This window comes from Bacillus sp. ILBB4, assembly GCF_035064545.1.
Taxonomy (GTDB): domain Bacteria; phylum Bacillota; class Bacilli; order Bacillales; family Bacillaceae_H; genus Priestia.
This window is the reverse complement of sequence record NZ_JAIQVD010000003.1, coordinates 282,707-338,143: the sequence shown is the minus strand read 5'-3', so window position 1 is coordinate 338,143 and position 55,437 is coordinate 282,707. Positions and strand designations below refer to the sequence as shown.

The 55,437-nt window shown below is 38.7% G+C and carries 70 protein-coding genes and 1 pseudogene (2 of these 71 only partly in view); 27 read left to right on the top strand and 44 right to left on the bottom strand.

What is annotated here, in order from left to right; translation table 11 throughout:
- From LAV82_RS13805 to LAV82_RS13760, 10 genes are all read right to left on the bottom strand, one after another.
- Positions 1-62, bottom strand: the beginning of a protein-coding gene (locus LAV82_RS13805; RefSeq protein WP_098238977.1) for a galactitol-1-phosphate 5-dehydrogenase. It extends 985 nt beyond the left edge of the window; only the first 62 of its 1,047 coding nucleotides appear in the window; its start codon is at positions 60-62; its stop codon lies beyond the left edge, outside the window.
- Positions 63-88: 26 nt separating this feature from the next.
- The gene (locus tag LAV82_RS13800) at positions 89-1,360 is read right to left on the bottom strand and encodes a PTS galactitol transporter subunit IIC (RefSeq protein ID WP_499716283.1); all 1,272 of its coding nucleotides are present in this window, start codon (positions 1,358-1,360) and stop codon (positions 89-91) included.
- A gap of 55 nt (positions 1,361-1,415) precedes the next feature.
- The gene (locus LAV82_RS13795) at positions 1,416-1,700 is read right to left on the bottom strand and encodes a PTS sugar transporter subunit IIB (protein WP_013057899.1); all 285 of its coding nucleotides are present in this window, start codon (positions 1,698-1,700) and stop codon (positions 1,416-1,418) included.
- Positions 1,701-1,742: 42 nt separating this feature from the next.
- Positions 1,743-2,039: a PTS sugar transporter subunit IIB gene (locus LAV82_RS13790; protein ID WP_013057900.1), complete on the bottom strand. Its 297-nt coding sequence runs from the start codon at positions 2,037-2,039 to the stop codon at positions 1,743-1,745.
- Between the two features lies 1 nt (position 2,040).
- Positions 2,041-2,526 carry a PTS sugar transporter subunit IIA gene (locus LAV82_RS13785; protein ID WP_013057901.1) on the bottom strand — a complete coding sequence of 162 codons (486 nt, stop codon included), beginning with the start codon at positions 2,524-2,526 and terminating at the stop codon, positions 2,041-2,043.
- Positions 2,527-2,562: 36 nt separating this feature from the next.
- Positions 2,563-4,605, bottom strand: a complete 2,043-nt coding sequence (locus LAV82_RS13780) for a BglG family transcription antiterminator (RefSeq protein WP_499716282.1) — start codon at positions 4,603-4,605, stop codon at positions 2,563-2,565.
- Positions 4,606-4,917: 312 nt separating this feature from the next.
- Positions 4,918-5,481: an NAD(P)H-dependent oxidoreductase gene (locus LAV82_RS13775; RefSeq protein WP_499716281.1), complete on the bottom strand. Its 564-nt coding sequence runs from the start codon at positions 5,479-5,481 to the stop codon at positions 4,918-4,920.
- A gap of 292 nt (positions 5,482-5,773) precedes the next feature.
- On the bottom strand, positions 5,774-6,334 hold the full coding sequence (gene lepB, locus LAV82_RS13770) for a signal peptidase I (protein ID WP_499716280.1): 561 nt from the start codon (positions 6,332-6,334) through the stop codon (positions 5,774-5,776).
- Positions 6,335-6,417: 83 nt separating this feature from the next.
- The gene (locus LAV82_RS13765) at positions 6,418-6,774 is read right to left on the bottom strand and encodes a nuclear transport factor 2 family protein (RefSeq protein WP_499716279.1); all 357 of its coding nucleotides are present in this window, start codon (positions 6,772-6,774) and stop codon (positions 6,418-6,420) included.
- 101 nt (positions 6,775-6,875) lie between these two features.
- The gene (locus LAV82_RS13760; RefSeq protein ID WP_029322868.1) at positions 6,876-7,166 is read right to left on the bottom strand and encodes a hypothetical protein; all 291 of its coding nucleotides are present in this window, start codon (positions 7,164-7,166) and stop codon (positions 6,876-6,878) included.
- A 542-nt stretch (positions 7,167-7,708) separates the two neighbouring features.
- Here LAV82_RS13760 and LAV82_RS13755 point away from each other — a divergent pair.
- Together LAV82_RS13755 and LAV82_RS13750 are read left to right on the top strand one after the other, a co-directional pair.
- Entirely contained in the window at positions 7,709-8,365 is a 657-nt protein-coding gene (locus LAV82_RS13755) for a DUF975 family protein (RefSeq protein ID WP_013057906.1), read from the top strand.
- A 115-nt stretch (positions 8,366-8,480) separates the two neighbouring features.
- Entirely contained in the window at positions 8,481-8,894 is a 414-nt protein-coding gene (locus LAV82_RS13750; protein ID WP_499716278.1) for a DUF1259 domain-containing protein, read from the top strand.
- Between the two features lie 148 nt (positions 8,895-9,042).
- Here LAV82_RS13750 and LAV82_RS13745 read toward each other — a convergent pair whose 3' ends face one another.
- The 6 genes from LAV82_RS13745 to LAV82_RS13720 form a co-directional block, all read right to left on the bottom strand.
- Positions 9,043-9,813, bottom strand: a complete 771-nt coding sequence (locus LAV82_RS13745; RefSeq protein WP_499716277.1) for a DeoR/GlpR family DNA-binding transcription regulator — start codon at positions 9,811-9,813, stop codon at positions 9,043-9,045.
- A 156-nt stretch (positions 9,814-9,969) separates the two neighbouring features.
- Positions 9,970-11,082, bottom strand: a complete 1,113-nt coding sequence (gene phnW, locus LAV82_RS13740; RefSeq protein WP_499716536.1) for a 2-aminoethylphosphonate--pyruvate transaminase — start codon at positions 11,080-11,082, stop codon at positions 9,970-9,972.
- Positions 11,083-11,093: 11 nt separating this feature from the next.
- The gene (gene phnX, locus LAV82_RS13735) at positions 11,094-11,876 is read right to left on the bottom strand and encodes a phosphonoacetaldehyde hydrolase (protein WP_499716275.1); all 783 of its coding nucleotides are present in this window, start codon (positions 11,874-11,876) and stop codon (positions 11,094-11,096) included.
- Between the two features lie 364 nt (positions 11,877-12,240).
- Entirely contained in the window at positions 12,241-14,139 is a 1,899-nt protein-coding gene (locus tag LAV82_RS13730; protein ID WP_098449159.1) for an endonuclease MutS2, read from the bottom strand.
- Between the two features lie 452 nt (positions 14,140-14,591).
- On the bottom strand, positions 14,592-14,921 hold the full coding sequence (locus tag LAV82_RS13725) for an AzlD domain-containing protein (protein WP_013057912.1): 330 nt from the start codon (positions 14,919-14,921) through the stop codon (positions 14,592-14,594).
- Entirely contained in the window at positions 14,918-15,643 is a 726-nt protein-coding gene (locus LAV82_RS13720; protein ID WP_211077820.1) for an AzlC family ABC transporter permease, read from the bottom strand. The genes LAV82_RS13725 and LAV82_RS13720 overlap by 4 nt, the downstream gene beginning before the upstream one ends.
- Before the next feature lie 95 nt (positions 15,644-15,738).
- On the opposite strand from LAV82_RS13720, the gene LAV82_RS13715 reads away from it, so the two are divergent.
- Entirely contained in the window at positions 15,739-16,290 is a 552-nt protein-coding gene (locus LAV82_RS13715; protein ID WP_013057914.1) for a helix-turn-helix domain-containing protein, read from the top strand.
- Between the two features lie 35 nt (positions 16,291-16,325).
- Here LAV82_RS13715 and LAV82_RS13710 read toward each other — a convergent pair whose 3' ends face one another.
- A complete protein-coding gene (locus tag LAV82_RS13710; protein ID WP_013057915.1) occupies positions 16,326-17,009 on the bottom strand; it encodes a TerC family protein in 684 nt (227 codons plus the stop codon).
- A 272-nt stretch (positions 17,010-17,281) separates the two neighbouring features.
- Positions 17,282-18,265 (bottom strand): LacI family DNA-binding transcriptional regulator, encoded by a 984-nt coding sequence (locus LAV82_RS13705; RefSeq protein ID WP_499716274.1) that lies wholly within the window; start codon positions 18,263-18,265, stop codon positions 17,282-17,284.
- Positions 18,266-18,425: 160 nt separating this feature from the next.
- Between LAV82_RS13705 and LAV82_RS13700 the strand changes: the two genes are divergently transcribed.
- Both LAV82_RS13700 and LAV82_RS13695 read left to right on the top strand, forming a co-directional pair.
- Positions 18,426-18,905 (top strand): RrF2 family transcriptional regulator, encoded by a 480-nt coding sequence (locus tag LAV82_RS13700; protein WP_013057917.1) that lies wholly within the window; start codon positions 18,426-18,428, stop codon positions 18,903-18,905.
- A gap of 18 nt (positions 18,906-18,923) precedes the next feature.
- Positions 18,924-19,307, top strand: a complete 384-nt coding sequence (locus LAV82_RS13695) for a nuclear transport factor 2 family protein (RefSeq protein ID WP_013057918.1) — start codon at positions 18,924-18,926, stop codon at positions 19,305-19,307.
- Positions 19,308-19,345: 38 nt separating this feature from the next.
- Here LAV82_RS13695 and LAV82_RS13690 read toward each other — a convergent pair whose 3' ends face one another.
- On the bottom strand, positions 19,346-20,170 hold the full coding sequence (locus LAV82_RS13690) for an SPL family radical SAM protein (RefSeq protein ID WP_499716273.1): 825 nt from the start codon (positions 20,168-20,170) through the stop codon (positions 19,346-19,348).
- Between the two features lie 436 nt (positions 20,171-20,606).
- On the opposite strand from LAV82_RS13690, the gene gvpA reads away from it, so the two are divergent.
- The 10 genes from gvpA (at position 20,607) to LAV82_RS13640 (ending at position 24,738) form a co-directional block, all read left to right on the top strand.
- Complete coding sequence (gvpA, locus tag LAV82_RS13685; protein WP_499716272.1) at positions 20,607-20,885, top strand: gas vesicle structural protein GvpA; 279 nt, start codon at positions 20,607-20,609, stop codon at positions 20,883-20,885.
- Between the two features lie 23 nt (positions 20,886-20,908).
- Positions 20,909-21,172 carry a gas vesicle protein GvpO gene (locus LAV82_RS13680; RefSeq protein ID WP_013057922.1) on the top strand — a complete coding sequence of 88 codons (264 nt, stop codon included), beginning with the start codon at positions 20,909-20,911 and terminating at the stop codon, positions 21,170-21,172.
- 23 nt (positions 21,173-21,195) lie between these two features.
- Entirely contained in the window at positions 21,196-21,966 is a 771-nt protein-coding gene (locus tag LAV82_RS13675; RefSeq protein ID WP_013057923.1) for a GvpL/GvpF family gas vesicle protein, read from the top strand.
- A complete protein-coding gene (locus LAV82_RS13670) occupies positions 21,963-22,220 on the top strand; it encodes a gas vesicle protein GvpG (RefSeq protein ID WP_014459264.1) in 258 nt (85 codons plus the stop codon). Before LAV82_RS13675 ends, LAV82_RS13670 begins: the two co-directional genes overlap by 4 nt.
- A 9-nt stretch (positions 22,221-22,229) precedes the next feature.
- Positions 22,230-23,054, top strand: a complete 825-nt coding sequence (locus LAV82_RS13665; protein WP_029322887.1) for a GvpL/GvpF family gas vesicle protein — start codon at positions 22,230-22,232, stop codon at positions 23,052-23,054.
- Positions 23,051-23,302: a gas vesicle protein gene (locus LAV82_RS13660; RefSeq protein ID WP_013057926.1), complete on the top strand. Its 252-nt coding sequence runs from the start codon at positions 23,051-23,053 to the stop codon at positions 23,300-23,302. Before LAV82_RS13665 ends, LAV82_RS13660 begins: the two co-directional genes overlap by 4 nt.
- Positions 23,292-23,576 (top strand): gas vesicle protein K, encoded by a 285-nt coding sequence (locus tag LAV82_RS13655; protein WP_013057927.1) that lies wholly within the window; start codon positions 23,292-23,294, stop codon positions 23,574-23,576. Before LAV82_RS13660 ends, LAV82_RS13655 begins: the two co-directional genes overlap by 11 nt.
- 14 nt (positions 23,577-23,590) lie before the next feature.
- Complete coding sequence (locus tag LAV82_RS13650; RefSeq protein WP_013057928.1) at positions 23,591-23,908, top strand: gas vesicle protein; 318 nt, start codon at positions 23,591-23,593, stop codon at positions 23,906-23,908.
- Between the two features lie 32 nt (positions 23,909-23,940).
- Positions 23,941-24,069, top strand: a complete 129-nt coding sequence (locus LAV82_RS13645; RefSeq protein ID WP_013057929.1) for a hypothetical protein — start codon at positions 23,941-23,943, stop codon at positions 24,067-24,069.
- 144 nt (positions 24,070-24,213) lie between these two features.
- Positions 24,214-24,738, top strand: a complete 525-nt coding sequence (locus LAV82_RS13640; protein WP_499716271.1) for a hypothetical protein — start codon at positions 24,214-24,216, stop codon at positions 24,736-24,738.
- A 141-nt stretch (positions 24,739-24,879) separates the two neighbouring features.
- On the opposite strand, the gene LAV82_RS13635 is transcribed toward LAV82_RS13640, so the two are convergent.
- Entirely contained in the window at positions 24,880-25,320 is a 441-nt protein-coding gene (locus LAV82_RS13635; RefSeq protein WP_116514158.1) for a cell wall hydrolase, read from the bottom strand.
- 131 nt (positions 25,321-25,451) lie between these two features.
- A complete protein-coding gene (locus LAV82_RS13630; protein WP_499716270.1) occupies positions 25,452-25,970 on the bottom strand; it encodes a dihydrofolate reductase family protein in 519 nt (172 codons plus the stop codon).
- Positions 25,971-26,060: 90 nt separating this feature from the next.
- Here LAV82_RS13630 and LAV82_RS13625 point away from each other — a divergent pair, with 90 nt between their 5' ends.
- Complete coding sequence (locus LAV82_RS13625) at positions 26,061-27,020, top strand: helix-turn-helix transcriptional regulator (RefSeq protein WP_274589160.1); 960 nt, start codon at positions 26,061-26,063, stop codon at positions 27,018-27,020.
- On the opposite strand, the pseudogene LAV82_RS13620 reads toward LAV82_RS13625, so the two are convergent.
- The 3 genes and pseudogenes from LAV82_RS13620 to LAV82_RS13610 all read right to left on the bottom strand — a co-directional run.
- Positions 26,923-27,171 (bottom strand): annotated as a pseudogene (locus tag LAV82_RS13620) (hypothetical protein); the annotation flags it as partial. The gene LAV82_RS13625 and the pseudogene LAV82_RS13620 overlap by 98 nt on opposite strands.
- Before the next feature lie 138 nt (positions 27,172-27,309).
- Entirely contained in the window at positions 27,310-30,459 is a 3,150-nt protein-coding gene (locus tag LAV82_RS13615; protein WP_499716269.1) for a bifunctional cytochrome P450/NADPH--P450 reductase, read from the bottom strand.
- Between the two features lie 26 nt (positions 30,460-30,485).
- Positions 30,486-31,064 (bottom strand): TetR/AcrR family transcriptional regulator, encoded by a 579-nt coding sequence (locus LAV82_RS13610; protein ID WP_029322896.1) that lies wholly within the window; start codon positions 31,062-31,064, stop codon positions 30,486-30,488.
- 303 nt (positions 31,065-31,367) lie between these two features.
- Here LAV82_RS13610 and LAV82_RS13605 point away from each other — a divergent pair, with 303 nt between their 5' ends.
- Positions 31,368-31,736 (top strand): nuclear transport factor 2 family protein, encoded by a 369-nt coding sequence (locus LAV82_RS13605; RefSeq protein ID WP_013057936.1) that lies wholly within the window; start codon positions 31,368-31,370, stop codon positions 31,734-31,736.
- A gap of 70 nt (positions 31,737-31,806) precedes the next feature.
- Here LAV82_RS13605 and cotJC read toward each other — a convergent pair whose 3' ends face one another.
- The 3 genes from cotJC to LAV82_RS13590 are packed head-to-tail and all read right to left on the bottom strand — an operon-like array spanning position 31,807 to position 32,903.
- A complete protein-coding gene (cotJC, locus tag LAV82_RS13600; protein WP_013057937.1) occupies positions 31,807-32,376 on the bottom strand; it encodes a spore coat protein CotJC in 570 nt (189 codons plus the stop codon).
- Positions 32,377-32,397: 21 nt separating this feature from the next.
- Positions 32,398-32,658, bottom strand: coding sequence for a spore coat protein CotJB (locus LAV82_RS13595; protein ID WP_211077812.1), 261 nt, complete (start codon positions 32,656-32,658; stop codon positions 32,398-32,400).
- On the bottom strand, positions 32,655-32,903 hold the full coding sequence (locus LAV82_RS13590; protein ID WP_013057939.1) for a spore coat associated protein CotJA: 249 nt from the start codon (positions 32,901-32,903) through the stop codon (positions 32,655-32,657). Before LAV82_RS13590 ends, LAV82_RS13595 begins: the two co-directional genes overlap by 4 nt.
- A 202-nt stretch (positions 32,904-33,105) precedes the next feature.
- Between LAV82_RS13590 and LAV82_RS13585 the strand changes: the two genes are divergently transcribed.
- Positions 33,106-33,468: a hypothetical protein gene (locus LAV82_RS13585; protein ID WP_013057940.1), complete on the top strand. Its 363-nt coding sequence runs from the start codon at positions 33,106-33,108 to the stop codon at positions 33,466-33,468.
- Positions 33,469-33,520: 52 nt separating this feature from the next.
- Here LAV82_RS13585 and LAV82_RS13580 read toward each other — a convergent pair whose 3' ends face one another.
- Entirely contained in the window at positions 33,521-34,150 is a 630-nt protein-coding gene (locus LAV82_RS13580; protein ID WP_029322899.1) for a LysE family translocator, read from the bottom strand.
- 27 nt (positions 34,151-34,177) lie between these two features.
- Positions 34,178-35,011, bottom strand: a complete 834-nt coding sequence (locus LAV82_RS13575) for an AraC family ligand binding domain-containing protein (RefSeq protein WP_211077810.1) — start codon at positions 35,009-35,011, stop codon at positions 34,178-34,180.
- A gap of 223 nt (positions 35,012-35,234) precedes the next feature.
- Here LAV82_RS13575 and LAV82_RS13570 point away from each other — a divergent pair, with 223 nt between their 5' ends.
- The 7 genes from LAV82_RS13570 (at position 35,235) to LAV82_RS13540 (ending at position 40,926) form a co-directional block, all read left to right on the top strand.
- Positions 35,235-36,056, top strand: coding sequence for a sensor histidine kinase (locus LAV82_RS13570; protein WP_303526693.1), 822 nt, complete (start codon positions 35,235-35,237; stop codon positions 36,054-36,056).
- Positions 36,057-36,698 (top strand): response regulator, encoded by a 642-nt coding sequence (locus LAV82_RS13565; RefSeq protein WP_211077808.1) that lies wholly within the window; start codon positions 36,057-36,059, stop codon positions 36,696-36,698.
- 177 nt (positions 36,699-36,875) lie between these two features.
- Positions 36,876-37,868, top strand: a complete 993-nt coding sequence (locus LAV82_RS13560; RefSeq protein WP_303526688.1) for a glycerophosphodiester phosphodiesterase family protein — start codon at positions 36,876-36,878, stop codon at positions 37,866-37,868.
- A 111-nt stretch (positions 37,869-37,979) separates the two neighbouring features.
- Positions 37,980-39,362: a PepSY-associated TM helix domain-containing protein gene (locus LAV82_RS13555; protein ID WP_303526686.1), complete on the top strand. Its 1,383-nt coding sequence runs from the start codon at positions 37,980-37,982 to the stop codon at positions 39,360-39,362.
- Positions 39,363-39,391: 29 nt separating this feature from the next.
- Positions 39,392-39,856 (top strand): FixH family protein, encoded by a 465-nt coding sequence (locus LAV82_RS13550; RefSeq protein WP_211077805.1) that lies wholly within the window; start codon positions 39,392-39,394, stop codon positions 39,854-39,856.
- A gap of 140 nt (positions 39,857-39,996) precedes the next feature.
- Positions 39,997-40,419 (top strand): NucA/NucB deoxyribonuclease domain-containing protein, encoded by a 423-nt coding sequence (locus LAV82_RS13545; protein WP_013057949.1) that lies wholly within the window; start codon positions 39,997-39,999, stop codon positions 40,417-40,419.
- Positions 40,420-40,581: 162 nt separating this feature from the next.
- Positions 40,582-40,926, top strand: coding sequence for a DUF1516 family protein (locus LAV82_RS13540; RefSeq protein ID WP_028414497.1), 345 nt, complete (start codon positions 40,582-40,584; stop codon positions 40,924-40,926).
- A 40-nt stretch (positions 40,927-40,966) separates the two neighbouring features.
- On the opposite strand, the gene LAV82_RS13535 is transcribed toward LAV82_RS13540, so the two are convergent.
- From LAV82_RS13535 to LAV82_RS13525, 3 genes are all read right to left on the bottom strand, one after another.
- Positions 40,967-41,560: a hypothetical protein gene (locus LAV82_RS13535; protein WP_211077804.1), complete on the bottom strand. Its 594-nt coding sequence runs from the start codon at positions 41,558-41,560 to the stop codon at positions 40,967-40,969.
- Between the two features lie 155 nt (positions 41,561-41,715).
- Entirely contained in the window at positions 41,716-42,372 is a 657-nt protein-coding gene (locus tag LAV82_RS13530) for a TetR/AcrR family transcriptional regulator (protein ID WP_098547681.1), read from the bottom strand.
- Between the two features lie 23 nt (positions 42,373-42,395).
- Entirely contained in the window at positions 42,396-43,673 is a 1,278-nt protein-coding gene (locus LAV82_RS13525; protein WP_499716267.1) for a glycosyltransferase, read from the bottom strand.
- Between the two features lie 301 nt (positions 43,674-43,974).
- Between LAV82_RS13525 and LAV82_RS13520 the strand changes: the two genes are divergently transcribed.
- Entirely contained in the window at positions 43,975-44,520 is a 546-nt protein-coding gene (locus LAV82_RS13520) for a GNAT family N-acetyltransferase (protein WP_499716266.1), read from the top strand.
- Between the two features lie 299 nt (positions 44,521-44,819).
- Here LAV82_RS13520 and LAV82_RS13515 read toward each other — a convergent pair whose 3' ends face one another.
- The 12 genes from LAV82_RS13515 to LAV82_RS13460 form a co-directional block, all read right to left on the bottom strand.
- Entirely contained in the window at positions 44,820-45,305 is a 486-nt protein-coding gene (locus LAV82_RS13515) for a hypothetical protein (RefSeq protein WP_053487488.1), read from the bottom strand.
- Between the two features lie 78 nt (positions 45,306-45,383).
- Positions 45,384-46,052, bottom strand: coding sequence for a fructose-6-phosphate aldolase (gene fsa / locus LAV82_RS13510; RefSeq protein WP_211077802.1), 669 nt, complete (start codon positions 46,050-46,052; stop codon positions 45,384-45,386).
- A gap of 49 nt (positions 46,053-46,101) precedes the next feature.
- Positions 46,102-46,995, bottom strand: a complete 894-nt coding sequence (gnd, locus tag LAV82_RS13505) for a phosphogluconate dehydrogenase (NAD(+)-dependent, decarboxylating) (protein WP_013057957.1) — start codon at positions 46,993-46,995, stop codon at positions 46,102-46,104.
- Positions 46,996-47,033: 38 nt separating this feature from the next.
- A complete protein-coding gene (gene tkt, locus LAV82_RS13500) occupies positions 47,034-49,028 on the bottom strand; it encodes a transketolase (RefSeq protein ID WP_064471864.1) in 1,995 nt (664 codons plus the stop codon).
- A 28-nt stretch (positions 49,029-49,056) separates the two neighbouring features.
- Positions 49,057-50,559: a glucose-6-phosphate dehydrogenase gene (gene zwf, locus LAV82_RS13495; RefSeq protein ID WP_013057959.1), complete on the bottom strand. Its 1,503-nt coding sequence runs from the start codon at positions 50,557-50,559 to the stop codon at positions 49,057-49,059.
- 441 nt (positions 50,560-51,000) lie between these two features.
- On the bottom strand, positions 51,001-51,180 hold the full coding sequence (locus LAV82_RS13490; RefSeq protein WP_240524275.1) for a hypothetical protein: 180 nt from the start codon (positions 51,178-51,180) through the stop codon (positions 51,001-51,003).
- A 19-nt stretch (positions 51,181-51,199) separates the two neighbouring features.
- On the bottom strand, positions 51,200-51,508 hold the full coding sequence (locus LAV82_RS13485) for a hypothetical protein (protein ID WP_240524276.1): 309 nt from the start codon (positions 51,506-51,508) through the stop codon (positions 51,200-51,202).
- Positions 51,509-51,613: 105 nt separating this feature from the next.
- Positions 51,614-52,468 (bottom strand): GAF domain-containing protein, encoded by an 855-nt coding sequence (locus LAV82_RS13480; protein ID WP_499716265.1) that lies wholly within the window; start codon positions 52,466-52,468, stop codon positions 51,614-51,616.
- Between the two features lie 363 nt (positions 52,469-52,831).
- Positions 52,832-53,398: a GNAT family N-acetyltransferase gene (locus LAV82_RS13475; RefSeq protein WP_499716264.1), complete on the bottom strand. Its 567-nt coding sequence runs from the start codon at positions 53,396-53,398 to the stop codon at positions 52,832-52,834.
- 232 nt (positions 53,399-53,630) lie between these two features.
- Positions 53,631-54,020, bottom strand: a complete 390-nt coding sequence (locus LAV82_RS13470) for a VOC family protein (RefSeq protein WP_098288102.1) — start codon at positions 54,018-54,020, stop codon at positions 53,631-53,633.
- A 14-nt stretch (positions 54,021-54,034) separates the two neighbouring features.
- Positions 54,035-54,586 (bottom strand): shikimate kinase, encoded by a 552-nt coding sequence (locus LAV82_RS13465; protein ID WP_057273562.1) that lies wholly within the window; start codon positions 54,584-54,586, stop codon positions 54,035-54,037.
- An 11-nt stretch (positions 54,587-54,597) separates the two neighbouring features.
- On the bottom strand, positions 54,598-55,050 hold the full coding sequence (locus tag LAV82_RS13460) for a hypothetical protein (RefSeq protein ID WP_499716263.1): 453 nt from the start codon (positions 55,048-55,050) through the stop codon (positions 54,598-54,600).
- A 155-nt stretch (positions 55,051-55,205) separates the two neighbouring features.
- Here LAV82_RS13460 and LAV82_RS13455 point away from each other — a divergent pair, with 155 nt between their 5' ends.
- Positions 55,206-55,437, top strand: the 5' portion of a protein-coding gene (locus LAV82_RS13455; protein ID WP_211077797.1) for a hypothetical protein. Its footprint extends 89 nt past the window's final position; only the first 232 of its 321 coding nucleotides appear in the window; the start codon lies at positions 55,206-55,208; the stop codon falls past the right edge of the window.

Sequence of the window (55,437 nt, the reverse complement as noted above, 5' to 3'; positions counted from 1 at the left end):
GAATCAATCCCAATATCTTGATAAATAATTTTATTTTTTTCATGTAGCACAGCCGCTTTCATTGCCTTACCTCCTGTTTATGCCTATTTTAAAAAATAGAAGCCCACAGCTGAGAGAATTTAAGAATAAGCCAGTTAAATAAGTTTCCTCCCATGTCTAAACTTGAAATTTGTGTTGCACCTTCCGGCATAGAAAACTGAGCTCCTGATAACATTTGCGTATGCACATCTGCAAAATTCGTTGCCATATAAAGTGATAGCGCTACCATAACAGTGCCCGAAATAAGAGAGTGTATAATATTTCCTCTTAATGAGCCCACAACAAAAGCTACATAGAAAGGAATGGTAGCCAAATCCCCAAACGGCAATACTTTATTCCCAGGCAGAATGACAGCTAAAAGTAATGTAATGGGGACAAGTAACAGTGCTGTAGCCATAACGGATGGATGTCCTACTGCAAGAGCGGCATCTAATCCAATATATATTTCACGATCACCATATCGTTTTTGAAGAAAAGAACGAGCTGCTTCAGAAATTGGAATAAGTCCTTCTATTAAGATTTTAACCATTCTAGGCATCAAAAGCATAACCGCTCCCATTGAAATACCTACTTGAAAAACTTTACCAAGGTCATAGCCTGCTAATATACCGATTACACACCCTAAGATTAAACCCATCATCATTGGTTCACCGAAAATACCAAACCGTTTTTGAATAGATTCGGGATCTGCGTTCAACCTTTTAATCCCTGGAATCCTTGATACACCCATACCTATCAAAATACCAATTGGTCCAAACGCAGCTGTAGAGCCCGTAGGAAGAGAAATTCCTTCTAACCCGTAAAATTTTTGAACCATTGGCGCTGTCTTATCTGCTACAAATAAAACAGCAATTTCATACAGAACGGTACACAGTATTGCAAACCACCAGCTTCCTGTGACAACGTATCCTGTTGCACCAGCAGCGATAAAGTGCCAATAGTTCCAAATATCAATATCAAGCGTTTTAGTCAGTTTTAACAAAAGTAAAATAATATTTACAAACAAGCAAACAGGAATTAGTATAGCTGCAACGGGAGATGCCCATGATATTGCAGCGGCAGAAGGCCATCCTGTATCGATAACAGTTAGATTTAATCCAAATCGTTCAACCATTGCTTGTGCTGCTGGTCCTAAGTTTTTTACAAGTAAATCAATAACTAAGTTGATGCCGACAAAACCAATTCCTATTGTAATTCCGGATTTAAACGCTTTTTTTGCTCCTGTTTTAAATAACAGGCCTAAGATAAAAATGGCAATTGGTAAAATAACTGTAGGTCCTAGATTTAATACTGCTTGCACACCTGATAGAAGTTTATCCATATCCATCCCTCATTTTTCTTTTGTCATTTCCTAAAATGGAGGCAACGCGTGGTACCTATGCTTGTAAATGCGTCAGAATTTTTTGATCTAGTGCTTCCATGCCAATCCCTGTGATATAGGAGGTTGCGCTTAATGCTGGAATGCTGTACGTTGTGGGTAAAATCGTTGTCGATACAATTAAATCCGCTCCTTCTTGGCGAGAAGCTACTTCGGCAATTTTACACTGCACAACTTCTGCGTTAATGCCGTTGTCTTTTAATAAATTTTCTACTCGTTCACACACCACTGTTGATGTTGCAATTCCCGCTCCGCATGCTACTAATACCGTATATTTTTTCATTTTGTTCAGCTCCTAATTTATTATTTTTAATTTTCTGACTTATTAATTAACAAAAGTTTTATTTAAGGCATCTATTATTTTTTGGTCCAGTGCTTCCATGCCAATCCCTGTGATATAGGAGGTTGCGCTTAATGCTGGAATGCTGTACGTTGTGGGTAAAATCGTTGTCGATACAATTAAATCTGCTCCTTCTTGGCGAGAAGCTACTTCGGCAATTTTACACTGCACAACTTCCGCGTTAATGCTGTTGTCTTTTAATAAATTTTCTACTCGTTCACACACCACTGTTGATGTTGCAATTCCCGCTCCGCACGCTACTAATACCGTATACTTTTTCATTTTACTTCTCCCCTTTTGTACTAATTTTTTCAACTCCGTTAAAAATAGCTTGAACATCCCTTTGATTTTCAGCCTGTAATAATTGCTCTATTTTTTGCTGATCTTGAATTGCTTGCATCAGCTCCTGAAGTACTGTTAACTGGGTATGAGGCTGGTTTAACCCTAATAGAAGCACAATGCGCACATCCACTTTTTTTGTATTATCATCCATTAAATAAAACGATACAGGTTTTTGTAAGGTAACCACACTAATAAATTGTTCAAAAACGTGCTCTGGATCTGTATGAGGAATTGCTACACTGTAATCGCCTATTTGGAGGCCTGTCGGAAAAGATGCTTCTCTTTCTTTAATTTTTGTCAGAAAGTTTTCACTGACATACCCTTTGCCAAATGCCTCTTTGTACACCATTTCAAAAATATCGGCTTGATCTTTACATACACTATTTAACTTCAATAACTCTTCTTTTAAAAAAGGCTGTAATGTCACGATTGTATCCTCCTTGCTATACATTCTGTACCATGATTAGATAGAGTGCGTTTTAATTATTTCATAGATTTTGTATTTTTCATTTAGCCGTTTCATCTCATTTATTACCCCGTTCATTTCCGCTAACTTCATCAGCTGCAGCATAGCGTTTAAATGTTTCTTTTTATCAATAGCTGCGATAACAACAATAAAATGAACTTTTTGCTCTCCGCACAATAAGCCTTCTTTTAACTTAAGTAAGCTCATGCCTACTGCTTGAACACCATCCTCAGGGCTTGCGTGAGGTATTGCAACATTAAGTCTTAGTACAATATGTGGAGACATAGACGGATATTGTTCCTGCATTTTATCAATATAAGCTTCAGTAATAATACCTTTATGTAAAAGCGGGGCAGCCGCTATTGAAATAGCTTCCTTCCAGCTTTCCACTTGATCGCGCAGCACAATTGTTTCGGGTGTAATTAAATCTGCTAAACTGTATTCTTGATTTTTACTTGTTTCGTTTAATACTTGGAGAGAAAAATAATCTTGCAGTGCTTTTTGAAGTTGAGACTTCTGATCAACTTTTGCGTATTTTCCAATGACATTTATTAACTGTTCAATGTTTACCACGGATGTATTTAAACCGAATATGGTTTGAATGACTCTCTGCCGAAGCTGCAACTTTTGAAAATCAGTAATAAATTGTTCCACAATAAATAAATGCTTAGAAGTCTGAACAGGAACAGGAGAAAATACCATATCAAATTCTGCTTTTGATTGCTCAAATTCTCGAATCGAAAGAGCTTCGTAGAAATAAAACTCTGGAAATAAATCACGCAGCGTGTGCTCCATCAAATGTGAAATGGATACCCCGTTAGGACAAACAACAACCGCTCGCTTTTTAAGCTGTATTGTTTCGCCACTGTTAATTAAATGTCCGCCAATAAAAACGGTAATAAACATCACTTCGCTTTCAGGAATAGAGCAGCCAATATAAGTTTCAAAAGGCTTTAATGAATCTTTTACAATGTAGTGAATGGCTTCGAACTCTTCACTAACTTTTTCAATTATTGAATAGTTAGTAGTTAGCTGATATTTAATGCGGTAGTAAGCTGGTTTCATATGCAGCACTAATTTTTGAAGCAGCTTCTCTTTTTCTTTAAAAGTGATACATGCTTTTTTCTCAAATAACGCAAGGCTGTTTTTTAATGAAGATTTTAATTCAAGAGTTTCTTCCTCTCTTAAAAATTGGGAGGATAGAACGTTAGAAGTAAGCAGTTGTAATGTAATAAATAAACGTTCTTCCTTTGGGATGCAAGCAGCATCTTCAATTAAAATTTCGGCAGCTTCAAACTCTTTTGTATCCGACAGTTCTTCATAGTCGATATGATAAGAATCTTTAATTAAGTTTCCTTTTTTAATTCGTTTTAGCAAAATAGCTATTGTATATGGAAGAAGTTTTATTTTTTGATCGATAAATTGAAGTGCTAAACGCTTTTCTACTTTTTCCATTTGCTCTTTTAATCTCTGAATTTCTTCTCTTGAAGTTCCTGTATACGCCTGAATATACGTCTCGCCTTGATACATGTCATAGACGGTCCGCAGTACTTCAATAAGCAACTTCCTTTTATTCCACTCACTTCCTACTATGTCGTATCCATACATTCGCGAATAAACAATTTCAAGATGATAACCATTTACAATTTTCTGTGTATATTTCATATCTCTTAATACCGTATTCTTACTCACTGATAGCGAGCTAGAGAAATGAAGTAAAGATAATTCTTCTTCGCTACTTAATAGCATAAGCAAAACCAATTGAGCTCTTTCTTTTTCAGACGGAATATAACTTCCAGCAGAGTGTTCGACTTTTTCAGCAAACAGTTCCATTAGAAGAGGATCAATAATAAATTTCCCCCCGTTCGTTCGCTGAATTTTCGGATAGTTATTACTCTTTAACCAGTCATTAATTTTTGTAAAGCTGTAGCTAATCTGCCTCCGTGAAAGATGATACTTTCTCTCTAGTTCCGTATTGGAAATACCTGGATTACTAACCACTCGTTTTAAAATTAAATTGCTCCTTTCATCTAGATGCATCAATTGCTCCCCCCTTGCTTAAATTTATTCTATCACTGATCTCTACCAAAATGTTTACGCTTTCATTACCACTTCTGGTCCAATTATTGTGCAACTTGATGGTTAACTCTTCCTTACCATTGTAGACATTTCGCTAGTGCTCAGAAAGAAAAAGAAAAACTGTTTTTGACTACGATTTTTGCGTCAAAGTGAATAAAAAAACCCGACTGTTTAGTCAGGTTTTTTGTAGATATCGATTTTTATCGGGAAGGGTTCCTAAGTCTTTAAAGATTTTAGGAATCCCCCACTTCAGGCTTGCTAAGTGGGGGTAGTTCAATGATGCTCTCCTATTCCAAATACTTCTGCTACATGATTTTCTAATTTATGCTTGTAGTGATCAATGTTTGGATGTTTGACTACATCATGAATAGTGTAAGTTGGAAGTGGGCTCATACCGACGTACTGATTCATTTTATGCAAATGCATAATGGCTTCATCTAAACTTTTTCCTTCATAGAAAGCTTCGTCATTGTCGAAAATAGCTTCCGGCGCATTCCATGTAAGAGAAAACATGTATTTTTTCCCCGTTAATAAACCGCCTCGCCCGTATTGACTGGAGCCTTTAAAGAAAATGTTATCCATATACACGCGATCAATATATTGCTTAAACTTTCCGGGAATGCTGAACCAGTAAATAGGCGTCTGCATAATCACAACATCAGCCCATAGCCACTTTTCAATTTCTTCTTCTACTTCGTAGCCTTTATCAACCACCGTTGTTTTAATGTCAAATTGATCAGTGAGTAAATGCTGCATTTCTTTGAAAATCGTCTGATTTAACTCTCCTTTTGACTTTTTATAATACTCGTGTCCATTAATGATTAATACGTTTTTCATGCTGACCTGCTCCTTTCCAAAATCCTTGCTTCTTTATCTTCATATATCTGTATACCCATAAAAACTACTTACCTATCAGTACCACCTCTTACTTTGAAGTAACACAGGTACCTAGAAGTCCCTTTTTAAACACCCTTATGATTTCCTAAATAAAGAAAAAAACAAGGTCTAATTTACTGATTCTTTAGAAGATGTTTAACTTGCATAAAGCAAATCGTTTTTTTAAAATCAGTTCTTTTAACCCAATAAAAAAGACTGGCGAATTAAATTCCGCCAGCCTTTTTCCCTTTTTTTATTTCGGTTCGCCTACTTCATTTAACGGATAGTAGCGAAACTGCACCTTTCCGATAACTGATTTTTGTGGAATGAAGCCAAATGCTCGTCCATCATGACTTACAGGACGGTTGTCCCCCATTACAAACAGTGAATTTTTCGGTACCTTCACTTTGCCATCAGTTGCAGGCAGCGTTTGAAGCGTAAAATCTTCCGTGAATTTTTCATTAGGTGCAAGAGATTTTTTAGATTCTTTTAAATACGGCTCTTTATAAGCTTTACCGTTAATATATAGAACGTCGTTTTTCATTTCTACCGTATCTCCTGGCAAGCCGATTACACGTTTAATATAATTTTCATCTGCATCCGGTGCATGAAATACAATCATATCAAAGCGATCAACATCACTGATTTTATTTAAAATGACGCGGTTTGAATCTTCAAACGTTGGAGACATTGATTCTCCGTGAACCGTAGTTGGCGCAAATAAAAAATGGCGAACTCCCACTACAATAACCAGTGCAATAACAATGGACTTAATCCATGAAAACACTTCTTTTTTCACATTATTTTTGCTCATCTTAAAACATCCCTTACGTCAAAATATACTTTCATCATAGCATCAAATAGAGGGAAAGTATAATAATAACCGAATAATCTTATTTATTGATCACCGTTTGTCATTGTGCCTTGATGGAAAAACAACCGCCACTTTTCTTCTCTTTTTCGCCAAATAGAACTGCGAAGCGTCTTTTTTTCTGCCGTATGGTTCATAAGATGATATGTAGTTAACACGCAGTCAGGAGACAATACGTCTACATGAAAATGAGAGATCTCAAATACATCTGGCGAAAGTACATGATTGTCATGGTAATCTTTTCGCTTCCATATCCTGCCCGAACTGCCAAACTCCACGTAATCATCTGCAAGAATGTTCGAAAGCTCTTCAGCAGAGGTGCGTACTTCTGATTTTAAGTGTATGCATTCTAAGTCATAAAATGTTTGGGTAGCGTTCTCCATTTTTTATTCATCTCCTCTTACGCCTATTATAAAGAAATAACGCGTTATTTTCACACAAACAACCCATACTCATATCCCGTATAGATATGAGTATAGGTTGATCAGCTGACGCTATAGCGTCTATTCTTACCTGCAATCCAATTGCTAATGATTTTCACCACAAGTCCTATGATAAATACTGTAAGAAATGAATAAAACATCGTCCAGTTCAGCAATTGGTACAAATACAGCGCTTTGAATATCGGAATACCTATAAAAGCAATAACAGCAGACGTAACGATATGTGCGATAAAGAAAAATTTCCATTTGCTGAAAAATTGGTAGACGAGTGCGATACTTACGGGAATAATAGCAAAGTCAACCGTATTGAACCGATCTGTAAACGGAAGCATCTGGTGAGGGTAGCACCATAGGTTAAAAAATTTCTCGAATTCATCTACCAAACCGACTATGTCAAAGCTGATAAAAAAACGAGCAGCATAAAAAAGAGGCGCTGTCTATCCATAAAAAAGTAAAAAAGCAGTAGAAAAAGAGCATTTATCACCACTATGAGCCACCATTGAAAACTAAAAAGTTCTTGATGAACGCAATAAGAAAATTCCTTTTCATTTAAGACTTGTTGCATCATTTTGATCATTTCAAACATAGAAATCCCTCTTATCTTAGAAAGTCTTTCCATGAGGGTTTCACTTCATATAAAAATGCCAAATCACGCATGGTGCTTTTCTTCCTTACATCCATCTTCTTCAAAAGCAGATTGTACCTATTTAGCGATTTCTATCTGTCTAGTAAAAATTTTTCGCAGGAGCTTTGCTTTTCATCTTAGAACCTATTGACTATTATTTTCATTTCATACAAAATTAACAATTGTGCATGGTTTACATGTTAATACGAGCAAAAAGATACTGTTTTGCAACATTAAAGGAGGAACAACATGAATATTGGGACGATTAAAAGAGAAGCTAAAGCTTCTTTGAAAAATCGCTGGGGACTAGCGATTTTACTTACGGTGGTGACGTACGGAGTATATACGCTTCTGCCTATTCCATTTGAAATTGTGGCAAGCGGCGGCTATGACAATTGGATGAAAGATGAATCTGATTCGGCGTCATGGATTTCAACTGCCTTTGCTATTGTCTTTTCGCCTCTTCTCATGGCGAACTACTGGGCATTTTTAGGTTTAGCGCGAGGTGAATCTGTCCAATTGGGACATTTGTTCAAAACATTCCAAGACTTCGGTCTTTATGTAAAGTCATTAGGGATTTATGTACTTATGACTCTTTATGTGATGCTGTGGTCACTGCTTTTACTGATTCCTGGAATTATCAAAGCACTGGCATATTCACAAACGTACTATATTTGTAAAGACAATCCTACTTACTCGATGAATCAAGCGATTACAGAAAGCCGCAGGTTGATGAATGGTTACAAAGGACAGTACTTCCTGCTGCTGCTAAGCTTTCTTGGCTGGTTTTTATTAAGTATTATTACACTAGGAATCGGCTTTTTATGGTCTATTCCATACCTTTCTGCTTCACTTGCCCGTTTTTATGAAAATTTGTTAAACGAACGCTCATCGCATGCTGAATAATAAAAAAATCCTCTTCATCGTGAAGGGGATTTTTTTATAAGAACACTGTTTGCATAAGTGAAGCTCTTATGTCATAAAGCTTACTAAGAGTATAGAAGAAAGGCAGGAGCTTATAATGTATACTATAAGTGAAATTTGTCAGCAGTTTGGCCAGATTTTAAACGCTAAAAGCAAAGTTAGTCCAACAGGATGCTCAGTGTCGCTTAAAAGAAGCTTTCAAGCTCATGTTCAAGGGCGAAAAAGCAGCTCTGTCGTTCCTGTTGGTGTATCATTTGAGGCGATAGACGCACAGGGAAACGCGTTAAACTTGGCTGAGATTGCTATTTTACAAGAAGAAATCCCTCGTTTTACAGAAGCTGCTGCGCGGCAAGGTCTTATCGTAAGCGCTTTGCATAACCATTGGCTTTTTACAGAACCGGTCCTTATGTATCTGCATATTCAATCTGTAGAGCCTCCTTTACATTTTGCAAAAAAAATGGCTTATTGTTTTTCAATGCTCAAAAGTCTTCCTGTTCCAACGAACGAATAATTTATTAAGCGCATCTCTCGAGTACATTAGAGCGGTGAAAGATGTTTTTTTGTACCTATAGATTATTAATATAGCTAAAAAAACCTCCTTACCTTTTAAGTACTTAACAAAAGGGGAATGTTTATAAAACATTCCCCTTTTGTTATTTTTAACATTTAATCCAGCTTGCGTCCAAATCTCCCCAAGTTTCCGGAAGAGAAGCAGTGCATAAAATATAATCAATGTGCTTTAAAGAATCTATTTTGTAGTTCGCCTTCACTTCTAGCTTGGAATGATCAGCCAATACAATGGTCTGGTTTGCATTAGCGATGAAGATTTTAGACAGCAGGCACTTTTCTAAGTCAAAGCTCGTAATCCCAGCTTCGGGATGAAGGCCGTCAATTGAAATAAAGGCTTTATCTACATAAAATTCTTTTGCAACCCTTTCTGCTAGGGATCCAGAAGCCCGAAAATGTTTGCTTCTTACATGACCTCCTAGAAAAATAACTTCTCCGCTGAAAACCTGCTTGTTTTGGTAGTCGATTAGCATAGTCACAAGAGGAAAGGAATTTGTAATAACCGTTATATTAGAAATATTGACAAGTGACGAAACCATTTGCATGGTCGTGCTGCCTTCATCTATAAAAATAACGTTGCCTTCTTCTATCAGCTCAGCTGCTTTACTCCCTATTTTTTTCTTTTCTTTGTTTCTTATGACTTCTCGCTCAAACATAGGCGGCTCAGCAATTTCTGTTTCTATTTTCACGGCCCCGCCATACACTTTTTTTAACTTTTTTTCTCCTTCTAATTCTTCTAGATAACGGCGAATAGTCTCAGTCGATACATCAAAAGCGTGCGCTAAGTCGTTTACTTTGACTTGCCCTTGATGTTCAATCATATCTAAAATTGTTTTTTTACGTTGTTCTGCCAATAAAGACACATTATTGCACTCCTAACTCTACGAAAAAATTTGCTCATGTAAAGATGATATTTTCTTTCTTCATGCAGACCTTGCTTCTTTAACTCTTGAAAGATAGTATTACGCTAAATTTTATACTGATTCGCGAGAAATTTTGCCGGCACCGCCTAAACACGTTCATTGCTGAATCTCCTTCCTCTTCACTGTCGAATGAATCGCTTCTAGCAATCTTTCGATATCTTGTTTATGTACGTCTCCAATGTTTCCAATTCTAAAGGTGTCCACTTGAGAAACTTTTCCTGGATAAATGACAAAACCTTGTTTTTTTAAAGATTGATAAAATCCTTGAAATGTAAAAAAAGAATAGGTAGGGTAAAGAAAGGATGTAATAATAGGTGACTGCTGTTTTGATTGCAGCAGCGTATTAAACCCTAGCCTCCTCATCCCTGTCACTAGCAAGTGCTGATTTTCTCGATACCGCTTAAAGCGACCTTGGACTCCCCCTTCTTCTTCAAGTTCGAGTAGCGCCTGATAAAATGCCCGGACCACATGAGTTGGGGAGGTAAAGCGCCATTTCCCTTTATCCTTTTCCATCGTTTTATATTGATCATAAAGGTCGAGTGAAAGGGAACGGGCATTTCCATTACATTTTTCAAGCTCATCTGTTTTAGCAATGACAAATCCGAATCCAGGAACGCCTTGAATGCATTTATTCGAACTGCTGATAAGTAAATCAATCTGCAGCTGCTCTATATCCATGGGTATACCGCCAAAACTGCTCATGGCGTCTACAATGGTCATTTTATTATAGCGCTTAGCAATATAACATACTTCTTCAATAGGATTTAAAATTCCTGTTGTCGTTTCACAGTGAACGACAGCTACATGAGTGATGTCTTCGTCTTCTTGAAGCATTCGTTCAATAACATCTGTATCAAAAGACTCAGTTTCATTTACTTTATATACAGTGTTATTAATTCCGATTGCTTCACACATATGAACCATTCTTAAGCCGTAAGCTCCATTTGCTGCTATCAGGATTTTCCCTTCGACTCTCGGTACGAACGTTCCGATGGCTGCTTCTACACAAAACGTGCCGCTTCCCTGCATTAACACAGCAGTGTATAAAGAAGACGCCGTTGCCAGCTTGACTAAACGCTTTCTTATATCTTGGACGAGATTATTATATTCATCATCCCATGTACACCAATCTTTCAGCATCGTTTCGCGAACCGAAGCTGTCGTAGATAATGGACCTGGAGTTAAAAGCAAATATGGATTTTTCATGATAATCCTCCTCTTTATTGTTGTTCCAATTGATTAATCACTTGATCAAGGTCAGATATACGATCCACTACGAAATTTGCCCCGGCTTCTTCTAAACGGCTTCTCACTTCTTCCATTTTTATTTTTAATTCTTTTTGATCCATATTCTTTTCTGCTTCTTCAGAAAGTCCCATCTCACTGCTTCCTAAAATCACGCCTACTGTCCACATGCCGGCATTTTTTCCTTCTTGCATATCCGTTACGGTGTCTCCTACTTTTATGATACGATTCATAGGAAAGACATCTAACTCCATGGCATTACGGTAACACATCCATGGAGACGGCCGGCCTGCTTTTACATCATCTGCTGTGAAGTAACAGTCCGGTGAATATCCTTTTTCTTTTGCTTTTGGCGCAACAATCTCCATCATTTTTCTCGTATATCCCGTCGTAGAACCTATTTTAATATTTCTGTTTCGCAAACGCTCTGAAAGCTCAACAGCTCCAGGAATAGGCGTGGTGAAGTCTTCTAATATACAAAATAAGCTTGATTCAAATTCATCATTCAGTTTTGCAACATCTTGTTCTGTTGACTTTGATCCGTGTGCCTTTTTCCATTCCCGTTGAATACGCGGCATCTTAAGAAGCGCTCGGATATGTTCAATTTTCAGCATGCCCATTGGCTCTCTAGCTTCTTCAATTGTAATTTCTACCTTATGTCTTTTAAATACCTCTAAAAACGCCTCAAGCGGAGCAAAACACCCGTAATCAATCATTGTTCCAGCCCAGTCAAATACTACAGCTTCGATTTTTTTCATTTTCCTCTTTCCTTTCGTTATTTAATTTGCCATTTACAATGTTTTTGATAAATAGTTTTCTCATTCGTAGAGAATTCCTACGATGGGCGAAAGCGGTAAAAATAATGAGTGCACTTATATCTGAGGCTGTTTTTTACACTTAACAAAATGAAAGTGCTTTAGATGTTGATCTTTGTTGTTTATGTTGTTTTTTATACGTATTTCATATTATAACACGTCAAAACAACAAAAAACCACAACAATAAACAACTATAAAAGTGATGTAAATTCTTTTAAGATTTATTTGGAGATCTGTTCTATGTAGTTTTGAGAAGCTACATAAAAACAAAACCCACCACTTTCTTATAAGTGCTGGGTTTCTGCTTTATCTATTTTCGCGTATATCTTTTTCAATTTTCCGCAATGCTTTTTTTGATCCTCGCTGCAGATCATGCTGCTCTTTTCGATCTTTATAGCTAATAAATAACGAATCGAGGTCATAGCCTTCGGGATATAATTCAGCAGCTTTGATTTCAAGAGCTACTCGCTTAACGTTTACTTCAATTAACTCCTTCTGATAGAGTACGACTATATTGTTTGTGTTGTCTTTAGACTTATAAACAATCGCATGATTTTCATAATCTAACAGTTTGACTCGATCTCCCATTTGGTATTCAACACGGTCTTTTTTCTTTTCCTTCAAAATAGTTGGTTTTTTTATTTTATTTTCTCTGACGACTTCTGTATCATACGATTTGCTTTCCATATAGAACTTTGCTTTTTGTAAAATCTCTTCTTCTACCTTCATCTTCTTTGAAATCCAAAGCGCATTGCTTTCTCCAGATGTTCCAATTAACAGTTGATACAGCGGTTCTAATGTTTTACTGTTGAACTGCATTGCGGCATTCATAAAGTCAGGATGAATTTCTGAGAAACGCTTAATTTCTCCGTAATGCGTAGTCGCGACCGTTATGCAGCCCATATGATAAAACTTTTCTAAAATCGCAATCGCAAGTGCAGCTCCTTCATTCGGTTCGGTGCCGCTGCCAATTTCATCGAATAGGAGCAGCGTATTGTTTGTTGCTTTTTGCAAAATAGCCGATATATTTTTCATGTGTGAGGAAAAGGTACTCAGCGCATTTTCAATACTTTGGTTGTCGCCGATATCGACAAAAACATGCTCAAACAATGCAATTTCTGTTCCTTCATCAGCTGTAATATGAAATCCTAACATTGTAGCGAGTGTCAGTAGCCCAATCGTTTTTAAGACAACGGTTTTTCCTCCTGCGTTAGGTCCCGTAATAATTAAGCTTCGATAATTCTCGCCAATTTCGAAGTGAAGCGGAACAATTTCACCAGTTAACAGCGGGTGATATGCGCCTTTTAAATGAATATATCCATAATCATTAATTTTAGGTTCGATTCCGTCTGCCTGTTTACTGTATTTTGCTTTGGCAAACACCATGTCGTATTGGCTAATTAGCTCTAAATTAATATGAATATCAGCTAGCTTCTCTAACACTAAACCTGTTAAAGACGCTAAAATTTGATATTCTTCTACCTCTTCTTCTGCTTTCAAAATCGCTAGTTCCGCATTCAGCTTTGTAATAGATGCCGGCTCTATGAACACTGTTGACCCTTTAGAGGATGTTTCAACAATTGTTCCTCCAACGTGATTTTTATAGGAGGCCTTAATCGGAATCGTATAGCGGTCTCCTTTTTTACTGATAAAAAAGTCTTGAATATACTCTTTGTTTTTACTGTTTCGTAAAAATTTCGCAAGCTGTTCTGAAATCTTAGCTTCCGTTCCTTCTATATGTCTTCTGATACGCTTGAGCTCTTTGCTTGCCGCAGCGTCTACTTTTCCAGCCTTGATCGCAAAATTAATTTCCTCTTCTATACTTGTCAGTTCTTTCATCGAATGGGCATAGGAACTTAAGAGCGAAGCAAAAAATTCTTTATCCACCATATATTGTTTTACTTTTCTGCAGCCTTTTAAAAAATCGGATACGCGCATTAGCTCTTCGGGCTCTAAAATCATGCCTTTTTCAAGCTTTTCGATGACTCTTCCTATACCTGAGACACCTGATAGCGGAAGTGATTTCTCAGCATCTAGAAGTCTTCGTGCTTCCGTTGTTTCTTTAAGTCGGTTTTTTACTGTTTTAAGAGATGTGCTCGGCTGAAGTTTATCCATTAATTGTTTTCCCAGCTCACTTACGCAGTGAGATTTTACGATTTTTTTTAATTCATGATACTGCAATTTTTCAAATGTCATCGTATTCATGGTTTTTCTCCTCACTATGATTTGTCATCACATATGAAGATACCTATTTATTAGAAGGCAATGAAAAAGGTAAACAAAAAAAGCTGTGGTGATCCCACAGCTTTTTGCGTTAATCAGGCGTCTAGGGCACATATCACAAGAGAAAGCTCTGTAAAAACAGACGCCTCCCTGACGACAAATGCCGAACCCTTTATAAAGCATTGTAGGTATCTTCATAGGCAGTGAAATAAATTCATAAGCAAACAAAGGGTACCTTTTGTTTGAAAAAATACCCATCTTACTTATTCAATTTATTTCATTTAATTTTTCCTATTTAGATACTACTCCGCTCATAAAAGCACCTCATTTATATTTTTGTTTTCATTGGCTTCTAATTTACACTCTTATCATACTATATGAAAAAGCGTACGTAAAGGAGACAGTAAAAAAGCTCAAGAGCATAACTTGAGCTTTCATGACCAAAGAAAAAAACGAAGCAGCGCCATCATTCCAACTCCGCTAATAACGGTGATGGATAAGCTTTTGGTTTTCAGGGCAATCAGTAAGGTTGGAATGACTACGATAATGACGGGCCAGTTAATCTTTACGCTGTCATTTGCTTGAATGATAAAATTTTCTACAACAAGTGCGGTTAAAATACAAATAGGAATATAGGATAGCCATTTTAATACGGGTTCTGGCAGCGCGATGTTACGTACAACTAAAAACGGAACAATGCGAGGAACTACGGTAACAAGGGCACACCCTAAAATAATGATGAGTGTTGGGTAGTGGATACTCATTTATCCGTCACCACCCCAATTGTCGCTACAATAATCGTTGAAATCAATACAGCCACATGTGAAGGTACGAAAAAAGACAGCACAATCATAATAATCGCCATATAAAGAATTAAACGTAAGTAATGATTAAGCTTTGAAGGTAACACACTTTCGATTTGTAAAACAAGCAGAGCTAAAAACATAGCTGTTAAGGCAAAATCAAACCCAAAGGCTTCCGGGTTAGCTAGCATATGGCCAAAAATAGCTCCTGTCGTACAGGCGATAATCCAGCTGACGTAAGCCGTTATATTTAATCCATTCATCCAGCGGTCATTAATTGGCTCACCTTTTGCAATTTTACTGGAAGACACCCCAAATGATTCGTCCGTTAGAAGGGCTCCAATTCCGACGTTTTTTAATAACGAATATTTTGTAAATTCAGGCGCGATCGTAGCGCTCAAAAGAAAGTGTCTTAAGTTAACGATAAATGTTGTGAGAATAATAGCTGAAATCGAGCTGTTCGCAACCATCAGTGCACAAATAATAAACTGTGCTGCCCCGGCATACACGAGCGCTGATAATAAAGTAACTTCCATAATGGAAAGATGCGAGGACACTCCAACGATCCCGGCAGCAAGTCCTATGCTTATGTAACCGAGTAGCGTAGGGATACAATCCTTAGCCCCTTGTCTGAACGTTAAGTCCACTTTTTCTCTTTGCTGTACTGCTTTTTCTGCAATCACCGTACTCCCTCCTTTTCTGCTATATTATACATCTATACGTTATATTAAACAACAGTATGTTATACTATCTTTATAATAATTAAAGGAGTACAACAATGGACGCGATTCAAGATATTATTGCTAAAAATCTTGTTAAATTACGAAAAAATCGAAATTTGACGCTTGATCAAGTTTCCGAATTAACGGGTGTTAGTAAAGCAATGCTTGCACAAATTGAAAAAGGTAAATCCAGTCCCACGGTTACCACGCTTTGGAAAATCGCCAACGGCCTTCAAGTCTCTTTTTCTGTATTTATGAAAGAAGACACCCCGGATGTGCAGAAAGTAAGCATAAAACAGCTAGATCCCATCACGGACAACAAAGGTGATTACTTAGTGTATTCTTTTTTTCCTTATCATCCGGAAAAAAAGTTTGAAATTTATATCGTCACATTAAAGCCCGGATGCGTGCACGAAGCGAAAACTCATTTAGGAGATGAATACTTACTTATTAAAGAAGGCGAATTAACGGTTCGTTTTGAAAATGAAGAACATGAATTAGTCTCGGGAGACGCTCTGCATTTTTCAGGAAATACCTCTCACAGCTATATCAATTCTTCTGAAGAAGAAGCAAGCTTTTTTTTACTTATGCACTACCCCGAATCATAAAAAAAGAGCGTACGGATGATCCGTACGCTCTTTTTTTAAGCTGCGTGGGCTTGTTCTTTTTTCATTTTTTTGTTTTTCATGTACCCAATGCCTACAACTGCAATGGTTAAGATAACTTGAACAGCGAGATGTAAAGCTGTAGTTGGAACAAATCCGCCGATAATTTTATCTTCCACAATCATTTTTCCAGCAGACCATGCAAGCATCGCTGCTCCAGCGTAAATGATAATCGGAAATTTTTCCATTGCTTTCATAATAAAGCTACTTCCCCAAATAATAATCGGAATTGAAATTAATACACCAATCATAATCGGGACAAATTCGTGAGCTACACCTGCTAGAGCTAATACGTTATCTAATGACATGACCGCATCTGCGATAATGATGGTTTTAACCGCGCTCCATACCGTTGCTCCACCTTGAGGATTGTCACCGTGATCGTGATTGTCCGCTAATAATTTATATGCAATCCACACTAGCATCAAACCGCCGACCGCTCCGATTAATGGTATTTTCAATAAAGGGACAATAATAGCCGCAAATAATAATCGAAGACCAATCGCGCCGCCTGTTCCAATTAAAATCGCTCTTTTTTGTAAATCTTTTGGTACGTTACGAGCCGCCATTGCAATAACAATTGCGTTATCCCCGCTTAAAATTAAATCAAGAAAAATAATTTGCAGCAAACCTTGCACTGATACGCCAATTAGTTCCTCCATAGTTACCTCCACCTTCTCTTTTTATGTAACGTTTCTCCTTTAAATGTCCGAGCCTTTTCCTCCCTTTTTATAATTGAATACAAAAAAGACCCTTACCAAATAAGCGGTAAAGGTCTTGCTAACAACATAATGTCGCCAACAAAGCCGAGAGATAATCTCTGTAATGACGACTTTGCTGTTAAAGCTACTCCCCTTTAGGAGATACGTTCAATTATTTGTTTGTATTTACACCACTTATACTATAGCATCTCCTACATTCTGTCAATCGTTTTTTATGTAAAACGATTATCAACGCTCTCTCTTTGAATTAATTCATAGTTCGAAAGCGTAAGCTTTTCGACTTCTTCTCCGTTAACTAGCTTAATGATTCGCTGTGCCCCCATTTGTCCCGCTTCTTTATAGTAATATTTTACGGTTGTTAAGCTGGGATGAATCACACCTGTAATTTCATAGCCTCCAAAGCCGGTAATGGATACATCTTCAGGAACGCGCAGTCCGTTTAAATAAGCTGCCTTTAACGTACCAAGCGCAATGTTATCGGTCGCACATACAATAATGGACGGATTAAATTCTTTCATCACAGCCGTAGCGGCCCCGATTGCATCGCTCATGTTAAAGCTTGTTTGATAACAGCGGATCTCGCAATCTCTGTCTTTAAGACCTTGCTTTACGCCTTCTTTTCGCTTTACACCTACAGCTATGTCTTTTTCGGTTACGCCTAAAAAAGCGATTTTTTTATGCCCTTTTTCTCCTATGTACCTTCCAATGTCGCATGCAGCCTCGTAGTCTTGGTGAATTAAACTGTGGACTTCTTCATGCTGCTGTCCAATTAGCAAAACGGGAATTGAAATTGTGCGGAACGCTTCCAAATGAGCTTTTGTGATTTGAACGGCAAGAAGAATAATACCTGCTACCTTCTGCTTAGCCAGCGTATAGATATTTTCGACTTCTCTTTCTAAATCTTGATTAGAATTGGAAATAATCATTTGATAGTGGTGGTCTCTAAGTTCTTGGTCAATACCATCTAATGTGCGGGAGGTCGCAAAAGAACCCATGCGCGGAACAATTACGCCAATGATATTTGTTTTTTTCGCTTTTAAGCTTTGAGCAAACGCATTTGGGCTATAGTTTGTTTCTTTAATAATCTCTTCGATTTTTCGTTTCGTCGCATCGCTCACAGACCCTCCGTTAAGGTAGCGGGATACAGTGCTTTTTGCTACTCCTGCAAGCCGAGCGATATCTGCAATAGTTGTCATTCTCTCATCTCCGTATTTTGTTGCTGATTCTTTCACAGTATACACGAATATCGCGTGCATATTAAGTAAATGCTTTACTTTTTGATTCATAAGCGTTATGATGCGTACAACTTGGATAATTATTATCCACGTTGTACACATATAGCAGGAGATGATGTCTTTGCACATGAAAACAGGCGTTGAGCAATCGGTGTATGCCATTTTGCTGCTTACGTTTTTACCTGAAAAAGCTGTGTTGCCAGGAGATGTCATCAGCACTCAGCTTGGTGGTTCGCCTACGTATTTTCAAAAGCTTCTTCGCAAGCTGGTTAGCGCTGATTTACTTGCTTCCGTTCCTGGTAGCAAAGGTGGATTTCGCTTAAAGAAAACGCCGGAAGAAATTCGTATTTATGACGTATACGTAGCCATTGAAGGTAAGCAGTCTCTTTACTCATCAAGCGGTATTTTTCACGATATGCTTAACTTAAAAGACAAAGATATTTGCTTATTATCCGATTTAATGGAAGAAGCCGAATCTTCGTGGCAGTCTATCTTAAAACGGCAAACCATTGCTACGCTCACAAATGAAATTCACAAAAAATGTCCAAAAGAAAACCTGGACATGCTAAAAGCAACAGTAGAAGAAAAAATGGTGCTGTAGCACCCAAAGGAGATCATCATGGAAAACTTAAATAGATATTTTGATTTATTCGATCAATCACGTACAAGCGAACAAGCATTTGAAGAATTAGTGGGGCTTTTTTCAGAAGATATCGTATTTGTCTTAAACGGCCACGAAAAGCAAGGCATTGAAAACTGGAAGCTGTTTGTGAAAATGGTGTTTAAAGAAAATGCTGATATTAAGCATATGTTCGAAGGCTGGAAAGCAGTTGAAGGTACAGATAAGTTTGAAACGCCCTGGGCAGTATGCGGTAAACGTGCATCTGGCAGCGTCTTTACTCAAACGGGAAAAGATATTGCTAAGCTAGATGAAAACGGGAAAATCAGCTATTTAGAAAACGTACCTGACGATACGAACATGTTTGATACGTATAAAAACTAATATAAAAAAAAAGAAGGGTTCTTCTAGCCCTTCTTTTTTTATGGGGCAAATCCCTCTTGAGAAAGATAAATCATTGAAGAAGGATAAAATTTTTCAAAATAACGAATGGCTTTGATATGAATGTCTTTGTCATACCAGTCTAGGAAACCGTACTTCTCAAATAATTCAGGCATCCCTAGCCTTTTAGACGTTTTACCTAAGGAACCGTCTCCTAAGTACAAGGTATCAATGCAAATTCGGTCCATCATTCCTTCTATTTTTTTAGGAAATTCAGGCGTAAAAGGAAACATTGGAGCAATGGTTACTTGCGTTGAAATTCCGCTTTCTTTTACTTTTTTTAACGCGTTCATACGAAGTTTCATCCCCGGAGCATAAGGAGAAAAAATTTGTTTTACATCTTCTCGGTCCGTTTCAACAGTCATCGATACGCGAAGATCACATACTTTTTGAAGCTGTAAAAGCAAATCAATATCCCTCGTCACAAGGGGCGACCTTGTTTGAATCAATAAAAAATCAGGCGGATGATTGATCATCGTTTCTAAAAGGGCACGTGTGATGCCTGCTTTACGCTCAGCAGGCTGATAGGGATCTGTCGCTGAAGACATAAAGATGCGCACCGGCTGCTCTTTTTTTCGCAGTTTTTGTATTTCTTTTTGATAGACTTCAGCTGCGTTGACTTTAAGCTCTAGCCATGTCCCCCACTCCATCTCTTTAAAACGCTGAATTGGCAGTTCTCGCACGTAGCAAAATTTGCAGGAAAATGCACATCCGGCATACGGATTTAAACTATGAGTATAACCAGATGCCAAAAAGCCCGTCGCTTTTGTTAAAATACTTCTCGAAACCACGTCTCTTTCGTTCACCTTTCTCACCTCTTTATCCAATCAGTATATCAAGTTCACAAATGAAAAAACTACTTTCCGCATGGAAAGTAGCCCTATACACTCTCAGCTTATCAACCGTTTTTTTCTTCCTTTTCACTTGTCGTTTCAAATAAAGAAGTTAAATATGAATTTAACTCAAATTGGTCCTTTTCAATAAAATCAGATAATACCGGCTGCTCTTCTTTTCTCATCTTTCTCCACTCCTTTTGTGTTTTATGTATGTGTTTTCATTCATCAATGGATAAAAGTAATGTACTTAACTCTACCCGTATCTAAACAAAAATAATCATGGTATTTTATACTATTTTTTAATTTATGCGCGTTTTATTTGTATATTTTTAACAATATCACGCACATTAATAGCAAGATTAGCAAACGTATATATTTTACTATGCAACATGAGAGGAATTTCATCATGACGATTAACAAATCAAACGATTGTTCTAGTCTAGCTGAAGTAGTTGACCGCATCTTAGATAAAGGCGTCGTAATTGACGTATTCGCTCGTATTTCCGTTATTGGTATTGAATTAATTACCATCGAAGCTCGAATCGTTATTGCCAGTGTGGACACATGGCTGAGGTATGCTGAGGCAGTTCGGCTGCTTCATAATGAAAGAGAAGATTTTCTTTCTTCGAATAACGGCGGAAAAAAACTTGACCAGCTAAACCTTTTACAAGATTTAGATTTATAAACTCATAAAGGTGGATTTGAGAAGTGAAAGTAGCCGAAATCATGGAATCCGTGACTGATTTTTTTAAAGAACACGTTGCTCCTCCTCACCGAATTATTTCGTATGAATCGATTCAAAATGGAGGATGGAAAATAACACTTGAAGCATTTGAAGAACAGGAGTATATGAGGCGCTATGCAAAAGATGAACTGCTTGGTATCTATGAAGTGCTGGTCAATAAGCAGCATAACATTACGTCTTTTTCACGCACCAGCCTGCGCTATCGAAGCTCTCCAGCAGAGAAGTAAGCTGATTATTTTAATGGAAAGGAATGAAACAGAAATCGATGAGTGAAGAAACGGGCATTTATATTTTTTGCAGTATTCCCGCCACCGAGGCGCATACGTTTGGCAGCGTCACGATTGATCATCAGGAAAGAGCTACTTTTACCATTCATTACCGAGATGCAGCTATAGTGGCTGCTGCCTTTCCTCTTAAAATTTATCATCCTACAAAAGAGAACGTCACAGCGCACCAGCAGGTGATTTCCAAAGTAATGAATGAGCATGATTCGGTTATTCCAATCAGCTTTGGCAACGTGTTTCATAGTCAACAAGATGTTGAAATGCTGTTAGAAAACTTATATCCACAGTTCGCCTCCCTTTTCCCACAGTTAAAAGGAAAAATAGAAGTCGGACTAAAAGTAATTGGGAAACCGGACTGGCTGAAACAAAAAGTGAATCAAGATTCTTCTTTGCAGCAAGTACGAAACCCGCGTTCTGCCAGTGCTGATTTTTATAAACAAATTGCGCACGGAGAAACAGCTCAGAAATTCTTTTTAAAGCTTCAGCACGACTGTAAAAAAGAGCTGTATCAACATTTAGAACCGATAGCTGAAGCGTCGAGACTCAACCCTCCTATTGTCGAAACGATGCTTTTGAACGCTTCTTTTTTAATTGACCGAGAAAAAGAAGCAGCGTTTGATGAACGTGTAAATGACCTGTATGAAAAATGGAAGCACAAAGCCGATTTTAAATATTCCGGACCGTGGGCTGCTTATAACTTTATTAATATTCAACTAAAAGTAGAAGAGAATGTATGATTCATAAACTGCTGCTGTCTCCAGTTACGCTCATTGTAAAAGTCGGACAGAAAATCAAGGAAGAAGCGGATAAAGAACTGTATGATGTCTCTTTTATTCAGCAAAAAATCGTTCATCTTCAAATGATGTATGAGCTTGGAGAAATACCAGAAGATGCATATATGGAAAAAGAAAAAGAACTGCTGCTGAGGTATGAAGCAGCAAAAGAATATGAATTAAAAAGATGGGAATCAATGACGAAGAAACAAAAGTGAGGTTAAAAGATGGAAAAGCTCATTTATTTATATGGTCTAGTTCCAACCGAAGAAGCTAAGGAAATGCCCTTTCCTTCACTTGAAGGCATGGATCAGAACAACCCTATCTATGCTCTTTACTTTGATGACATTACCGCATTTGTATGCGACTTGCCAAGCGATGAGTATTCGGAAGAAATGCTGAAAGAAAAGATCGAGCACGATATGAAATGGCTGCAGGACAAAGCCATGCATCACCATGAGACTCTTCTTTTCTTACAAAGTCACTACACGCTTCTTCCCATGAAATTTTGTACGGTCTACAAAAGCAAGGAAAGCTGTCGAGAAAGTATTGTCAATAACAAAGAAAAAACCCTCTCTTCTCTTCAGCTTTTAAAAAGATCTGAAGAATGGAATATAAAAGTGTATGCCCATACGAATTCTTTAAAGAACTATCTGCTAACCCATAATGAAACTATCCAAGAGAAAAAAGAAGAAATAACTACGTTGCCTCCGGGCAGGCAGTTTTTCGAACGTAAAAAGATAGAAAGGCTGATTGAAGAAGAAACAGAAAAAGAACAGCTTTCGCTTTGTGATCACTTGCACAGTGAGATAAGTCCTTACGCCGCTTATCATAAAATCAAAAATAACTGGAGTCAAAAAATAACCGGCGAGAGCTACAGCATGTGCTGGAACAGCATCTACCTTCTTTCAAAGAACAATGTGGAATCGTTTCTAAAAGCCATTAGCGACAAGCAAACGTTTTACAATAAAATGGGACTGAACATTGAAGTAACGGGACCATGGCCTGCTTATCATATCGACACTCTGCGCTCGGAGAAAGATGCGGGATGACATCGCTGCGAAAACAAACGCTCGAGCAAAAAGACATCGCCCTCATTGATATATTAGATGTGATCCTCGATAAAGGAATTGCCATTAAAGGTGATTTATTGATTTCAATTGCCGGAATTGATTTAGTCTATCTTGATTTGCGGGTATTGATTTCTTCTGTAGAAACGCTGATAGGCTCTCATGATCGTCAAATCATTTCTTCTCAGCAGCTTGAACAGGAAACGGAGGCGTTGCGAAATGGAAAATAACCTCAAACGAAACGGTCGCATTGAGCTGAGTGCGGAAAATGCTGAACAAGGCCTAGCGCAGCTTGTTTTAACCGTCATTGAATTACTGCGGCAGCTCATTGAAAAACATGCGATTCGCCGAGTCGACAGCGGAAACCTGACGGACGCTCAAATCGAAGACCTGGGCGTGGCGTTGATGAAGTTAGAGAACAAAATGGAGGAGCTAAAATCAGTATTTAACTTTACAAATGAAGATTTAAATATTGATCTAGGTCCCCTAGGAAAAGTGTTATAACAAGGAGTGAAAAAATGGCGGCGGAACATAACGGGCAGCTGGGCACCATTGTGGAAGTATTGGAAAAAGTATTAGATAAAGGTCTTGTCATTGCTGGAGATATTAAAGTGCAAATTGCTGATGTTGAACTCTTAACAATAAAAATCCGGCTGCTTGTCGCTTCTATTGATAAAGCAAGAGAAATTGGCATGGACTGGTGGGAAACAGACCCTTACCTATGTTCAAAAGCAAATCAGTCTTATCAAAAACTCCAGGCGGAAAATGACAGTTTAACGCAGCAAGTGGCATCTTTAACGCAGCGAATTCAAGATGATTTGCTTTCGCTTGATTAACAGCTCACTTTATATAAGGAGGAATAACAAACATGAATCATGAACAAAAATCTACGCTGTCTCCTATTTCACAAGAGCAGCAAAGCCCCGATACTCAGCTAACGGAAAAAGAAGAGCGTATGCCGGAGTATACGCATACTTCGCTTAATCCAGACTCATAGAACGAAAAAAGAAATGCCTCGGCATTTCTTTTTTTATACTTTTACGATTTTCTTCGTTGATTAGGACATTGGAACAAATAGAGGTAAATACAATGAATACGACGAATGAGTACCATTATCTATTAATGACAAAGGAGAACGTGCATGAATAAAAAAGCAGTGGGGTTCGTTTATGCTCTTTTAACGGTGATCATTTTAAGCGCCTGCAGTACCGAAGAAGTTACGACAAATCACTCAGACCCGCAAGTTTCTGTTTCTACTACAGTTAAACCGCTGACGAAAAAAGAATTTAGTGAAGTTGAAATATCCGAATTAACAAGCCCCTCTAAACAAGATTTTCGCAAAGTGCATGTGGTTCTTACATTACGCGGTACGGATTACCTGTCGAATATTCAAGTTAAGCTGCCTAATTATAAACAAGCTTTTAATAACATGAAAGACGATCAGCAAATAAGATATTGGTTTGGCAGCGGTGCAGATGAAGAGCAAGAAAATAAAAACATCTATACAAGGGAATTTGTCCTTTATACAAAAGACTTAAACGCTCAACAAATCAAAGATATTTTAGCAACAGGTAAGATCAAGACGTCTTGGGTATTGAAGGATACAAAAACGAAGAATCAAGAGGAATTTGCTGCTGGTAAAAACATAAAATTTGAAGCAAAATGATGAATGCACCAATTACCAAAAGCCCCCTTTATTAAAAGAGGGCTTTCTCTTATTATATGAAGAACGACTACCTTGTCTCCTGCAGCTAAAGATTCGGATGTGAGGCCCAACCTTCAGAATGCAGCATATTTCCCAGGCTATCTACCCGTTATAAACGCTAGCGCATGTTCCGGGTTTTGGCTCATAGTAACAATGATTTTTGTATTGACCAGAAGCAGGTTGATCGTACCAGGTTGGAGGGCATGGAGCGGATGGGTTAAAGTACCACAGGGCATATTTCCCCGGATGTTCTCTCCAATAATCCAAATTCTTTTTGGCTAATCTTTTTTCAACACCTCTTGCTCTTTGATAAAATACATTTCCTTTTTGAACAGCTTCAAACGAATAGTTGCCACCCTGCACCTGATAAATAACTTGCGGAACGGATCTTAAATTCTTGAAATCTAAACAGTTTGCTTTCAGGCGATTGACAATGACATTTCCAACATACAGCATTCCTTGTTTTCCTTCGCCTTCAGCTTCTGCTCTCATCATTCTTGCCATTAAAGCAACGTCTGAATCTCGATAATTTACTCTTGGCATTTTCTCACCCCAAAAATATACTATGAAAAAAAGCCAGTCTTAATGTCACTGTCCCTAAAATAACAATAGCTGTATGTTAAATACACGATGAGCACACTGACACTACAGAAAGAGTTTTTATTACGAAAAGCTTATTCTTTTTCGTAATAAAGCTGAGCAATTTGCCCGTACTGCTTCATATGAGTTAGCTTCAAGTTTATTTCGGGAATTCCTCGTTTAAACAGCGGAATACCACCCCCGAGCAAAACGGGAATGACTGATATGATAAATTCATCTACCCTCTCTGCTTTTAAGAAATCAGCCAGAATATCAGCACCTCCCACTAGCCATATTTTTTTCGTATCTTGATTGAGGTTGTTGAGAAATGACGCCACGCTTTCGTTTACAAACTCTACATACTGATCTTTTCCTTGAGATGAGCGGCTAAACACGTAGCACTTTTTATCGTGATAAGGAAAATCTGATATTAGCTTTAGCACGTGGTCGTACGTAGCCTTTCCCATAACGACCGCATCACACGTTTGATAAAACGCTTCGTAGCCGTTGTCTCCCTCTCCTTGTACGCTTTCCAGCCAGTCAATCTCTCCGTTTTCTCTTGCAATATACCCGTCTAAGCTTGCCGCAATATATACGACGATTTTTTTCTTCATTCCCTTTTCTCCTTTCAACTTTACTGTTTCTGTATGATATCATCTTAATACGACAATTTTTGTCATATTAGAAGAAAAAGGTGAAAATAAATGGCTAAGTCTAGACGGCTTGTTGATATGCTCATGTTTATTAATACAAAAAGAACGTTTACGGCAAAAGAACTAGCGGAGGAATTTGGTCTTTCCGTGCGGACCGTTCAACGCTATTTACTGGACTTAAGTGAATTAGGACTGCCTCTTTACAGTGAAAAAGGACGGAGCGGCGGTTACAGAGTGCTAAAAAATCGTATTCTCCCTCCTATTTTGTTTACGGAAGAAGAAGCTATCTCTATCTTTTTTGCTTATCAGGCTCTGCAGTATTATCATGACCTTCCGTTTGATGCAGGAATTCATGCGGCTCTTCAAAAATTTTATGTGTACCTGTCTGAGGAAACAAAGAAAAAAGTAGATAAAATGAGTGCTCATATTGCGTTTTGGAATCCTAAAAGAAACCTTGACACTCCTTATTTAAAAGAGCTTTTAGAAGCAAGCCTTGCAGGAAAATATGTTGAATTTCTTTATGATTCACAGACCGGTCAAACAAGAAAACAAGTCAAACCCCTTGGCATTTATGCTCATAACGGTTTATGGTACTGCCCTGCCTATTCTTGCGATAAGCAAAAAGTATTATTATTTCGAGCGGATCGTATTCACTCGTTAAAAGTTTTAGAAAAAGACGAAAATATGTCTCTTACGTTAAAGGAATGGCTTGAAACAGAACCGGTAAACTCACAGCCGATTTCGTTAAAAGTAACCTTGACGCACGAAGGCGTTCGTCAGTGTAAAGGCGTTCCTTGGCTTGAAAATCATGTAAAGGTGGCGCGTGATGGGAATGGCTATATCGATACAATAACTGATGGAAATGAATTAAACTACATGGCTTCTTTTTTCTATACCTTAGGGGCTCATGCTTTTATTGAAGAACCTCAGGAGCTAATTGAAAAAATTTGCTGTCACGCAGAAGAAACGTTAAGACGCTATAAAAATGAAGCGGGGACAAAAGACGAATAAATGGGAGAAATGAACTCGTATAGATCGTTTTAGACACCGCGGTTGATTTCCGTGCAAGACTTCCCTTTCCGCGGGCGGCCGGTGAGCCTCCTCGTCGCTTGTGCTCCTGCGGGGTCTCACCTGTTCCGCTTTTCCTGCAGGAGTCTTCGCCTTACCCTCCAATCAACCGCTAGAAGCCACTAAATAAATGAAATCTACGTTCACTCTACCAATAAAAAAATCCGAACGACTCATCGTTCGGATCTTCCTTCAACCAACTAAACTACTTTTATCCTAGCCTCTTTTTAATTTACCCAGCCCACACGTCTTTTGCGTATCGGCCCTTTTCTTCTAGCTGCTGCAGCCATAAGCGAGCGTCTGCTTCACTCACTTGGTGAACTTCAGCATAGCTTTTCATAAGCGTTGCTTCAACGTCAGGTGCCATTTGGCTTCCGTCTCCGCAAATATAGAAGTGCGCTCCTTGGTCAAGAAGTTCAATCAATTTCTTGCCGTCTTGTTCCATCAAGTGCTGAACGTATGTTTTCGGCTGATTTGGTACGCGAGAAAAAGCGGTATGAAGCGTAATGATGCCTTCATTTTGGGCGTTTTCAAGCTCTTCTTGATACAGATAATCTTCATGAGGTGAACGGCAGCCAAAGTATAAATGCGCTTCTCCAAGCGACTGTCCTTGTTCTTTTAACTGCTTGCGAGCCTGCACAAAGCCTCTAAACGGCGCGACGCCTGTTCCCGGTCCTACCATGATAAGTGGTGTTTCAGGGCCTTTTGGCAGCGTAAATCCTGACTGCGGTGTGGAAACAAAGCACGTAATCGTATCTCCTTCTTGCAGATTGGCAAGATAGTTCGATGCAATTCCTTTGTATTCTCCGTATCCGCTCCACGCTTCTCCTGAAACAACGCTGACCGTGATGCTTGCTTGTTTTTCATCGACACGAGGTGATGAAGAAATTGAGTAATAGCGCGGACGCATGCTTGGAAGAAGTGCGATAAATTCGCTGAATTCCATTTCACACGCCGGATATTTTTCAAGCAGTTCAAGCATTGTTAAACGTTTTGCCAGCACTTGTTCTTTGTACGCCTGCTTTTCAAGCAAGGCTTCAAGCTCTACTTTATGCGGCGGGCAGACTGTTTTAGCAGCCATTGCACGAAGCTGCGTGCGCGTAACAGGATCTTGAAGCTCCACGTATTGCAGAAGCTCTTCTACTGATACTGTTTTACCGAGTGGCAAATGAGCTAATTTTTCTTCTTCAGCTTCCAAACGGATTTGCTGTGATGCATCTAGACCGAATCTTGTTGCTACACGATTTACTATTCCTTCATAGTTGCGAGGAATAACACCTAAATGATCTCCTTCTTGATAAGAAGCTTCTTTTGGAAGTTCAATTTCAAGATGACGCGTGCTTCGTGCACTGCCTGGCTTTTGAAGCTCTTTGCTTGCTACGACGTTCGCTGAAAACGCACCGTGCATTTTCGCAAGCGGCATATCCGCGGCGCTGTCGACGAATTGAAGTGAAAGTGTAGATTTATTATCTTCACTGTTTTCAATGTCGAGGTTAAAGTAAGCTGCTACATCACTCCACATATGTTCACGCCATTCTTCATATGTGCCTTCAAAGTCGTCGCTTGCATCTGCTTCACCGCGGTCAGCGATGTTTTCTGCCCCTTTAGCCGCAAGCGTTTCATCGATAAAAGCAGGCACTTTTTGATACGTTGTCGCCCAATTTTTATCGCCGCATCCAAATACGGAGTAGCGCACGCCTTTTACTTCATCAGCAGACGCTTGGTCTAACCAGTCGACAAATTGCTTTGCGTTATCAGGCGGGTGTCCGTTATAAGACGCCGTTACAATTAATACAGCTCCTTCGCGGGGAAGGTTTCCTGCGTGGGAATCAAGCGTTGCGACTTGCGGTGCGAATCCTTTGCTCATCGCAATATCAGCTAAGTCACGCGCCGTCCCTTCAGCCGTTCCCATGTTTGAACCGTATAGCACAAGAAGCGGCGTATTATGAGCGTTTTCTACGGTTTTGCGTACTTTTTTAGCAGACTGCTCAGTGCTAGGTGAAGGAATACCGCCAAGCGGGATTTTTTTCGATTTAGCTTTGACAACAAAGCCTTCAGGTTTTAACGTTAAGGTTTCTTTAATATCCAGCTCGTAGTTTGTGTGATCTTCAAAGTCAAAGTGTTTTAGCATCATACCAAGTACAAGCGTTGCTTCATGAAGAGCGAACTGCTGACCGATACACGCACGCTGACCGTTTCCAAACGGTTTAAATGCATGCTGTGGAATCGCGCTTGGGTTTTCAAAACGCTCTGGGCGAAACTCCTCTACATCGTCTCCCCAAATTGTTTTATCACGGTGAAGCTGAGGAATCAGAACCATCAGTTCATCACCTTTTTCTAAAGGATACTCTCCTCCAAGCACCGTATCTTCTTTTGCATATAGGGAAAACGCAGGAGCCGTTGGCCATAAGCGCAGCGCTTCATTTAAGACCATGCCCACATATTTAAGCTGTTTGACTTGTTTGTAGCTTGGCACAGGATCTACTAAAACTCGTGCTGCTTCTTCTGCTGCTTTTTGTAATACATGTGGATTTTTCACTAAGAAATACAGCGCAAATGATAAAAGACCGCTTGTTGTTTCGTGTCCCGCAATTAAGAACGTAATAATTTGATAGCGAATGTTCTCGTCATCAAGCGGCTCACCTGTTTCTGGATCTTTTCCGTTTAGCATATGCGTTAACAAATCATCGCTTTGTTCACCGCTTGCTTTGCGGTCTGCAATAATTTTATCTACTAGGTCGTTCATCACTTTGATATCTTCTTGAAACTGGCGCTTATTTTCATCGTAAGCTGGATCATCTGGATTTGCTCGCTGCAACTTGTTCATTGCTTCATCTAGTGCACGAACCATACTTGTAATAAACGGATGCGGCTGATCTCGGTAAAAGCTGTTAAAGCGATAGTTGAAGCCGCAAAGACCGATTGTATCAAGCGTTAAACGCGTCATATCTTCCGGTACTTCAATATGCTCATCTGTATTTAGACGCTCCCACTTTTGAATAAGCTGCACAGCGATATCTACCATCATCGCATGATAGCCTTTCATTGCTTGCTGGCTGAAGCTTGGAAGCAAGATGTTATGGGCTTTTTTCCAGTTTTTTTCGTGGGTCCAGCTTGTAAATAAACCGTCTCCTGCAAAATCACGCACAAATTTAAGCGCTTGACTTAAGTTTTTATCAAAGCGTGATTCATCGCATGCTTCTTTGATTAGACGCTGACTCGATAAGTAGCGCGTCACGCGGCCAGGCGCTTCAAATTTAAAGATTTCTCCTAATTCATCCGCAATTTTCATCAAAGTTTGAATCGGTTTATCTGTGTTTAATAACGGTAAGTTTTTAAGCTCTCCAAATGTTTTTGGCTGAGGCATTTCTTTAATTGGCATCGTATCCCTCTTTCACTTGTTAAGTTTCAAGATTGTCTGCTAAGTGCTGCCCACAGACTCTCTTCTACACCGGTAAGAAGTTCATCAGTTAAAGATAAATAGTTATTTTCAATCATTTCATATACTTCCATGAAACTTCCAAATAAAATAGCAATTAGCGCATTTTCAGGAAGATTTCTAATCACACCTTGCTTTTGTCCTTCTCTGAAGAACGTGCAAACAAATTCCACCAGCTTTTGATATGCTAAGCGGCTCTCTTCCGTTAAAAAAGCTCCTTGGCTATGAGTCTTAATAAATCCAAGAGCACGAGGATGGTTTTTAGTAAATGTCACCATACCTTCAAAGATATGATGAAACCCATCTCGGTATCCATCTCTTTCGTTTGCCAGACCGCTTTCAATACACTGTAAAAACTCGTTCACATGCTGCTGAAATAATTCATTTACAAGACTTTCTTTATTTTTAAAGTAGCGATAAATTGTTCCTGCTCCTACTTTGGCATTCTCTGCAATCATTGGCATCGTTGTTGCATCAAATCCTCTTTCTGCAAACAGCAGAAGCGAAGCAGAAAAAATCGCTTTTTGTTTTGTTGGAGTAGATTCCACTTTATCACCTCTTTTCAAAAACGGAATGAACGTTCATTCCGCTACAATTACAAGTATAAAAAACTGCATCTTAATAGTAAAAAGATAACTGAAAAAGTGGAAAGAAAAGGTTCTTTCATTCTAATTTTATACCATTTAAAGGTAATTAACCGAGTCTTTCAGAATCTTTTGTGCTTACAGAAAATTAGTCCACTTATCCCCTCTTTTAACATAAATTAACACATTTTATCAAGAGCAGAAGTTTAAAGGAAAAGCAACGTGGAAATAGAAAAGAGTTACACAAGGCGTAAAGGAGGATAAAAAATGAACCAAGCAAGAGTTATAGAATACGAAGAAATGCTTCGTTCAGCCATGCTTTCTAATAACGTAGAGCTATTAGAAGAATTACTTTCAGATGAGCTTATTTTTGTGAATCACCTTGGGCAATGGGTGTCAAAAGAGCAAGATATAAATGCTCATCGTTCAAAAAGTCTTGATATAGCGGGCATCGAAGTGTTGGAACAAGAAATTAAACTGTTTCAAGAACTTGCCGTTACCGTTACAAAAATAGCGTTAAATGGGTCGCTGGCAACCGGTGAATCGATCGGAGGCGAATACAGCTATACGCGAGTTTGGAAAGATGTTGAAGGGAAATTAAAGGTTGTTTCTTGTCACTGCAGTTCTAGCGTATAATCAACGCAGTCACAACAAAAAACATCCCTCCTTTCGTTTGCATTCGCCAAGGGGGATGTTTTTTTACTAGTTAAAAGACTTTCTTTCTGTCTCTGTCATCTTTTAAAATCTCCACGGCCTCACGGAACCGCTGTGAGTGAACAATCTCTCTTTCTCGTAAAAATCTTAAGCTGTCGTTTAAATCAGGATCATCTGATATATCAATTAACCATTGATATGTAGCTCTTGCTTTTTCTTCTGCAGCTATGTCTTCATAAAGATCTGCGATCGGATCTCCTTTTGCCTGTATATAAGTAGCTGTAAACGGAACCCCAGCAGCATTATTGTAATAAAGTGCACTATCATGGTTCACATAGTGTTCTGCTAATCCCGCTGCCTTCAGCTGCTCCGGCGTTGCATCCTTTGTTAACTTATAAATCATCGTAGCAATCATTTCAAGATGAGCAAACTCTTCTGTCCCGATATCGTTTAGTAATCCAACAACTTTATCGGGAATCGTATAGCGCTGATTCAAATAACGAAGTGCTGCTGCAAGCTCTCCGTCCGCGCCCCCGTACTGTTCCATTAAATATTTTGCAAGCGTTGGATTACACGTGCTTACTTTCACTGGATACTGCAATTTCTTTTCATACACCCACATATAGTTCCCGCCTTTACCTGCTCATATTTGCCATGGCCAAGGGCTTGTTCCCCAGCTCCAATTTCCGTCGGTATAGCTGTTTCCATACTGCTGGAGTGGCCCGTACTTTGTTTCAAAGTTTCTTTTTAACTGCATAGCCTGCTGCGCGTATTCGTTAAACTGCTGCATAGCCTGCTGGTCATTTGGATGGGTATCTAAATACAGCGTTAATTCTACCAGTGCAAAATCAATCGCCTGTATTTCTTCTAAATCCTGATAGTACTCCGGAGATAGATTTTTCATTCTTCATCCCTCTTCTTATCTTTGTATGGATTTTCATAGTAGTCCCAAAAAGCCGGCCACAGCGTTCCTTTTTTTAGCGCTTCTTTCGGTGAAAACTGCTGCAGATTCGGCGGCTGAAATCCCATGTATAATTGAGGCGGCGTAGAATAATATTTAACTCCTATCGGCCGGCACGGATCATAGATACTGTGGAAAGGTTGATAGGTCTTAACCGGTGTAAACATCTTTTTTGGATTGTTATCCATGAAAAGTCCTCCTCTAAAAACACACTCTGTTTTATCCTATTCAGCTTTTATCGAGTTCATGAAGGAATTTATTCCCGACTTAAGAACCAAACTTTTCTTCATAAAAAAGACCTATGTAAAAAACGTTATAGTTGCCCAATCCCTTTAGGCAGCTTTCTCATACTTTATAAAATAGTGATAAAAAATAGAGGTGATTAAAAAAATGGACATTAATTATATGGATTTTTATTCTTACCCAGCAAGATTTCCTGGACCTCAACTCCCGGCCGGTCCACCTAGGCCACCAGGCGGTTTACCTACACCTAACCCGCAGCAAGCTCCAACTTCCCCTCCGCCGGCATTTATTCCAGCTCAACAAACGGCAACTCCATTTGCTGTTGACCCAGGAGCCATTTCTCTTTGTCTATTCCGCAATACGTTTATATGGCTTAGAAACGGCTCTAGCTTCTGGTATTTCCCTATTTTTGTAGGACCGCGATCGGTTGCAGGATTTAGATGGAACGGACGTTTTTGGACCATTTTCGGTGTCGATACACGACAAATTGTTTCGTTTACGTGTTTTTAAACGTAAAAAAAGCCTTATTTTTCAATAAGGCTTTTTTACTTACTAACTACGATTACACTATTGTTTTTATCCCAAAACCAATCAGCAGCACTCCGCTGCATCGTTGAAAGGCTTTTTGAAACACCGGTTTTTTAAGCCATTTTTTTACGTAATCTATTACATACACCAAGATTAAAAACCACCCTACCGCTATAAGCGTCAGAATAAAGCCAAGCATAAGCAGCTGTTGATTTGTGTGTGCATCCAAGTTAATAAACTGTGGCATAAACGTAATATAAACTAATACCGTTTTAGGATTAAGAAAATTGCTAAGAGCCCCTTGCATATATGATTCTTTATAGCAGCGATTAGATGAAGACTTTACAGTTTTTGTTTCTTCTGAAATGGCCTCCAATGAGAGCGTATTTTTCGTCAGAAATATTTTGATGCCTAAGTAAAATAAGTACGCTGCCCCTATGTATTTAATCGTGTTAAACAGATACACCGACTGCGCAATAGCAACAGACAAGCCAAGCACAGCAATTAACGTCCAAAACGTGAGGCCTGTAGCCATGCCGAGTATGGTAAAACGTCCTGCTTTTGCTCCGTGATGAAGCGTATTTTTCATGATAAGAATTGTATCAGCACCAGGTATCATGGACATGACCAATGCCATCAGCATGTAAGCAGCTAAATGATCCACATTTCTTCTCTCCCTTCTAAGCTATTACTAGCATCCTGTTTTCTTTTCATTTTCAAATATTTTCATGTATTGTTTTGGTGTTAACCCAACCTGATTTTTAAAAAATCGAGTCAAATGACTTTGATCACTGAATCCCGTTAAAAACGATACGTCAATCGGCTTTTTTCCTTGCTCTAACAGTTTTTTAGCCTGATTGATTCGTATTGTTTCCAAGTAGCTGTATGGAGAGATTCCTTTTTGCTTTGTGAAAGAGCGCAGCAGCCGGTATTTACTCCATCCAATTAGCTGACTTAATTCATCCAGTGTGATCTTGTTTGTATAGTTGTCTTCCAAATAGCTGCAGATCGTTGTGATTTCATGAGACGTGTCAACGGCTGACGAAAGAAAAGAAAGATTTGAATGATCCTGCATGAGTTCTTCTAGCAAATATAAAAATAACTCTTCTTTCTTAAACTCACGTTCACCATTTAAAATTTGCAAATGAAGCTCTTTTAAACTAGAGACAGCATCACTTCTTTGCACCACGCTGCTGTTAAAACGCGGAAGACTTTCACTGCCGTTAATGTCAAAAACAGCTTTTTTCATTACTTCTGGCGTCACGTTAATACAGCGATAATCAAGCGTTTTGCCGTCTATTTGTTCACAGCTATGGACATCATACGGATTAAACAGCAGCAAATCTCCTGGGTTAATGATGTATTCTTTGCCTTGGCAAATTAAATGACGCTGGCCTTCTTCAATAAATCCAATCACATAATACTCGTGAAAATGAGCAGGAAACTTTTGCATAATTCCTTTAAAACGGTAAGCTTCAATATGTAAATCGGCGTCAACGTGCGCCGTGCGAATTTCTTTTGTCATCAATCGACCCCTCCTTGTCACATACTAAGCTTTTTAACCATACCATTCACTCGAAAATTTTTCTTGTATGATATTGCAGATAAGACTTTTTTCCATTACTTTTATCCGTTCAGCTACGGGTGGTACTAATCACTCTTAAGAGTGATTTCTCTCCTTTCCTCTAGTAATTTTCCGCTCAAATGATAAAATATAGACACATTTTATGGACGAAAGAAGGGATACCGTGAAATATAGACAAATCAAATGGCTGATTTTGCTTCTTCCAACTCTGACCATCGCGCTTTGGGAGTATGTTCGCCATACCTTTTTGCTCCCTTACATCTCAATGGATATGGGAAATGTGCTTTCTCCGCTGCTTGTCTTTTTTGTCACGCTTGTGTTTGTCCGCTATTTATTTTCTGTTTTAGAAAAAATACAAGAGGAATTAAGACAGGAAAAAGAAAAGAAAGCAGCGCTTATTGAACGTGAAAAATTAGCGAGAGAACTGCATGACGGCATTGCGCAGTCGCTGTTTCTCCTATCTGTCAAAATGAATAAATTCGGAAGAAAAAACAACTTGGAGAATGATTATGATTTTATCCGGATGAAACAAACCCTTCAGCATGTCCATGACGATACGCGCCAAGCGATTACGAACCTAAAGCACTCTCCTTCCCACTCTTCGGAAAGCTGGACAGAAAGCATTCAACAATACGTGGATGACTTAACACATACTCATTTACTAGATGTAAATTTAGATTGGAGACTGTCAGAAACAACGCTGTCGAGAAAAGAAAAAAACGAGCTGTTTGCCTGTGTGAAAGAAGCTGCTATGAACGTCATTAAACATGCAAAAACAAATAAAATCTGGATTACAGCCAGTGAAACGGCTGGCGGATGGATTTGTGAAATTACAGATTTCGGTATAGGTTTTACTTCCGAATCTCTCAAGGCCGGGCTTGGTTTACAAATTATGAAAGATCGTGCTAAAGATATGAACTGGGACTTTTCTATTCAGCGAAAACAGAACCAAACGACTGTTAGTATTAAAAAGGAGGTTACGTAAATGCAGCCGTTTCGTATTTTGATTGTAGATGATCATGCTCATGCGAGAGAAGGCATTCGCGATATTTTAGAAGAATATGAAGATTTTATTATTGTTGGCGAAGGAACCAACGGGCAAGAAGCCATTGAACTGACCGAAAAATTAATGCCCGATATTGTGTTAATGGATATTGGAATGCCTGTTATGAACGGTTTAGAAGCAACTAAACAAATTAAGTTTCGGTTTCCATACGTTAAAATTGTGGTCATCACGGTTTCAGACGATATTACGGATTTATTTGATGCGCTGAAAAAAGGCGCACAGGGCTATTTGTTAAAAAACCTGCAGTCTGAAGTGTGGTACGACTATTTGCGTGCGTTCGCTTTAGATGAAGTTCCTATGTCAAAAGAAATTGCGTTTCAAATTTTAAAAGAGTTTCCTCAGGAAACGTCCATTACAAAACCCGACACTCCCCTTTCTGCACGAGAGCTTGAAGTGCTTCAATTAGTGGCTAAAGGACTGTCAAACCGCGATATCTCCGCGCATTTATTTATTTCTGAACATACGGTAAAAAGCCATTTAAAAAACATTTTAAGCAAGCTTCATTTAGAAAATCGCGTGCAGCTGACAAGCTATGCGTTTCAAAATGGCTTAATGAACTAACAGCTTTCACGAGCTGTTTTTTTGTGTCTTGGTAGATGTGAAACATTTTATTTTTTTATAAATTATCTGAAAACTATCATGAAGTTATTACCGTCTGAATATTGAAAATAATACCGGATTCTTATAGGATTTTTTTAGAAGTAAGAATTAACATGTAATAACTACCTGGGGGATGCTATGAATTTTTTAAGAGCGCTTTTTAAACGAAAATCTGTATGGTTTATTTTGATAGGAATCGCTGTTTTTGTATACATAAACAATAGCTCTTTATTGACAAAAAGAAGCGGACAGCCTCTCCTTCTCGCTCATAGAGGTGTAGCTCAAACGTTTAATATAAAAGGCATTCAAAACGACACGTGTACAGCGGAACTCATCTACAAACCTGAGCATTCTTTTTTAGAAAATACAATTCCTTCTATAAAAGAAGCCTTTAAAGACGGAGCTGACATTGTCGAGCTCGACGTTCACATTACAAAAGACAATCAGTTTGCTGTGTTCCATGATTGGACTCTTGATTGCCGGACGAACGGAACAGGCGTAACACGAGATTACACGATGGCGGAATTAAAAAAGCTTGATATTGGGTACGGCTACACAGCAGATGGAGGAAAAACGCATCCTTTTCGCGGCAAAGGAGTCAACCTTATGCCTTCTCTAGACGAAGTGATGAAATACTTTCCGCACCAATCTTTTCTTATTCACGTAAAAAGCAATGCCCCTGAAGAAGGGAAGAAACTAGCAAAGTACTTGTCACAACTCTCTAGAAAACGCTTAAAAAACATCACTGTGTACGGAGGAGATGAGCCTATTGATTCGCTGAAAAAAGCGATGCCCAATCTAAAAGTTATGTCAAAAGCAACGATGAAATCTTGTCTTATTCCATATATAGCAACCGGGTGGACCGGATACGTGCCTAAAGCATGTGAAAACACTGAACTACATATACCTGAAAAGATCGGACCTTTTCTATGGGGATGGCCAAACCGCTTTTTAAACCGCATGGATCATATCAATACCCGGACTATTATTGTAGGCGGAAACGGAAGCGAATTTTCCACTGGATTTGATTCTGTCAAAGACATAAAACGCCTTCCGGCTAATTATTCAGGGGGAATTTGGACAAATCGTATTGACCGTCTAGGTCCTTATTATGAAAAGAAAAAGAAATAAACGAAAAGCACCTTCCTCTTATAAGCCCCAACAATCACTCTCAGGAGTGATGGCTAATTCTCCCTTTCCTTCTATAATAAAAGCACGTTAGTTAGTAAAAAGGAGGAAAAAATGATGCAGGAAAAGCGAGAAGAATCAGCGAGTACAACTAAAAAAAGCACGGGGCGTTCTCAAGGCCTGTACAAAGCCATATGGCGCTGGCATTTTTATGCAGGTTTAGTGTTTACTCCGTTTCTTCTGATATTAGCTGTTACTGGCGGCATGTATTTATTCAAGCCTCAAATTGAAGAAAAACTGTACCACGACTTGTATCATGTGCAAGCTCAGTCACAGTCCGTATCTCCTTCAGCACAAGTACAGGCTGTAAAGGAAAAGTATCCAGGCGCTGACGTGTTGACGTATAAGCCCAGTGATCGCTCCACTCGTTCTTCAGAAGTAGGAATCTCATTAAAAGACCATACATATACGATTTTCGTTAATCCTCACAATGGTCACATCATAGGAAAATTAGATGATTCGAGTCGCTTAATGAATCAAATTGAAGAACTTCACGGAGAGCTAATGGCAGGAACAGCCGGTGATCGTATCGTAGAACTTGCGGCCTGCTGGGCGATTGTCTTAATTGTAACCGGTGCTTTTTTATGGTGGCCGCGCAAAAAAGACAAAATAAAAGGCGTACTGATACCTCGTTTTTCAAAAGGTAAAAACGTGCTTGCACGAGACCTTCATGCGGTACCGGCCTTTTGGATTTCAGCCGGTATGCTTTTTCTCGTACTAACAGGCCTTCCGTGGTCAGGACTGTGGGGCAATGCGTTTCAGCAAATCGCCACAAACGCAGGCGTTGGGTACCCTCCGTCTATTTGGGTAGGCAGTGCCCCTACTTCAACCGTGCAAACAAAAGATGTAGCGGACGTGCCTTGGGGAGCTGAAACGTTAGAAGTTCCAAGCTCCACAGCTCAGCAATATACAAAAGTATCGCTTGATGACATTGTAGGTATTGCAAAAGAACAGCATATTCACGATGGCTACACCATTTCCATTCCGCAAGAGCCCCAAGGTGTGTATACGCTCTCTGTTTTTTCACCAAGAGCTCAGGATGAAGCAACCATTCACCTTGATCAATATACTGGAGCTGTTTTAGCTGATTATCGGTACGGCAACTATGGATTTATGGGCAAATTGATTGCACTCGGTATTACACTTCATAAAGGCACACAGTTTGGATTTATGAATCAGCTTATGGGCCTTATTATTTGTATCGGAATTGCTGGTATCGCCATCAGCGGATCCTTACTGTGGTGGAAACGAAAACCAGCTAAAAACATAGGGGCTCCTAAAGTTCCTGAAGGAAATGCAATGCGAATCGTGACGTGTATAATCGTGGTGCTTGGTATCCTTTTTCCTTTAGTTGGACTGTCCTTAGTTATCGTGTGGCTTTTAGATTTCTTTGTCATCAAACGAATTCCAGCATTGAAGCGGTTTTTAAACGCATGATTTATGAAACGATGTGAGGTGCAGTAACAATGAACAAATGGAAAATACCCGGATTGGTCATACTCAGTACACTTTTACTTTCCGCATGCTCTGTAAACAGTAACGCAGACAAGCTCTACAAGCAGCCAAAGCCTCTGTCTGCGCATGTGATGCTTCCTGAAACTATAAAGCCACGGAGCACACAAGTACTAGAAGTACATGTGATGCAAGAAAATAAAACGGTGGATGATGCAAAAAGCGTTCAGTTTAAAGTGTGGAAAAAAGATGCCCCCCGTAAAGTTGAAACAGTAAAAGCGCACTATGACGGCAGTATGTATAAAGCAAAAACAACCTTTAAAGAGGATGGTATTTATTATGTTAAAACCGATATTAACGCGCGCAGTGAACACATCCTTCCTACTCAGCAAGTCACAGTAGGCAAATTATCGAAAGAAGAGTTACGTTCACTGCAGCCAGCTGAAAACGAAACGCATCATCATCACTCTCATCATTAGACATAAGCTCACGTTCAGCAGCTGTACGTGAGCTTATGTTTTTCTTATGAATTCTAGCTAGTTCCATTATATGTTTTTACATTTTTTTCTTATTACTTTAAAATAAAAGTGATAAACGTTTTATAAAGGAGTTTTACAGATTGAAAAAAATTGTTTCTGGAATTTTAATTTTAGTATTAGCCGTTATTGTTATGATTGAAGGAAATCCGTTAGAGCAGAACTCTTCAACGAATACCTCCTACGATGAAGTAATTACCTTCCCTGCTGATCGTTACCCTGAAACTGCAGCGCACATTCAACATGCAATCGATAAAGGAAAATCGGCTGTTTGTACAATCGACCGAGACGGGGCTGAGGAAAACCGCCGTGAGTCTTTAAAAGGCATTCCGACTAAAAGCGGCTATGACCGAGATGAGTTTCCGATGGCCTTTTGTGAAGAAGGCGGAAGCGGTGCCGATATTGAATATGTAAAGCCTTCAGACAATCGAGGCGCCGGGTCTTGGATCTCACATCAAGTAGACGAGTTTCCTGACGGTACGAAGGTTTTAATTGAAGTGAAGTAAAAAGAATGGTCATCGCGACCGTTCTTTTTTTATGTTGAGAGTCTGTATAAGAAAAAGAATAAAAAAGTAGAATTGTGCTTGCCTAAAGATACTCTTCACTTTTAAAATAAAAATGTATGTTATACATATATGCATCATCGTTTTATAGGAGGAATGAGTTTCTTGGACAATCTATGGCAGCAGTTACTTCCTGCCTCATGGCAATTAACTTTATTTATTTTCTTTTTTGTCTATATCTTGCGCTACAAACAAGAGAATAAATTCAGCATGCAGCTTCACGTGCTGCTTAAGTTTCTTTATGCCGTTATTTTGATTTTAAATGCGGTGTTGTTTTTAGTGGAAAGTCAGCGCGATTTTCTTTTTTATGCAACGCTTTTCATGAGTATCCTGACAATTATTTTGATGGAGTTCACGCTTTCTGCAAAAAAACAGAACGAGCTTGATTTTATTTCAGCCGTTTCTTGCTGTGTTCTTCCGATTTTTATTTCTTTACTTGAACTTAGTTAATGAACCAAAGGCCTCTGGTGATTCAGAGGCCTTTTTGATGTTATTGATCTTTGTTGTTACGGTCCATCATATCTTTTGGATCTTCTACAATATCTTCTGGATCACGGTTGTTATCTTTTTCATCATCTCGATACATCTTGTCATTTTTATCTACGCCAGGTACGTTATTGTTGTTGTTCATATTGTCTAAGCCCGTGTTTACAAACGCTACGTATACTTTGTCGATTTTACTATCTGCTTCTCTCACACGGTCCGCAATTTTTTGTTCAAAATCAGTTGAAACTTCATGGTAAGTATCGCCGTTATACGTTACGTTGTTGACCTTGCCCTTATCATTGTTGTCCGCTGCGTCATTTCCAGCTAGATCTACCGTTACATAGGCATTATTATTATCGCGAAGCACATATGCATCATCGACTTCCTTCATATCTTCTACATTTTGCGCTGCTTCAACTGACTTGGTCGGCTGATCCGTGTTATCCATTGGGATATTGTTATCAGCCCCGTCGTTTGTAGAAGTGTTGCGTAAGTCATTTTGAGTATTGTCCATTGCGTTATTGTCCTTATTTCCTCCGCACGCAGCTAGGCCTGAAAGGAAAAGAACCGAAGAAGCAATGATAAGTCCTTTTTTCATTTTTTCCATCTCCTTAAATATAGTTTGCAGTCGTATTATGCTTAATTTTTGCAAAACTATTCAAAGCGAGACGGAGAAGTGAAAAAACCTTTTTTAAAAATATACTTAATGCTGCTAGCAATATTACAAGACACATTTTAATGTTACAGCTGTACTTATTCTCCTAATAGCTTTCGGACAGCTATTGACAGCGTATTGACATGGCGTTCTACGTTTGCCGCCTCAGCAACTTGTTTCTGTTCATCGACGTTGTAAACCGGCGCTGGATTTTGTGTAATTCCGTTGATCGTTGTAGCCATAAAAGCTAGGAGATCATCTGTTGGTACAGACGGAGAGAAATTCTTTACTTCTATTTGCTGCGTGATAAAGTCGTGAAGCTTTTTTTGAATATATTTAAGGTTAGATACTTCAACTAGCTGATCTTCAATTTTCATAAAACGCTGAGGGTCTTTTGAATACAACGCTACTAGTGAAAAGTAAATTTCTCCTCCTGCTGTCATCGATTCTTGGATATGCTCTCCAATATACATAATAAAATTATGCAGCACTTCAAAGGGATCTTTTTTTGTCTGGAGTAGGGCTTCAATTTTATCTTTTACTTTATAGCTGACGCTTTCTTGATTAAGAAGTCCGACAAATACTTCATCAAGATTTGAAAAATATTTGTACACGCCTCCTTGACTCATTCCTGATTCCAAAACAATATCTCGCATGGCTACATCATGCACCGGTTTGCTCTTGCATACTCTTTTGGCTGCTTCTAAAATCTCTTGCTTCTTTTTTTCAGCGTATCCTTCCCTTACTTTTGGCATTTTTTTCACGCTCGCTTACTTTTTTATTTATTTCCGAATATCTCGAGTGTATCAATAATCACCTGAGCTGCTTTTTCGGCTCCTTTTTCAGCTCGGATTTGTTTTCCGATTTCTTGTACTTTGGATCGAATTTCATTAACTTGCGTATAGGAAATAGCTGCGGATAATTTTTCAGCCGTCAATTCTTTTCTCGGAATGGCTTTTGCTCCAGCTCCTAGCTCATGAATTTTTCTTCCCCAAGCGAATTGGTCATTTCCATAAGGAACAATAATACTTGGAACACCGGCTCGAAGGCCTTCCGCCGTTGTTCCTGCTCCTCCATGATGAACAACGGCAGACATTTTAGGAAACAGCCACTCATGAGGAATATCTTTTACAAATAAAATGTCTTCTGCTATCTCTTCCGTCTGATTCATTCCGCTTCCTCCTGTATTGATGATACCTCGTTTCCCGGCAAGTTTTAAGGCTTTAATCACTAAAGCAGTCGTTTCGCCTGCATTTTTTTTATCCCCAACACTTCCAAATCCAATATAAACTGGCGGTTCTCCAGCCTTTAAAAACCTTTCCAGCTTCTCTTCCGGCCGATAGCTATGGTCACTGTCCATAAACCAATTTCCGTAGGAATGAACGTGTTCAGGCCAATCTTTAGATACGGAAAATACAGTGGGACTTAATGAAATAATGGTTGGGTTAGCTGCTGTACGCTGCTTTGGATACGGACATGAAAAATCGTTAGGTCCTTCTCCATACTGCTGCACCCAATATTTTTTTAAAGGACCACTTACGACCTTCCAAAACCCCCATTCAAAAATATGATGAGTCAGCTTGTTGTATATTTTTCCAAATCGTGGTCGGTCGTAAAAAATTAGAGCTGGATAATCTTTTGTTGGTGTCATTGGAAAAGGGCTGGCTAAGATGCTTGGTATATTCATCTCTTTAGCAGCAAAATAGCCAATTGCTGCGCCTGGATGATATACAATTGCATCGGCTCCTTTGCAGGCTTTATGCAAATCTTTTTGTATATTAACCATCATACCCATCATCTTTTCATTTTTTAAGCTTGAAAAAAATTTGAGAGGATTGTCTGCATTAATCGCATCGTCTGCTGCTCCGCTCTCTATAACTTTAGAAACATCACCTCGAAGCATGGCATATTCAAATCCATACGATTCTATGAAGTTTTGATAAGCTTCTGAAGCCGCAATTCGCACATGGTATCCTTTCTTTTTTAACTCTAATCCTAAAGCCATAAAAGGCTGGGTGTCTCCTCGCGTTCCTGTTGTTAACATCGTAATAAGCATCATTTCAGCCTCCTTATATTAAAACGACAACGTTGTCGTTTTAATATAATGTAACCTCCTGAAATTGATTCGTCAATGTAAAAACGACAATTATGTCGTTTTTTTATTGCTATCCTTTATTTTCCTAAGGCACTTTTTGTAAAGATTGCTGCTTTTAATTATAACAAGGGGAAATTTCCTTTTTATAGTATTGTATAAAGAAAGGCTTATTCAGCTAACGGGCAGAAATGTTGAATAAGATAGGGTTTACTTATCCTTAAATAAAATATTTTCAAAACATCATAAAAAGAAGTGTGTAATATTGGGCAGTGAAAGTAAACTCATTATTTCTCCATTAAATAATGACTTAATAGAGGATATCAATATGACAAATGATTATTTTAAGCTATATGGCAGAGTTGTCCCCAGTTTACAATCAGGAAGATGGTCTTATAAAGAAGTTCTTTTTGATGAAACTAGAGAAACACGTTTTCCAGATGACAAACTTGATTGGAGCCAATATATAAACCGAGAGGATAAAGCTTTGTTTTTAGCTTATATGAATAATACTTGCATAGGCCAGATTAGAATAATTAAGGATTGGAATCACTTTTGTTATATTGAAAACATTGCTACTAAAAAAGATGATAGAGGCAGTGGAGTCGGAAAGTTGTTCTTAAATAAAGCAGAAGAGTGGGCAAAACAAAGAAAACTTATAGGAATGTCCTTGGAAGCACAAGATGATAATTTTGGTGCATGCAGATTTTATATAAAACAAGGATTCATACTAGGTGGAGTTGACACACTAAAACAGTCATATAACCCTACTATTGAAACTACTTTATACTGGTATAAGTTATTCAAGTAACGGGAGCTTTAGCGGAATAAATAATACAGTCGTTTCAACATAGGAATTTTAAAGAGTTAAATAGTTGAATTTGCTCGTCTTTAGTGAAGTCCGAAAGCGTGGCATAGATGTCTTTAATCATTGAGAAACCGCCTCCTGAAAGAGTATCTTATCACCTCTTATCAGGAAATACTCTATGCGAAAAGAGCCTTTCCTAAAGATAAACCCTCTCTTTATAAAGAATGAAAAAAAGATGCTTCGCGTTTTAAACGAAGCATCTTTTTCTAGTGCAGCTATGAATGCCTACCTACTTTTTTAAGTTAAACTGACCGTGAGGCAGCTAATTTCTCAATCGGGGCTTGTTCAATGTCTGCTGCTGAAATATGCAGCAACTTTTCTAAAACAGCCGTTATGCCCTCATTTGTTTTATTACTTTTCTTGCAGTCATTAATATGCTGATTCAATTGCTTTTTATAAGCCTCTGTATGAATGAGCCACTGACTTAAAAGCTCTTTTGTCGCCTTTCTTTCGTCTTCGCTTTTAGCTCCAAATAAGCTCTCCATATCAGGTTCTTGAATAATTAGCTTACTAAAATCTTCGCTTACTGCAAGCCAAAAATAGTTTTTTTCGTACTCGTAATATCTGTGTTCTTTTAATAAAAAGTAGCCAATTTCAAATTCAATGCGATAGAGCGGCATATTAACTTTCGGCGCATGAAGGCTTTTAAAGTTAATATGCTCTACGTCATCTACATAAACCTCTGAACCGTATTGGGTTTTAATAATCTTAGCGTCTACTGTATTCATGATGTTTACCTCTTTAGGGATATTATGAAAGAACGCGTGCATTCCTTCTCTAGAATGCGCACGTTCGTTATCTTTTACTTAGTTTTGAACAGCGTTTTTCCAATCAGCCGCAAATTTTTCAATTCCTTGTTCTGTTAAAGGATGTTTAACAAGCTGCTCGATTACTGAATATGGAATAGTTGCAATATGGGCTCCGGCAAGAGCTACGCGTGTAACGTGATCCGGATGTCTTACAGAAGCCGCAATGATTTGAGAGTCGATATTTTGAATGCGGAACAGCTCGGCAATTTTAGCCACAAGCTGTACGCCGTCTTCTGAAATATCATCAAGGCGACCAAGGAACGGAGATACATATGTTGCACCTGCACGAGCTGCTAAAAGCGCTTGGTTCACAGTGAAAATAAGCGTTACGTTTGTTTTTACACCTTTTTTAGCAAGGTAGCGAGTCGCTTCTAATCCAGCGATTGTCATTGGAAGCTTAATCGTAATATTTTGGTCCCCGCCGTTAATTTTAATGAGTTCTTCTGCTTGCGTAATCATGTCTTCTGCTGTTTCTGCATCCGGCGTCACTTCTGCTGAAACGGATTCTACTTCTGGAACAGTTTTTAAAATTTCTTCAATACGATCTTCAAACTTTACGCCTTCTTTTGCAACAAGAGAAGGGTTTGTTGTGACGCCAGATAAAACGCCCACTTTGTATGCTTTTTTAATATCGTCAAGGTTTGCAGTATCAATAAAAAATTTCATTTTTTCATTCCTCCATTAGTTTTTTTTACTATACCCACTATTTCACTTGTTATTTCTTTTCCACAGCATGACCGCCAAACTCGTTTCGAAGTGCGGAAACTACCTTTCCTGTAAAGGTATCATCTTCAAGCGAGCGATAGCGCATCAGTAAAGACATCGCAATAACCGGCGTAGCTGTTTGAAGGTCTAGAGCGGTTTCTACCGTCCATTTCCCTTCACCAGAAGAGTTCATAACTCCTTTGATGTCATCTAGCTTAGCATCTTTAGAGAATGCATTTTCTGTTAATTCCATTAGCCATGAACGAATAACAGATCCATTGTTCCATACTCTCGCCACTTTTTCGTAATCATAGTCGAATTGGCTTTTTTCAAGAACTTCAAATCCTTCTCCGATTGCAGCCATCATGCCGTATTCAATGCCGTTATGAACCATTTTTAAAAAGTGGCCGCTCCCTGCTTCTCCAGCATATAAATATCCGTTTTCTACTGCTGTATCGCGGAAGATAGGTTCAACAATTTCCCACGCTTCACGATCTCCGCCAATCATATAACAAGCTCCGTTACGAGCGCCTTCCATTCCGCCAGATGTTCCAACGTCCATAAAGCGGATTTTATTTTCTTTTAACTCGTTATAGCGTCGAATAGACTCTTTGTAATGAGAGTTTCCGGCTTCAATTACGATATCTCCTTCAGCTAAAAGAGGCTTCACTTCACTAATAACAGAATCAACAACCGTATGAGGAACCATCAGCCATACAACTCTTGGTGTTTCTAGTGACTGAACAAGCTCCTGTAAGCTTGATACTCCTGAAGCACCGTACCCTTTCATTTGTTCCACTGCGTTTGAATTTACGTCAAATGCTACAACGTCATGACGCTGATCCAATAAGTTTTGTCCTAAGTTAATCCCCATTTTCCCTAAACCAACTAATCCTACTTTCATGTGAACAGCTCCTTCTATTTATCTTTTCATCTTCTTATTTAAGCCTTTAGCAATTCTTTTGCTTGTGCCACTACGTTTTCTTCTGTAAATCCAAACAGCTTCATCACATCAGCTCCCGTTCCTGAAGCACCAAATGTGTCAATGGCTAACACTTTTCCTTTTGGTCCTACAAAACGTTCCCAGCCAAGTGAAATTCCCATTTCTAGAGAGATTCGTTTTGAAATAGATTCAGGCAAGACGCGCTCTTGATACTCTTTTGACTGCTTGTTAAACAGCTCCCAGCTAGGCATTGCCACAACCCGTACGGATGTACCTTCACGTTCTAGCTGAGCTTTAGCACTGACCGCTAGTGCTACTTCAGAACCTGTAGCGATGAAAATCAGCTCCGGTTTATCGTTTGTTTCGGTTAGTACGTAAGCTCCTTTAGCTAGGTCGTTGATATTTCGTTTTGTTTCTTCAAATACAGGCAAGTTTTGACGGCTAAGCACTAAGGCTACAGGACCTTCCACTTGCTGAAGCGCATAAGCCCAAGCGCTTGCTGTTTCATTCGCATCAGACGGACGGATTACGGTAAGCCCTGGAATTGCACGAAGAGAAGCTAAATGTTCAACGGGCTCATGAGTTGGTCCATCTTCTCCTACTGCTATAGAATCATGAGTAAACACATATGTGACCGGCAGCTTTTGCAGTGCAGCTAAACGAATCGCTGGACGCAAGTAATCATTAAAAACAAAAAATGTGCTGACAAACGGCTTCACACCGCCGTGAAGGGCCATTCCATTACCGGCCGCTCCCATTGCATGTTCGCGTACTCCAAAATAAATATTTCGGTTACCGAAATATCCAGGTGCGTAAGGGCCTTCTTCTTTAATGTCCGTCATCGTGGAATGCGATAAATCAGCGCTGCCTCCAAAAATAGATGGCACAGATTTAGTGAAATAATTAATAGCTTCTCCGCTTGCAACACGAGTCGAAATCGCTTTTTCTGATGAGAATGTTAAAATATCATTCACTTCAATTAACGCTTCGCCTGTGATGGCACGTTCTAATTCATCAGCGAGCATGGGGTGTTCTTTTTGGTAAGAAGCAAACAGCTCGTTCCACTCTGCTTCTGCTTTCATCCCTTTTTCTTCTAGCATTTCAAAATGGGCTTTTACTTCTTCTGGAACATAGAAGTTTTCTTCCGTTTCCCAGCCATAGGCTTGTTTTGTTGCTTTTGCTTCTTCTTCTCCAAGCGGATTGCCGTGTGCTTTATTTGTTCCCGCTACTTTTGGACTTCCGTATCCAATAATTGTTCTCACTTCAATGAGCGTTGGCTGTTCTTTGTTCTGCTTCGCTTTTTCGATTGCTTTTGTGACTTCATCTACATCATTTCCATCTTCTACACGTAAATACTGCCAGTTTGCAGATTCCGCTCTTTTTTGGATATTTTCACTAAACGAAAGATTTAATTCCCCGTCTAACGAAATATCGTTGGAGTCATATAAAGCGATAAGTTTGCCAAGCTTCATATGGCCAGCCATGGACATCGCTTCATAAGAGATGCCTTCCATCAAGTCACCATCGCCTACTAACGTATACGTATAGTGATCAATGACAGGGAATTTTGACTGGTTAAATTTCGCCGCTAAATGGGCTTCTGCCATTGCCATTCCCACTGCATTTGCAATTCCTTGACCTAAAGGACCTGTTGTGGCTTCTACGCCGTCCGTATGGCCAAATTCAGGATGTCCCGGTGTTTTACTGTTTAGTTTGCGGAAGCTTTTTAAATCTTTTATTGATACATTGTATCCGCTTAGATGAAGCATGCTATACAGCAAGCTTGAACCGTGCCCGGCTGACAAGATAAAACGATCTCGGTTAAACCAGCTTGAATTTGCCGGATTATGCTGTAAGTGATTCGCCCATAGCGCATAGGTCATCGGAGCCGCTCCCATCGGAAGCCCGGGGTGGCCTGAATTGGCTGCGTTCACCGCATCGATTGACAGGGTGCGAATCGTATTAACTGCAAGTGTGTCTATGTTGGTACTCATGTGTCATCCTTCTTTCGCTTTGTTTGTATTAAACTGGCTGCACTTCGCGTGATTGGCTCGCTGCTTCTTCATCCAGCCACCATTTAAAACCGTCTTTTTCTAAAAGTGCATTTGATGCATCAGGGCCGTGTGAACCAGCTGCATATTTATAAAGCGGCACTGTATTTTCCTCAAATGCTTCAAGAAGCGGCTGAACCCATTCCCAAGCTAGCTCTACTTCTTTCCAATGAGCAAAAAATGTAGAATCTCCCGCACATGCATCTGCAATAAGACGCTCATATGCTTCCGGTGCTCCTTCTTGTTGACCTGAAAAATTAATTTGTACAGGCTCAATATGACCATGATTAAATGGGTTTTTACTGTTCAACTGCAGCGTAATATTTTCATGCGGGTTAATTTCAATCATTAACAGATTTGGAGATGTTGTTTCTCCTTTGTCTAAGTACAACTCTTTTAACGAGTCTTTGAATTCAATAACAATTCGCGTCGCTTTTTCAGCCATTCTTTTCCCTGTACGAATGTAGAAAGGAACGCCTTTCCAAAGCGAATTATCGATATATAGTCTGGCTGCTAAAAACGTGTCCGTCTGCGAAGATGGTGATACGCCGGGCTCATTTACGTAGCTCTCCACTGAAGACCCGTTTATTTTTCCGGCCTCATATTGACCGCGAACAACGTCTAGATCCATATCTTCTTTTACAAGCGGACGAAGTGCTTTTAACACATTTATTTTTTCGTTTCGAATATCATCAGCGCTAATGCGAGCTGGTAAGTGCATGGCCGTCATCATCAGCATTTGCAGCATATGATTTTGAACCATATCTCGAATGGCTCCTGAATGGTCATAATAGCTTGCTCTTTCCTCTACGCCGACCGTTTCACTTGCTGTAATTTGTATATTCGCAATATGTTCGTTATTCCATAATGATTGAAGAATAGGATTAGCAAATTCCAGCGCTTCTAAATTTTGCACCATCGACTTGCCAAGATAGTGGTCAATGCGGTAAATCTCTTCTTCTTTAAACGCTTTGCTTAAGTTTTCGTTTAATTGTCGAGCTGACTGTAGATCATGGCCAAACGGTTTTTCAATAATTAACCGTTTCCAACCTTTTGTAGCACCTAAGCCACTGTCTTTAATATGCTCGGCAATTGTACCGAAAAATTCTGGTGCAACGGAGAGATAAAACATTCGGTTGCTTGGAATGTTTAGTTCTGCTTCGCGTGCTTCTACTAGATTTAACAAATTTTTATAATCTTCAGTATTCGTTGCATCCAATTGGCTGTAGCGAAAAGCTGAAAGAAAATGCTGCATAAGAGATGAATCTTTTTCGACGCGACGTGAAAAAGTATGAATGGACTCTTCTACTTTTTCCTGAAAGTCAGCGTCTGACATCTCCCTTCTGCCTAGTCCCACAACAGAAATTGATTTAGGAATTTTCCCGTCTACAAATAAATTATAGAGTGCAGGATAAATTTTACGTTTCGCTAAGTCACCTGTTGAACCGAATAAAACAAAAGTCATCGCTTCCATATCTCTTCCTCCTGTTAGGAAAAATATAATCTTTAAAAAGTAACTTTTTTTTCACTCGTTACTTTATGTAACCTATCTTATTCCTGAAATATTTTTTCGTCAAGATATAAAACTCGTAAAAAATCATTTCATTTTTTCATTTTTTCTTTAAACCTTATAGCAGCTTATCTCGGTTAGCTTATGGAAAAATAATGAAAATACTTTTTAGTTGAATTTAGAAAATAAAACTGCTTTAATGGATTTGATAGAATTGTATGAAAGTAAAAGCATACATAATGTTTGCATATATGCCGGGGAAAAATATCAAAAGGTGGAAGTGATATGAAAGCTCAACTAATGAAGATGTTTGAAGACCTATCTGTTTTTTACATAGAAAAATTGTAAAACACTTTAAAGGAGAAAGGAAGTTTGAGCTCTTTCTTTTGAGCTGCACGCACACCTTTAATGCGTGGCTACAGCAAGAAGCGTAAGCATCATATAGAGGCTAAAAACAGCAAATAAAACAAGAACGGTATAGACTAGTCTTCTACCTGTTTTGCCTAAAAAGTAGACGTTTACTAAACTAAAATACACGCTTGCTGCGCATAAAACGAACGCAAGAAACTCTTTACACTCGTTCAATGTCATTTAAAAACCTTGATTACAATAAATTTGAAGGTCCCTGCTGACAGAAAATGGTACGGTCCACCACCTTATCAAAACCCCCATAAACATAAGGATTCCAACTACGTTTAACGTCAGCTGGAGCGTTCTCTCCTTTTTCGTATTCACGTTTATTTCTGTAGATTCTTTGAAGTTTGCTCGTATGTATTTTCCCCCCTTGCATACAACAAAAAAGATCGTTAGCCATACGCAGGCCTCTCCCACGGCTATCAAAAGATGCGTAATGATCATCACGCAAGGCTTCAATGAAGTTATATTCTTTATCTATATTCACTTTATGCTGCATTTGATGCTTTCACAGCTTCTGAGCATACCAGCTTGTTTTTTTCATTTCGCATTGAATTATATACATACAAAAAATAAGCCCTGGCTGATAGAGCCAAGGCTTGGTTCATGTTTTGATTAAGTTATACCCTACACATTGAAGAGCTTGTTGAATATTTTTCACGACTTTTAACTGTAAGTTTCTCAAATCATGATTTTTAATTTGCTCTTTCGCAAATGTTGGCGTTACACCTGTTATAACTGCTTGTGCACCCATGAGCTGAAGTGCTGTAATCATTTTAAAGAAGAAATTCGGAAACTCTTTTTCTCTCAAAAGCAGCTTCGATAAATCAATGATAAAGTAATCTATTTCATTATGAGCTGCATCGTGAAGCACATCTGTCATAATCTGATCCGCCCGCTCTTTATCAATAATACCTTGAAGAGAAAGAATCGAAACACCTTCTGTAATTGGAATAATTGGGACGCTTAAAAATCCCATCTGATATCGTGTTTCATCCAGATCGATCATGTGGGATAAGATACCTGCCATTGATTGTAAAAAATCAATGTCTTCTCCTGAAAATTCTTTTTCTTCCTTGTCCATTACACAGAGTGTTCCAAATACATTTCCTTTTAAATCTTTTAATGTGACACCTAAAAAACCTTTTACCTGCAATTGATCCGTTACTTCTAGCCGTTTTGTAACGGCATCCTTCATCAGATTTGCCGTATGCATAACGTCTCCGTCATTCATAATAATTAAGCGGCAGTATGTACCTCCGTATTCAACGCTGTATCCTTCAGGAATAATCTCTTCCTTCTCGTTATTTGAGCTGAAGACCGTCATCGCTGTTTCTCCTCTTCTAGTTACGTACGTTGTACTGACATTCAGCTGTTTGGTAATAACCTCAAATAATTTTTGCGAAACAGACCGCAGTGAATAAAAATGAGGAACTTTATTTTCTCCATCAACGTTCATTTAGTTACCTCCATCGCAACTATCATTCTCTCTGCCATAAGTGCATTCTTTCATAAAGATACGCACAGCTTGGCTATAACTTTTTTGTAGTATGAGAGAGGACGGCTATATTGCCTCTTTTCTATCTTATACATGCTAGATTTGACATATGACATGATTTCACATAAGAAAAACTTCTTCCGTTCATGAAGGAAGAAGTTTTAAATTATATAAAAATCTCACACGTCCTCATTTTCCCTCTATTTCCCGTATTAGGATATATCAAACTAAACTGCCTAATTCAATTATGGATCAAAAAGCAAACACTTATAGAAAAACAGCGAGATTGGCATTCTATGCAAGGAAAGCATAGAACACAGGGTATTAGAGCTTCTGCTTCATCCGGTTGTTCCATTCTCTTCGCAGAATTCCCATTTTGACACTATCAAAATATTCACCGTTTACGATACGTGCTTCTCTGATTCTTGCTTCTTCTTTCATACCTATTTTTGCGGCTGTTTTGATCATTCTGATATTGCCTGACCACGTAGACATGCCGAGTCTATGCAAAGGTGTAAACTCAAATAAAAAGTCGATCCACATTCCATAAGCTTCTGATCCATATCCTCCGCTCCAATAGTCTGAATCGTAAATGACAATTCCAGTTTCCAGCCAGTCTGTATATTTGTCCACCCAGTAACAGTTCACTGTTCCCACAGCTGTTTCATCAATAATAACCGCAAGCATTCGGGGAACTGATGGATAAATCTCATACTCTTCTTCCCATGAATTCATATACTTTTCTTTCGTCAGCTTTCGATCTGGTATGTACGGAGCATTCCATTTTTTCGCTTCTTGTTTTTTCTCTTCATATTTCCAGTAATAGAGCGTATTAGCATCTTCTTGTGTCGCTTCTCTTAGCAACACTTTTTTTCCTATTAGTTTTATCATGGGAGGCATTACTCCTTGATTTATGAAATGGCTTATTAAATTCTAGAAACTTAAAGCGGATTTTAATACACATTTGTACAATCATAGCGTTGAATAATGAAGAAAAGGAGTAAATTTATAAAGAATATTATTGCTACTGCCAATCAGCAGATGAAAATGAAAAGTAACTTATCCTGCTTTGCCCGTAAAACACCGAGACAATATTATGCTCCCGGTGTTTTTTATTTTTGCTCTATTTATTACTCCCGTTTTCCATAACTGCAAAATAATTATCTTCACTGTCTGAAAAGTTAAAGACTTTTCCTGAAGGCATAGATACGATTTCTCCCACCGTTACGCCTTTAGCTGTTAAGTCTCTGTATAATTCATCCACATTCTCTGTAAAAAACATCAGTGAAGGAGTCCCAACGTTTAATTCTGGCTGCATTTTTGCTATTAGCTGTTTATTATGAAGGATAATGGTTGTTTCGGCACTCTCTACCGGTGCCAGCTCAATCCACCTCATACCTTGTTCATTATTTTGTTCAGACATAACATGAAATCCCATCTTTTCTGTCCAAAACTTTACCGCTTGATCTTGATCGTTTACATATACCATAATTTGACCGACTTTTTTAATCATTGCTTTCACTCCTTTTATATGGATAAAATAATTTCTTCCGCTACGGTATCTGCGGACTTTTCCTTTGTATAGATCGTTTGCTTTGCCAACTTTTGATTGGATGGGTGGGTTACAAAATGTTTGTTAAGTTCAAAAACATCGTTGTCATCGGTTATTTGAAGCAATCTTTGATGCAATATTTGTATGGACTCTTCTTTGTCAGTACTCGGAAGCAGTAAAAACAGAGACTGGTAAGGTTTTAAGGTCTTTTCCACTTGTTGAAACAGCTTTATGTCTTCATAAACCGAGTGGCCGGCGCCAAAATCAATTACCGCGTGCTTGTAATCTTCTAGTATTCTTTTAACGGCATAAGCTTCAAACGGCTTCCAATAGGCGTACATGCCTTGAAATCCTTGTTTCTCTCGAATATGTTGCTGTGTTTTTTTGCTGAATCCTATCTCGTGATAGTAGGGAAATCGCACTTCATCCATTGAGCACTGAGGAATCTTTAGTTTTTTTGCTACTTTTTCACCCACCGTCGTTTTTCCCGCGCATATAGGTCCAATGAGAATAATAGGGGTTTGCATAGGCTCTCTCCTTATTTCACTTCCAATACAAACGCGTACGATGCATCTCCATTAGATACATTTTGTTGACTTTCATCCATCCACCATACTGAATATGAGTAGTAGTAAGTGCCCGCTTTAGAAGGTGCTTTCAGCTTATTTTTCTTCAGTGGTATTTCCACTTCATGGTTGTTTTGTATTTGTGCCATATGCTTTTCGTTGGGCTGCCGCTTATGCTTGATAACAAGCGATAGCGATTCATTTGCTTTTACTTTAATAGGCTTTTCGGTTTTTAATAATTCTGAAGGTCCTGCTGTATCCACACACGTGTTTTTCCAGCAGTAAGTGCCAACTTTTGTTTCATAAAGATGGTTGCTTGCTTCGAGATACGCTTTTGGCGGAGGTTCTTCAAGAACTCCACTGCTTGAACATCCTGTAAAGCTTGCCATGAGAAGTCCAAACGCGGCTGTTTTCCATGTTCTCATCATTTCATCACCTTTTTATTATTTCTTCATGGCTCTTTCATTTCCTGTTTCTTATTTTATTCCTTCCTAAATAGCGTTGTTTTATTTTCGCTACACGCTTTTTACAGAAGTGGAATATGAATAACTAACCTATTTACTAACAAAGGAGTGAACGTATGGAGGCGACAAATCGAGATGACAAATATACCTATAATGAAGAAAGCAAAGTAAGTTTTGAAGAGCTAATTGCTGCAGGAAATTCTTTGAAAACAATCGGTCAAATTATGGAGCTGATTGGAGCTGCAAATCTCTTTTCTCTTAATGAACGACCAACTCCTGGAGACAAACAAGTCGTATCGGGAATTGTGCTTCAAACGATTGGTCAAATTATTCATACGACCGGAATTT

What these genes read in the sequence shown, in the direction of transcription:
- LAV82_RS13475 (WP_499716264.1), bottom strand. Translation starts at nt 53,398, where the DNA reads ATGATAAAACTAATAGGAAAAAAAGTGTTGCTAAGAGAAGCGACACAA.
- zwf (WP_013057959.1), bottom strand. Translation starts at nt 50,559, where the DNA reads ATGGAAGCGATGACTTTTGTTTTATTCGGTTCAACAGGTGACTTAGCG.
- LAV82_RS13775 (WP_499716281.1), bottom strand. Translation starts at nt 5,481, where the DNA reads ATGAAAAACGTATTAATCATTAATGGACACGAGTATTATAAAAAGTCA.
- LAV82_RS13780 (WP_499716282.1), bottom strand. Translation starts at nt 4,605, where the DNA reads ATGCATCTAGATGAAAGGAGCAATTTAATTTTAAAACGAGTGGTTAGT.
- LAV82_RS13765 (WP_499716279.1), bottom strand. Translation starts at nt 6,774, where the DNA reads ATGGAGAACGCTACCCAAACATTTTATGACTTAGAATGCATACACTTA.
- fsa (WP_211077802.1), bottom strand. Translation starts at nt 46,052, where the DNA reads ATGAAATTTTTTATTGATACTGCAAACCTTGACGATATTAAAAAAGCA.
- LAV82_RS13755 (WP_013057906.1), top strand. Translation starts at nt 7,709, where the DNA reads ATGAATATTGGGACGATTAAAAGAGAAGCTAAAGCTTCTTTGAAAAAT.
- LAV82_RS13530 (WP_098547681.1), bottom strand. Translation starts at nt 42,372, where the DNA reads ATGCCAAAAGTAAGGGAAGGATACGCTGAAAAAAAGAAGCAAGAGATT.
- LAV82_RS13555 (WP_303526686.1), top strand. Translation starts at nt 37,980, where the DNA reads ATGATGCAGGAAAAGCGAGAAGAATCAGCGAGTACAACTAAAAAAAGC.
- LAV82_RS13485 (WP_240524276.1), bottom strand. Translation starts at nt 51,508, where the DNA reads ATGCAGCATAAAGTGAATATAGATAAAGAATATAACTTCATTGAAGCC.
- LAV82_RS13630 (WP_499716270.1), bottom strand. Translation starts at nt 25,970, where the DNA reads ATGAAGAAAAAAATCGTCGTATATATTGCGGCAAGCTTAGACGGGTAT.
- LAV82_RS13750 (WP_499716278.1), top strand. Translation starts at nt 8,481, where the DNA reads ATGTATACTATAAGTGAAATTTGTCAGCAGTTTGGCCAGATTTTAAAC.
- LAV82_RS13535 (WP_211077804.1), bottom strand. Translation starts at nt 41,560, where the DNA reads ATGAAAAAAGGACTTATCATTGCTTCTTCGGTTCTTTTCCTTTCAGGC.
- LAV82_RS13675 (WP_013057923.1), top strand. Translation starts at nt 21,196, where the DNA reads ATGAAACAGAAATCGATGAGTGAAGAAACGGGCATTTATATTTTTTGC.
- LAV82_RS13640 (WP_499716271.1), top strand. Translation starts at nt 24,214, where the DNA reads ATGAATAAAAAAGCAGTGGGGTTCGTTTATGCTCTTTTAACGGTGATC.
- LAV82_RS13665 (WP_029322887.1), top strand. Translation starts at nt 22,230, where the DNA reads ATGGAAAAGCTCATTTATTTATATGGTCTAGTTCCAACCGAAGAAGCT.
- LAV82_RS13725 (WP_013057912.1), bottom strand. Translation starts at nt 14,921, where the DNA reads ATGAGTATCCACTACCCAACACTCATCATTATTTTAGGGTGTGCCCTT.
- LAV82_RS13660 (WP_013057926.1), top strand. Translation starts at nt 23,051, where the DNA reads ATGACATCGCTGCGAAAACAAACGCTCGAGCAAAAAGACATCGCCCTC.
- LAV82_RS13705 (WP_499716274.1), bottom strand. Translation starts at nt 18,265, where the DNA reads ATGACAACTATTGCAGATATCGCTCGGCTTGCAGGAGTAGCAAAAAGC.
- LAV82_RS13635 (WP_116514158.1), bottom strand. Translation starts at nt 25,320, where the DNA reads ATGCCAAGAGTAAATTATCGAGATTCAGACGTTGCTTTAATGGCAAGA.
- LAV82_RS13795 (WP_013057899.1), bottom strand. Translation starts at nt 1,700, where the DNA reads ATGAAAAAATATACGGTATTAGTAGCATGCGGAGCGGGAATTGCAACA.
- LAV82_RS13625 (WP_274589160.1), top strand. Translation starts at nt 26,061, where the DNA reads ATGGCTAAGTCTAGACGGCTTGTTGATATGCTCATGTTTATTAATACA.
- LAV82_RS13515 (WP_053487488.1), bottom strand. Translation starts at nt 45,305, where the DNA reads ATGAATACAGTAGACGCTAAGATTATTAAAACCCAATACGGTTCAGAG.
- tkt (WP_064471864.1), bottom strand. Translation starts at nt 49,028, where the DNA reads ATGAGTACCAACATAGACACACTTGCAGTTAATACGATTCGCACCCTG.
- gnd (WP_013057957.1), bottom strand. Translation starts at nt 46,995, where the DNA reads ATGAAAGTAGGATTAGTTGGTTTAGGGAAAATGGGGATTAACTTAGGA.
- phnX (WP_499716275.1), bottom strand. Translation starts at nt 11,876, where the DNA reads ATGAAAAAAATCGAAGCTGTAGTATTTGACTGGGCTGGAACAATGATT.
- LAV82_RS13645 (WP_013057929.1), top strand. Translation starts at nt 23,941, where the DNA reads ATGAATCATGAACAAAAATCTACGCTGTCTCCTATTTCACAAGAGCAG.
- LAV82_RS13590 (WP_013057939.1), bottom strand. Translation starts at nt 32,903, where the DNA reads ATGGATAACAATCCAAAAAAGATGTTTACACCGGTTAAGACCTATCAA.
- LAV82_RS13565 (WP_211077808.1), top strand. Translation starts at nt 36,057, where the DNA reads ATGCAGCCGTTTCGTATTTTGATTGTAGATGATCATGCTCATGCGAGA.
- LAV82_RS13650 (WP_013057928.1), top strand. Translation starts at nt 23,591, where the DNA reads ATGGCGGCGGAACATAACGGGCAGCTGGGCACCATTGTGGAAGTATTG.
- LAV82_RS13670 (WP_014459264.1), top strand. Translation starts at nt 21,963, where the DNA reads ATGATTCATAAACTGCTGCTGTCTCCAGTTACGCTCATTGTAAAAGTC.
- LAV82_RS13595 (WP_211077812.1), bottom strand. Translation starts at nt 32,658, where the DNA reads ATGAAAAATCTATCTCCGGAGTACTATCAGGATTTAGAAGAAATACAG.
- LAV82_RS13605 (WP_013057936.1), top strand. Translation starts at nt 31,368, where the DNA reads ATGAACCAAGCAAGAGTTATAGAATACGAAGAAATGCTTCGTTCAGCC.
- LAV82_RS13710 (WP_013057915.1), bottom strand. Translation starts at nt 17,009, where the DNA reads ATGGAGGAACTAATTGGCGTATCAGTGCAAGGTTTGCTGCAAATTATT.
- LAV82_RS13615 (WP_499716269.1), bottom strand. Translation starts at nt 30,459, where the DNA reads ATGCCAATTAAAGAAATGCCTCAGCCAAAAACATTTGGAGAGCTTAAA.
- LAV82_RS13465 (WP_057273562.1), bottom strand. Translation starts at nt 54,586, where the DNA reads ATGCAAACCCCTATTATTCTCATTGGACCTATATGCGCGGGAAAAACG.
- LAV82_RS13480 (WP_499716265.1), bottom strand. Translation starts at nt 52,468, where the DNA reads ATGAACGTTGATGGAGAAAATAAAGTTCCTCATTTTTATTCACTGCGG.
- LAV82_RS13460 (WP_499716263.1), bottom strand. Translation starts at nt 55,050, where the DNA reads ATGAGAACATGGAAAACAGCCGCGTTTGGACTTCTCATGGCAAGCTTT.
- LAV82_RS13760 (WP_029322868.1), bottom strand. Translation starts at nt 7,166, where the DNA reads ATGCTTCCGTTTACAGATCGGTTCAATACGGTTGACTTTGCTATTATT.
- LAV82_RS13695 (WP_013057918.1), top strand. Translation starts at nt 18,924, where the DNA reads ATGGAAAACTTAAATAGATATTTTGATTTATTCGATCAATCACGTACA.
- LAV82_RS13800 (WP_499716283.1), bottom strand. Translation starts at nt 1,360, where the DNA reads ATGGATAAACTTCTATCAGGTGTGCAAGCAGTATTAAATCTAGGACCT.
- LAV82_RS13715 (WP_013057914.1), top strand. Translation starts at nt 15,739, where the DNA reads ATGGACGCGATTCAAGATATTATTGCTAAAAATCTTGTTAAATTACGA.
- LAV82_RS13730 (WP_098449159.1), bottom strand. Translation starts at nt 14,139, where the DNA reads ATGAATACGATGACATTTGAAAAATTGCAGTATCATGAATTAAAAAAA.
- lepB (WP_499716280.1), bottom strand. Translation starts at nt 6,334, where the DNA reads ATGAGCAAAAATAATGTGAAAAAAGAAGTGTTTTCATGGATTAAGTCC.
- LAV82_RS13470 (WP_098288102.1), bottom strand. Translation starts at nt 54,020, where the DNA reads ATGATTAAAAAAGTCGGTCAAATTATGGTATATGTAAACGATCAAGAT.
- LAV82_RS13575 (WP_211077810.1), bottom strand. Translation starts at nt 35,011, where the DNA reads ATGACAAAAGAAATTCGCACGGCGCACGTTGACGCCGATTTACATATT.
- LAV82_RS13525 (WP_499716267.1), bottom strand. Translation starts at nt 43,673, where the DNA reads ATGCTTATTACGATGTTAACAACAGGAACGCGAGGAGACACCCAGCCT.
- gvpA (WP_499716272.1), top strand. Translation starts at nt 20,607, where the DNA reads ATGACGATTAACAAATCAAACGATTGTTCTAGTCTAGCTGAAGTAGTT.
- LAV82_RS13560 (WP_303526688.1), top strand. Translation starts at nt 36,876, where the DNA reads ATGAATTTTTTAAGAGCGCTTTTTAAACGAAAATCTGTATGGTTTATT.
- LAV82_RS13790 (WP_013057900.1), bottom strand. Translation starts at nt 2,039, where the DNA reads ATGAAAAAGTATACGGTATTAGTAGCGTGCGGAGCGGGAATTGCAACA.
- LAV82_RS13655 (WP_013057927.1), top strand. Translation starts at nt 23,292, where the DNA reads ATGGAAAATAACCTCAAACGAAACGGTCGCATTGAGCTGAGTGCGGAA.
- LAV82_RS13585 (WP_013057940.1), top strand. Translation starts at nt 33,106, where the DNA reads ATGGACATTAATTATATGGATTTTTATTCTTACCCAGCAAGATTTCCT.
- LAV82_RS13550 (WP_211077805.1), top strand. Translation starts at nt 39,392, where the DNA reads ATGAACAAATGGAAAATACCCGGATTGGTCATACTCAGTACACTTTTA.
- cotJC (WP_013057937.1), bottom strand. Translation starts at nt 32,376, where the DNA reads ATGTGGGTGTATGAAAAGAAATTGCAGTATCCAGTGAAAGTAAGCACG.